The sequence below is a fragment of the Novosphingobium malaysiense genome (assembly GCF_000802225.1).
Taxonomy (GTDB): Bacteria; Pseudomonadota; Alphaproteobacteria; order Sphingomonadales; family Sphingomonadaceae; genus Novosphingobium; species Novosphingobium malaysiense.
On record NZ_JTDI01000003.1, the window covers coordinates 452104 to 508265 of the forward strand.

Consider the following 56162-nt stretch of genomic DNA (forward strand, 5'->3'; position numbering starts at 1 on the left):
GCCGCGACATCAAATGGCGTATCAAGGGAATTCGCAGTGCTCATTGCCCGGCTGATAGCAGAACCGGATCATCTTTCGACCAGACTCGAAGCCGCGAAGGCAGAGATGGAAAAGGCCGGCGTACGCATCGCATCGGCAGCCATGCTCGATTTTTGCGGGCAGACGATGGAAATCGACTCGCCCGATGACAACGCCGAAGCGCTGCGAGCCAGCCTGGATGCGCACTTTTCCCCGAGTGACGGGCTGGTTTGCGCGGAGGAACCGGTGGTGCCGCGCGTGTTCATTTCCGACATGGATTCGACGATGATCGGGCAGGAATGCATCGACGAGCTCGCCGACTTTGCCGGCCTGCGCGACCGCATTGCCGCCATCACGGAGCGGGCCATGCAGGGAGAACTCGATTTCGAGCAGGCACTGCGTGAGCGAGTCGGTCTGCTCGAGGGGCTCTCGATCGACGCCATCGACGAGTGCCTCGCCGGTCGCATCCACCCGATGCCCGGATCTAAGGTGCTTGTGGAAACGCTCAAGAAGCTCGGGTGCCGGACCATACTCGTGACTGGCGGCTTCCATCACTTTGCCGATCCTGTAGCCGAACGGCTGGGTTTCGAGCATGTCGTGGGCAACCGCCTCGAGGTGACGGGCGGCAAGCTGTCCGGCGAACTGGCGGGTCCGGTCGTGGATAGTTCGGTAAAGAAGGCGACGCTGCTGGAAGAAGTCGCTGCGGCGGGCGAGGGCGCGACAAGCCTTGCGACTGGCGACGGCGCCAACGACATCCCCATGCTCCAGGCCGCCACTTACGGCATTGCCTATCGCGCAAAGCCCAAGGCGCGTGCTGCCGCAAACGGCTGGATCGATCGCGGCGACCTGACGAGCGTGCTGAGGTTGCTCGGTATCCCTGAGAAGGACTGGGTGCGTTAACAGAGCCTGCCGAGCGTTAACTTCCCCAATCCTCCCTGTTTTGCGAAGCAAAATGGGGAGGGGGACCGCCCGCCCTTCGGCTGGCTGTTAGGCCGGCCGCTCAGGATGAACTGCCCGAAGGGCAGCGGGTGGTGGAGGGCTTAGGCTTCCATCCAGTCGCGGAAGAAAGCTTCGCTGGCTTCGCGCAGAGCGGACACCTCAACACCGGCGACGGTTGTTCCACCGACCGTACCGATTTTCACCGCGCCGGACAGGTCGCTGCCGGCGGGTGCGGTAACGACATAGCGTCCCTGATCCTCGCCGAAGGCTTTGGCTGTGTCGAGGTCGCTGTCCAACTGGCAGCCCTTGCCACCCGCCAGCGCCATCTCCGCCAGCGCCACGAGCAGGCCGCCGTCGCTGACGTCGTGAACGGCGGAAACCTTGGCCTCGCCGATCCAGCCGCGCACGGCCGCGCCATTGGCGGCCTCGGCCTTGAGATCAACCTTGGGAGCGTCGCCGGCTTCCCGGCCTGCGATTTCGCGTAGCCAGAGCGACTGGCCGAGATGCGTGCCCTCGCCGCCGAGCAGGAAGATCTCGTCGCCGTCGTTCTTGAACGCAATGGTCGTCATCTTGTCGTGATCGGCCAGCAGGCCGACGCCGCCGATGGCGGGCGTCGGCAGGATCGCCGAGCCGCCGCCGGTCGCCTTCGATTCGTTGTAGAGCGAGACGTTGCCGCTCACGATCGGGTAGTCGAGTTCGCGGCAGGCATCACCCATGCCGTGCAGGCAGCCGACGATTTGCGCCATGATCTGCGGGCGCTGCGGGTTGGCGAAGTTGAGGCAGTTGGTGATGGCGAGCGGCAGGCCGCCGACTGCGCTGATGTTGCGATAGGTCTCGGCCACCGCCTGCTTGCCGCCCTCGTAGGGATCGGCATAGCAATAGCGCGGCGTGCAGTCGGTGCTGATCGCCAGCGCCTTCTGCGTGCCGTGGACGCGCACGACGGCTGCATCGCCGCCGGACTTCTGCATGGTGTCCGCGCCGACCTGGCTGTCGTACTGCTCCCAGATCCATTTGCGCGAGGCGAGGTCGGGGCTGCCCATGAGCTTGACGAGGTCCGCGCCGAGATCGGTGCTCTCGGGAACGTCGCCGAGTGCCGGAACAGCGGCCCAGGCCTTGTATTCCTCGGGCGTGACGTAAGGACGCTCGTATTCGGGCGCATCGTCGGCCAGCGGGCCGAGCGGAATGTCGCAGACGACCTCGCCGTCGAATTCGAGCACCATGTGGCCCGTGTCGGTCACTTCACCGATCACCGCGAAGTCCAGTTCCCACTTCTTGAAGATGGCTTCCGCCATGGCTTCCTTGCCGGGCTTGAGCACCATGAGCATGCGCTCCTGGCTCTCGCTCAGCATCATTTCATAGGGAGTCATTGCCTCTTCGCGGCAAGGCACCTTGTTCATGTCGAGTCGGATGCCCGCGCCGCCCTTGCTCGCCATTTCGACCGACGAGGAGGTGAGGCCCGCAGCGCCCATATCCTGAATGGCGACGATAGCGTCGGTCGCCATCAGTTCGAGGCAGGCCTCGATCAGCAGCTTTTCAGTGAAGGGATCGCCCACCTGCACGGTCGGGCGCTTCTCTTCCGATTTCTCGTCGAAGTCGGCACTGGCCATCGTGGCGCCATGGATACCGTCGCGTCCGGTCTTCGAGCCGACATAGACGATCGGGTTCCCGAGGCCAGTGGCGGCGCAATAGAAGATCTTGTCGGTATCGGCCACGCCCACCGTCATTGCGTTGACGAGGATGTTGCCGTCATAGGCCTTGTGGAAGTTGGTCTCGCCGCCGACCGTGGGCACGCCCACGCAGTTGCCGTAGCCGCCGATGCCCGACACGACGCCCTGTACGAGGTGCTTCATCTTGGGGTGATCGGGCCGACCGAAGCGCAGCGCGTTCATGTTCGCGACCGGGCGCGCGCCCATCGTGAAGACGTCTCGCAGGATGCCGCCCACGCCGGTCGCCGCGCCCTGATAGGGTTCGATGTAGCTGGGGTGGTTGTGGCTCTCCATCTTGAAGATGGCGGCCTGGCCATTGCCGATGTCGATGACGCCGGCGTTCTCGCCCGGCCCGCAGATTACCCAGGGCGCTTCGGTGGGAAGCTGCTTGAGATGGAAGCGGCTCGACTTGTACGAGCAATGCTCGGACCACATGACCGAAAAGATGCCGAGTTCGACAAGATTGGGTTCCCGGCCCAGCGCATGCAGCACGCGCTCGTATTCTTCGGGGCTGAGGCCATGCGCCTCGACGACGTCAGGAGTGATTCCGCTCATGCGTCGCGCCTTAGCCATGTCGTCAGGCGTAGGCTAGTCCGTCCCGCCCAGTTGACGCACGGGACGGGGAATTCTCTGGCGCCACCTTGACCATGCCCGGTCAGGCCGTCATTGCATGGCCCATGGCCGGAGAGACCGAAGACATCGAGAACCTGAGCTTCGAGGACGCTTTGCGCGCGCTCGAAACCATCGTGCGGCAGCTCGAAAGCGGCGACGTCCCCCTGGAGGACTCGATTTCGCTCTACGAGAAGGGCGACAAGCTGCGCCAGCATTGCCAGAAGCGGCTCGACGCAGCGCAGGCGCGGATCGAACGCATCGTGACAGGGCCCGATGGTGCGCCTAACGCCACTCAACCTTTCGATGCACCGGAACGCTGAGCCGTGAGCGCCGGCGGCGTGACCGATACGCTTTTGGCCGAAGGGCTGGCTCGCATTGCCGAGGAAATCGACGACACGTTCGATGCGCTGTTGCCGGTGCCGGGCGATGCGCGGGCAAAGCTCGTGGAGGCCATGCGCTATGCCGCGATCGGTGGCGGAAAGCGCCTGCGTCCACTGCTTCTGACGTGCGTCGCAGACATGTACGGCGTGCAGCGGGAAGCGGCGGTGCGCGCGGGAGTCGCGATCGAAGCCATTCATGTCTATTCGCTGATCCACGATGATCTTCCATGCATGGACAACGATGCCATGCGGCACGGCAAGCCCACGCTACATCTCGCGTATGACGAAGCGACCGCCGTTCTTGCCGGCGATTCGCTCCATGCCTTCGCGTTCGAGGTTCTGGGAGATCCGGCGACGAGTGCCGATCCCTTCACCCGCATCGAACTGGTACAGGCGCTGGGACAGGCAAGCGGGGCGCAGGGCATGGCCGGCGGGCAGATGATGGACCTGGTCGCCGAGACCAGCGAGTTCGATCTCCAGACGGTCACCCGGCTGCAACAGCTCAAGACCGGCGCGCTCCTCGGGGCGGCGGTGGAGATGGGGGCAATCCTGGGCCGCGTCGCTCCCGAAGGTCGCACCCATCTGCGCGGCTATGCACGGGACATCGGCCTCGCGTTCCAGATCACGGACGATCTCATCGACCACGAAGGCGATGCCGAAGTCGCCGGCAAGGCCGTCGGCAAGGACGCCAGGGCCGGCAAGCAGACTTTCGTCTCGCTGCTGGGGGCGGAGCGTGCCCGAGAACAGGCGCGCATGTTGGTGGAACAGGCGGTCGAGCATCTCGCGCAGCACGGTCGCGAGGCCGATCTGCTGCGTGCCGTGGCGCGCTACATCGTTGAAAGGGATCATTGATGACAGGCTTGGAGACGGGCGGCGAACGTGTCGGGGTCTATCCCGGCACATTTGATCCGATCACGCTGGGCCATGCCGATATCATTCGCCGTGGCGCGAAGCTGGTGGACAAGCTGATTATCGGGGTAACCACCAATCCTTCGAAGAATCCGCTTTTCACGCCGGATGAGCGCATGGGCATGGTCAAGCGCGAAGTGGCGGCCCTCGGGATCGACAATGTGGAGGTCGTGGGCTTCAACGCGCTGCTCATGAAGTTCGCGCAGAAGCAGGGGGCAACCGTCATCCTTCGCGGCCTGCGCGCCGTTGCCGACTTCGAATACGAATATCAGATGGCCGGCATGAACCAGCAGCTCAACCCGAACATCGAGACCGTTTTCCTGATGGCCGACGTCAGCCTGCAGCCGATCGCGTCGAAGCTGGTCAAGGAAATCGCGACGTTTGGTGGCGATATCGCGAAGTTCGTTAGTCCCGCCGTGCGCGAGGACGTGGTGGCACGCATCGCCGCGAACGGTCTCCAGGGGGACTACTGAGAACGATCCCGTGCAATTCATTCATTGTGCCGACAGCGGCGGCGCTCTATCGCGCCATGCCATGGATCGGACCCAGCTTGTGAGTATTCGATGAAGTTTCGCTTGCCTCTTACCGCCTTGATGCTGGGAGTTGCGCTTGCCGCCACGCCAGTGCTTGCCAAGAAGAAGGAGCCCGTGACGCCCGCTCCGGCCGCGCTTCCAACCTTCGTCGACCCGGACACGACGCACGATCCCGACGATGTCCTCTTTCTCGATCTCTCGGATGGTGGCCGTGTCGCCATTCGCCTGATGCCGCAATGGGCGCCGCACCACGTCGAGCGGATCAAGACGCTCGCCAAGCAGGGCTTTTACGACGGAATCATTTTCCACCGCGTGATCGACGGTTTCATGGCGCAGACGGGCGACCCGACAGGAACCGGCCAGGGTGGTTCGGACCTTCCCGACCTCGAGGCCGAATTCAATTCGATGCCGCATCTGCGCGGCACCGTCTCGATGGCGCGCACCAACGATCCGAACAGTGCAAACAGCCAGTTCTTCATTGTGTTCTATCCGCGCTTCGCGCTCGACCGCAAATATACGGTGTTCGGCCGAGTTATCGGCGGCATGCAGTATGTCGACAAGATTCACCGCGGTGAGCCACCGGAAAATCCGACACGCATCGTGCAAGCCTCGCTCGCTTCGCAGCACAAGGCGCCGCCGGACTTTGCCGCCACGCAGGCGCCCGCTGCCCCGATCACCGCAGACCAGCTCAGCAATTCGGAGTCGAACTGAGATTCCGGTGCCAGTATCGGTCTGAATCACGGCAGGGCCGCGCAGGTCATCCCGTGCTTGCCGATGGACAGACCTTGGTTTAGCGCGCCCCGCCATGCGTGTTGATCTGTTCGATTTCGATCTCCCTCCGGAGCGCATTGCCCTGCGTCCGGCCCGCCCGCGAGATGCTGCTCGCATGCTGGTGGTGGAAGGGGAAGCGCCGTTTACGGACCGCCATGTCTTCGATCTGCCCGGAATTTTGCGGCGTGGCGATGTCTTGGTGTTCAACGATACCCGAGTCATTCCTGCACAACTCGAAGGCCGGCGCGGGGAAGCGCGGATCGGCGCCACGCTGCACAAGCGCGTCGATCTGCGCCGCTGGCAGGCTTTCGTGCGCAATGCCAAGCGCCTGAAATCCGGCGACCGGATCGCGTTTCCCGCCGATGTCCATGCTTTGGCCGAGGAGCGTCACGAGGACGGGAGCTGGACGTTGTTCTTCGAAGGGGATGAACCAGTCGAGGTCCTGCTCGAACGGGCCGGGCGCATGCCCCTGCCGCCGTACATCGCCGGCAAACGCGAAACCGACGAGGCGGACGCCAGCGACTACCAGACGATGTTCGCCCGCGAGAAGGGCGCGGTCGCCGCGCCGACCGCGGCGCTGCACTTCACGCCCGAATTGGTCGAACGGCTAGATGCCGCCGGTATCGCCCGCGAAACGCTCACCCTGCACGTAGGCGCGGGCACGTTCTTGCCGGTGAAAGCCGAGGACACCGCCGACCACCGCATGCACGCCGAATGGGGCCGTATCGACGCGGAAACTGCGGACCGCCTCAACGCCGCGCGGGCGGCGGGCGGCCGGCTGATAGCGGTAGGCACGACGTCTCTGCGCCTGTTGGAAAGTGCGGCCGACGACGACGACATCATCCGGCCTTTCGCCGGCGACACCTCGATCTTCATCACCCCCGGCTATCGCTTCAAGGCCATCGACGGGCTGATGACAAATTTTCACTTGCCCAAGTCGACGCTTTTCATGTTGGTCAGTGCCTTGATGGGGTTGGAAAAGATGCAGGCGGCTTATGCCCACGCCATCGCCGGGCAATACCGCTTTTACTCCTACGGCGATTCCAGCCTTCTACTGCCGGCGTGAACGCTCAATGGCTAGCGCCCGCCAGCCACAGTCACCCCCCGTCACGTTAGAATTTCACCTCGCATCCTTTGCTGGCGGCAATTCGCGGCAGTTGCGAGCCGGATAGTCCTTTCTCCGACATATCCTTGCCAATGTAGTATGCCCTTATGTCTGCGAGTTCGGCGGGCGTGATGAATTTCATGACTGGATGGCTTGCGCAAACTTTATCAAGAAGTTGGGGTGTGATGAATTCGCGCAAAAGACGAATGGGTCGCTCTTCCAAGAACGGATCGTTTATTACCAGATCTTGTGCGAACGGCGCGTCTGCGGCTCCCACGACAACGTAATCTGCAGGCAATCGGCCTATGCGCGCTGATACTTCCGCGTACGGAGCGTAGAACCGATTGGCCATGTAGAGCTGAACGGGAAGTACCATCAAAACTCCGGCTGAAGTGGTTCGAAGAATTAGTGCATTCACTTGAGGAAGGCGTTCCTTGATCGCGTTCCAGCCGAAAACCGCCAACAAAATGAAGTTGCCGATAAGTCCGTGCAGATAGCGATAACCAAAGCCATGTCCTTGATATGGCTGGAAAAACGTCCTTACCAGGAGAGTGAGGAATATGCCTCCGGCAAGGGCTGCGACGATGCGATTGCGCTTGATCAGACTAGTACTGAGCAACGCCAGTGGGATGAGTAAAACATGCTGCCAAGCAACGAATCGTACCAGGTTGGCTATCATCAGGGGGAAATACGTTGAGGAAGTGCTCCTCCAGGAATTCTTGATCTGATCGAAAATCGACACGTGGTCTGCATGGGCATGAGGTCCAATGAGATCCGCTATGTAGCTGGGATACCAGAACCAGAAAAGTCCGATAAAAAGGTACCCAATAAAAAAGTAAACGGATCGATGCCATTCTTTGTTTAGAAGCAAGGTAGCTAAGACTGGAGCGGAAAACAAAGGATGTACTGTGGGTCGATGCAGTCCTACAGCAACAAAAGCCACAAAGATTGCTATTGTGTCCGCCCACCAGCGCTGGCGCATAAAAAGCCAGAGCCAGCACAGGTTGATCGCGAGATGAGCCGGCATTGCGTACGATGTCATTCCGTTCACCAATACTGCAGCTGATCCACTGTAAAGGAGAAGAGCGACGGTTGCGCTTTGATAATCTTCCGGCCAGAGCCTGCGCACGCATCCCCAAAGTGCGATAGCGCCCAAAAGAACCATTGCCGGGCTGACAAGAGGCTTCAAGCCGGCAAGGGCAAATACCGATCTAATCGCTGCATTCGCGGGCAAATACTTGGAGGCCCAGGCACCATCACCCGCAGAGTGATGTGTATACATCGTATTAAGCACTTCAGCATTAGCTCGCCAAAGTTCAGGAAGTTGCGCTACAAATCGTCCGTTCTCAAATATCATTGCGTCGAAGTTTGCTAACTGTTCATCGCGGCTCATGTCATAGGCATCGAGGATGAGGTAATGGCCTGCAAATGCCACGATCATCATTGTAAACCCTAGTGCATAAACTGCAGTTATTTGTGTTTCAGGGAGATAAGTTCGGACTGGTAATTTCCATAGACAGGCAGCGACGATTACGACTTCTATCACAATGAGCCAAACGTCCTGCTTCAACAGGAACGTATACGTTAAGTGCAATTCCCCTGCGCCTTGCGAAATTAACGATGCAGCCAATGATATGGCCATTACCGCAACAACGAGCACAGGAAAAAAGATTACTTCATTTATCTTCTTCATGCGGATCCCACTCGTTGTTCTTCATGCGGGGAGGCAGAAGAAGTCTACATAAAAATCGTTCTTATGCATCAATAAATGCAATGAAAATGTAAATATCAAAATTCTAGAACGAATGTGTTGTATCTTCGTGTAAGGTGATGAACGGACTGGCCCGAAGAATGGCTTCGGTTGGCGCTTTTGGGGAACAAGTTTGGTACCATGCCGGAAGGTGGGACAAGCTGTCATGAGCGCCAGATCACGATGCGCCGGCGTGATCACGCTTTGCGGTCTTTGCGGTTTCCAAAAAACGGCTTGGCACGTGTGCTGCTGATGCACATCTATGGGTCATGCAGCCCATTCTGGAAATAAGCGGCCTGACGAAGACCTACTCAGGCGGCTTCACCGCGCTCAAGAGCGTCGATCTCACCATCAATAAGGGCGAAATCTTTGCTCTCCTCGGCCCCAACGGCGCGGGCAAGACGACGCTGATCGGTGCCGTTTGCGGCCTTGTTCGTCCCAGTTCGGGTGCGATCCACGCTTTTGGCGAGGACATGGCGTCCAACTGGCGCCATCTGCGTGCGCGTATCGGCCTGGTGCCGCAGGAACTGGCAACCGACATGTTCGAACCGGTGCGGCGCGCGGTCGGCGATTCCCGCGGGCTGTTCGGATTGCCGCCCGACGCTGCGAAGATCGAGGAGATTCTGCGCGCCCTCAGTCTGTGGGACAAGCGCGATGCCCAGATCCGGACGCTCTCGGGCGGAATGAAACGCCGCGTGCTGATCGCCAAGGCGCTGGCCCACGAACCTGAATTGCTGTTCCTCGACGAGCCGACCGCCGGCGTCGACGTGGAACTTCGGCGCGACATGTGGCGGCAGATCGCCCTGTTGCGCGAGCGCGGAACCACGGTGATCCTCACCACCCACTACATCGAGGAGGCCGAGGAAATGGCCGACCGCGTGGGGATCATCAACAAGGGCGAGATACTGATGGTCGATGAGAAGGCGGCGATGATGGAGCGCCTCGGCCGTACCGAGGCCCTGATCGCGCTGGCGCAGCCACTGGATGAAATTCCCGAGGTCTTGTCCTCCTTCCCGCTAACGCTGGCCGAGGACGGGCGTGTCCTGTGCTATCGCGGCGATGGCGGGGAAGGGGGCGGTGCCGGCACTACCGAAGTCGCCCAGCTTACCAAGGCCCTGATCGCGGCAGGCATCGACTACACGGCCATAGACATCCACGAATCGAGCCTCGAAGACATCTTCGTCAACCTCTTGGAAGGAGGCGCGGCATGAGCCTGTTCAATGCGCGCAGCGCCTGGACCATCTACAAGCGCGAACTGCTGCGCGCCTTTCGCACCGCGCTCCAGTCCATCCTTGCACCGGTTCTGACGACCACGCTCTACTTCGTGGTCTTCGGCGCCGCTATCGGCGGACAGATGCAGGGTGGCATGGGCGGGGTGAACTATGGCGCCTTCATCGTGCCCGGCCTGCTGTTGCTGACGCTGCTCGGCGAGAGTACGTCGAACGCCAGCTTCGGCATCTACATGCCGCGCTTTACCGGGGCGATCTACGAGTTGCTGTCGGCTCCGGTCGGCGTTGCCGAGACACTGGTGGGTTTCGTGGGGGCGGCGGCCACGAAGTCGCTCATCCTTGCGACCATCATTCTGGTGACCGCCAGTTTCTTCGTGGACTATTCGATCGCACATCCGGTCTACGCTTTCGGCTATATCCTGTTGGTATCGGCGAGTTTTTCCCTGTTCGGTTTCATCCTCGGAATCTGGGCCGACAACTTTGAGAAGCTTTCCATCGTGCCGATGCTGATCCTGATGCCGCTGACGTTTCTGGGTGGTACGTTCTATTCGATTCAGGTCCTGCCCGAACCGTGGCGCTCGGTGGCGATGGCCAACCCGGTCGTCTATCTCGTGAACGGATTGCGCTGGACGTTCTACGGGCGTTCGGACTTCCCGATAGTGCTGTCGCTCGGGCTGACGCTACTTTTCCTTGCAATTTGTGTGGCCTTGATTGCCTGGATCTTCAAGACTGGCTGGCGCTTGCGCACATGACTGGGTAACACGAGAGCATGACGAAGCGCCCCCCCGTCCTCGCCATTCTCATTTTCACCGCTTTTGCCGCTCCCGCTCAGGCACAGGTCATCGATGAACCGGTTGCGCTGGATGATACCGCGCCTGCTGGTCCATTGCGGGTGCAAGCGCCGCCATTCGTCGATCCCGTGCCTTTCATCAATGCCGAACCGCCGCATCTTCCCAAAGCGGTCAAGGCGATGATCGAGGAAGCCATTCGCCGGGACGATTCGGAAGCACTTGCGGCGGTCGTGAAAATGGCGCTTGCGACGCAGCCCTACGACAAGGACGAGATCCGTGCGATGCACCGGGCCTATCTTGATCGCAAGGCGCAGGCTCTGGCGCAGCGCACCCAGGAAGAGACGGAACGCATTCGCAATTCGGGCGTGCTCGAACTCTGGAAGGGGCAACTGGAACTCGGCGCGTTCCGATCGACGGGCAATACCAGCAATTTCGGCTTTACCGGCGCGCTCAAGCTCGATCGGCAGGGAATCGATTGGGAACACACCGTCCTGCTCAATGCCGATTACCAGAAGGATTCCGGCACGATCACGCGCGAGAAGTACGGCGCCAGCTACCAACCGCGGTACACGCTGCGTGACGGGTTCTTCACTTACGGGCGGCTGCAGTATGAAAAGAACCGGATCCAGGGCATTCACAATCGCTATTCATTGTCCGGTGGCCTTGGGTACAGGGTGCTCAAGCGGACGAACATGAATCTTTCGCTTGAAGCGGGCCCGGCCGTTCGGCGTACTGTCTTCGTGGAGGATCCTTCGGAGACGACGTGGTCGGTTCTGACCTCGCTGGACTTCGACTGGAAGGTCAACGGCACGCTCAAGCTGACGCAGACGGCGTCGAGCTATGTCGGATCCGACGACAGTACTTTCACCTCGCTGACCGGGATCGAGGCGGGCGTGGCGAGAGGCCTGAAAGCCAAGATGTCCTATTCCATCGCGCACGAAACCTCGCCCCCGGATGGGGCGCTCAAGACCGATACGATTTCGCGCTTCTCGCTGGTCTACGGCTTCTGATTTCTCTAACGGGCGGTGCATGAACCCCCGTTTCGACTTTCAGATCCACGCCACCGACGGCAAGGCCCGCACCGGCACCATTGGCATGCGGCGCGGAGAGATTCGCACGCCCGCCTTCATGCCGGTGGGGACCGCGGGCACCGTCAAGGCCATGAAGCCGCAGGATGTGAGGGCGACCGGCGCCGACATCATCCTGGGCAATACCTACCATCTAATGCTGCGGCCCGGTGCCGAGCGCGTCGCCCGGCTGGGTGGCTTGCACAAGTTCATGAACTGGAGTCGGCCGATCTTGACGGACAGCGGTGGTTATCAGGTGATGAGCCTGTCGGACCTGCGCAAGATCAGCGAGGAAGGCGTGACGTTCGCCAGCCACATCGACGGCTCGCGCCATCATTTGACGCCGGAACGCTCGATGGAAATCCAGCGCCTGCTCGGCTCCGACATCGTCATGTGCTTCGACGAATGCCCAAAGATCGATCAGCCGCGTGAGGTGATTGCCCGGTCGATGGAAATGTCGATGCGCTGGGCCAAACGCAGCCGCGACGGCTTCGACAGCGGCGGCAAGCATGCGGAGAATTCCGCGCTGTTCGGTATCCAGCAGGGCGCCCTCGACGAAGGCCTTCGCAAGCATTCCGCCGACGCGCTCGTCGATATCGGCTTCGACGGTTACGCCATAGGCGGTCTCGCCGTCGGCGAAGGGCAGGAGGCGATGTTCGCCACGCTCGATTTTGCGCCGAGCCAGCTTCCCGCCGACCATCCGCGCTACCTGATGGGCGTGGGCAAACCCGACGACCTCGTCGGTGCGGTAGAACGCGGTGTCGACATGTTCGATTGCGTGTTGCCCACCCGCTCGGGCCGCAACGGGCAGGCTTTCACCTGGAACGGCCCGCTCAACATGCGCAATGCCCGCCACGCGGAAGACACGGGGCCGATCGACGAACGTTGCTCGTGCACGACCTGCGGGACCTATAGCCGGGCCTATATCCATCACTTGATCCGTTCGGGAGAGATCCTGGGCGCGATGCTGCTGACCGAGCATAACATCTCTTTCTACCAGCAATTGATGCAGGGCATGCGCGATGCCATCGCCGAGGGCCGCTTTGCGACCTTTGCTGCGGATTTCCGCAGGGACTATCTGCGCTAGCGCCGGAACAAGGCAAGAAGGGGCCTGCACTGCAGACCCCTTCGAACTTTCGCTTTTCGAATGCGTCAGGCGGTGGCGGGCTGTCGCTGCATGGCATGGACGTCGGCTGCATGAAGCGTCTGTCCGCCGATGCCCCAGTCGCCTTGCTCGACTTCGACGATACGCACCCAGGTGACGCCGCGCAGGGCCTCGCCTTCGATGGATACCATGGTGTCCGTCACCTTGCTGATGATTTCCTGCTTCTGCTCCGGGGTGAAAACGTCCTTGATTACGTCGATGGTCACGAGCGGCATTGATAGTCTCCTCTGTGTCTTGCAGTGCCGGTGTCCGGCGGTGAGGAGATGTTTGCGCGAAGATCGTCGCCAAGGTTAGTTCATCGTCTGAAGGAGACCGCTACAGAAGTTGTAGTAACGCACTACAAAAAGTGGGATGTTGCCGGCCACAATTCGAAACGGGAAAGCGTGATATGCAGTACGGCCAGTTCTGTCCGATTGCCAAGGCTACGGAAATCCTGGGTGAGAAATGGACATTCCTGATCTTGCGCGAACTTGTCATGGGTGGCCGTCGCTTCAACGAGTTGCAACGCGGCCTTGGGGACATTTCTCCGGCGTTGCTCACCGCCCGCCTGAAATCGTTCGAAGAACAAGGGCTCGTGGTCAAGCGGAAGATCGGCGGACAACGCTCGTTCGAATACTGGCCGACGAAGGCATGCACCGAACTGCTGCCGGTGCTCTCGGCGCTCGGCGAGTGGGGGCTGCTTTATGCCCGGCATAATACCATCGATGCGGACCTCGATGTCGAATTGCTCATGCTCTATCTGGAGCGCAGCATAGATCCCGCAGAGATGATCGGTGATCGGAGCATCATTCAGTTCAAGTTTCGCGATCTCAAACAGCAACAGGACTGGTGGCTGCTCGTCAACGACTGCAACGTCGATCTGTGCATCACGGACCCCGGCAAGGATGTCGACGTCTATTTCACCTGTACGGTACGTACGATGCACGATGTGTGGATGGGGGACCGCTCCTATCGCGAGGCGATCGGATCAGGCGATCTCGTTGTCCAGGGGGAGCCGGGTTTGCTGAAGAACATCAGCAGCTGGCTGAGGCCCAGCGTATTTGCAGAATCTCCACGCGCACCGCTGCCGCAAGGTCTTGGGGCGGTAATCGCCGGGTGATCGCAACGCCGAGCAGCAACGAAAAGCACAGTTCCGGTCGGCAGTAGGAACTGTCTAAAAAAGTGTCGGCGAATATGCTTGGATGATCAGGCGGTCAGTTCGAGTTGGCCACCTGTCTTTTCCGCGTGCGCTTTCTCGCAAGCCTCGAGTTCGGTGTGTACGTAGGCCACGAAGCGCCCCGTGCGCGTGTCGAGATAGCCGGCGCCGATTTCGCACGCGTGCTGCTGCGCGGTTCCGAGATCGGGATACCATTTGCCGATGCGGTGAGGGGTGACGAAACGATAGCTTGTCATAGTGCTTGCCTAATGCCCGTCGATTGCGTCGGTTCCCTGACAAGCATCAAGAATCGTGTAATTTTTTGTGTCGCTTGACGCGAAAAGGGCGGCCCCGAAGGACCGCCCTTTCCTGAATTCCGTAAGGGACCGAAATCAGCGCGAGTAGAACTCGACGACCAGGTTCGGTTCCATCTTCACCGGGTAGGGCACTTCGTCGAGCGTCGGGACGCGAACGAAGGTCACCTTGTCGGTGCTGTCCTGCGAGACGTAGTCGGGGACCTCACGCTCGGGCAGGCTCTGCGCTTCGATGACCAGCGCCATTTCCTTGGCCTTGTCGCCCAGGCTGATGACGTCGCCGATCTTGATGCGGCGCGAGGCGATGTTGCACTTCACGCCGTTCACGCGGATGTGGCCGTGCGAAACGATCTGGCGGGCAGCGAAGATGGTCGGCGCGAACTTGGCGCGGTACACGACCATGTCGAGGCGCTGTTCGAGCAGGCCGATCAGGTTCTGACCGGTGTCGCCCTTCATCTTGGCGGCTTCCTGGTAGGTGCGCTTGAACTGCTTCTCGGTCACGTCGCCGTAGTAGCCCTTGAGCTTCTGCTTGGCGCGCAGCTGGATGCCGTAGTCCGAAAGCTTGCCCTTGCGGCGCTGGCCGTGCTGGCCCGGGCCGTAGCTGCGGCGGTTCACCGAGCTCTTGGGACGGCCCCAGATGTTCTCGCCCATGCGGCGGTCGAGTTTGTACTTGGCGCTCTTGCGCTTCGACATAAGATGTCTTTCCGTTCTGCTTGCCGCGCTACCACCCTGGTGCGCGATCCCTAGTTTCCCGGGGCGCACCATCCGACCGAATTTCGCCGGATGCGGCCGCCGCTTCACCGGGGTGCGGGGCCGAAGGAACGAACCTGTCGGTAAAGGCAGGCGTCCTGTGAAGGGCTGCCCCTTACGGGGCTGCGCCGGAAAGTCAAGCCGAAAGGCTTAATCCCGTGGGCGACGCTCCTTTTCCAGCGTCGAGAGCACGCCGCGCAGGGTGCGGACTTCCAGGTGGTTCCAGCCCGGCTTGGTCAGCACGTTGCGCAAGGTGAGACGGTTGGCCTCGGCGCGGGTTTCCGGCCAGAAGTAGTTCTTCTCTTCCAGCAGCCGCTCGAAATGGCCGATCAGGCCTTCCAGTTCGTCCTGCGGGGCGGGGGGCAGAAGCTCTTCCACAGTGGGCTGTGCCAGATCCGCGCCCTTGCTCCACTCGTAGGCGCAAAGGATGACGGCTTGAGCGAGATTGAGCGACGCAAACTGCGGATTGATCGGAACGGTCAGGATCGCGCGGGCCAGAGCGACGTCCTCGGTTTCCAGGCCCGAGCGTTCTGGCCCGAAGACATAGGCGGAGCGGCCGGTCGCCGCGTGTACCTCGCGGGCGGCTTCCTCCGGCGTGACGACGGGCTTGGTCACGCCGCGCTTGCGCACAGTCGTGGCATAGACGTTCGAGCAATCGGCAACGGCGTCGGCGAGCGTCTCGAAGACCTCTGCCTTCTCAAGCACGACATCCGCGCCCGATGCGGCAGGACCGGCCGAAGGATTGGGCCAGCCGTCGCGCGGGGTGACGAGACGCATCTCGGTGAGCCCGAAGTTGAGCATCGCCCGGGCCGCCTTGCCGATGTTCTCGCCAAGCTGCGGCCGGACGAGAACGATGACGGGGGCCTTGTCAGCCATTGCCACCCTCGCTCGCGGCCACGTCCTGCACGGTCCCGGCGAACTCCTCGAAGTCCCGCGCCTCGTTGAAGGCGCGATAGACGCTGGCAAAGCGGATGTAGGCGACGGAATCGAGCTGGCGAAGTCCGTCCATCACCATTTCGCCTATCGCCAGCGAGGAGACTTCCGGCTCGCCGCTGGTTTCGACCTGGCGCTGCACGCCCGACACGAGTTGGTCGATCTTTTCACGGTCGATCCCGCGCTTGCGGCAGGCGAGCGTGACCGACTGCTCGATCTTCGAACGGTCGAACGGCTCGCGGGCATCGTCGCTCTTCACCACGGTGATCTCGCGCAGCTGCACGCGTTCAAAGGTAGTGAAACGGGCGCCGCAACTGGTGCACTGGCGCCGCCGCCGGATCGCGGTGTTATCCTCGGTCGGTCGGCTATCCTTGACCTGCGTATCGTCGTTGGCGCAGAACGGACACCGCATTCAGGCAATCACTTTCTTGAAAAGGCGCGCGCTCAGTCCGGCCGTACGCGCTTGTAGAACTTGTAGCCCGCCCCGGCGGCAAGGCCGAGGCCGACCGAGACGACCGGCAGCATCGCGCCAGCCACGGCCCCCAGCGCCCCCCATGCCAGAACTGGCTTGGTCGATGGATGGTCGAGACCATCCTGCAGCATTCCGGCGAGTTCCTGGCGGGCATCGTAGATGAAGTCGCCGGTGCCGTTGGGGCGCTTGTCGTTAAGGGGGTCGTGGTCGGTCATAGTATCAGTCCTCGTAGATCGGGAATCGATCACACAAGGCTTCAACTCGCGAACGGACATTCTGCTCCACCTGGGCGTCGCCGGATTCGCCGCACTTGGCGAGTCCATCGAGCACGTCGGCGACCATGTTGCCGATCTCGCGGAATTCCTCGACACCGAAACCGCGCGTGGTGCCGGCCGGCGATCCGACGCGGATGCCGCTGGTCTTCATCGGCGGCAGGGGGTCGAAGGGAATGCCGTTCTTGTTGCAGGTGATGCCGGCGCGTTCCAGCGCTTCGTCGGCATCCTTACCGGTCACGCCGAGCGGCGAGAGATCGATCAGCGCGAGGTGCGTATCGGTACCGCCGGAGACGATCTCGGCGCCGCGGGCCTTGAGCGTGTCGGCCAGGGCCTTGGCGTTCTCGACCACTTTCTTCGAGTACTCTTTGAACTCGGGACGCAGCGCTTCTCCGAAAGCGACCGCCTTGGCCGCGACGACGTGCATCAGCGGGCCACCCTGCAGGCCGGGGAACACCGCCGAATTGATCTTCTTGGCCAGCTTTTCATCGTTGGTCAGGATCATGCCGCCACGCGGGCCGCGCAGGGTCTTGTGTGTGGTGGTGGTGGCGATATGCGCGTGCGGGAAGGGCGAGGGGTGGACGCCCGCAGCCACGAGGCCGGCGAAGTGCGCCATGTCCACCTGGAACAGAGCGCCCACGCTATCGGCGATCTCGCGCATGCGCTTGAAGTCGATGACGCGCGGATAGGCCGAACCGCCGGCGATGATCAGCTTGGGCTGGTGCTCCTTGGCCAGCGCCTCGACCTGGTCGTAGTCGATCAGGTGTGTGTCCCTGGTCACGCCGTACTGCACGGCATTGAACCACTTGCCCGACATCGCGGCGCGCGCGCCATGGGTGAGGTGACCGCCGGCATCGAGGCTCATGCCCATGATGGTGTCGCCCGGCTTGACCGTGGCGAGCAGCACCGCACCGTTGGCCTGGGCGCCCGAGTGGGGCTGGACGTTGGCGAATTCGCAGCCGAACAGCTCCTTGGCGCGCTCGATGGCGAGCGTCTCGACTTCGTCGGACGGTTCGCAGCCCTGGTAGTAGCGCTTGCCGGGATAGCCCTCGGCATACTTGTTGGTGAGCACCGAACCCTGCGCTTCGAGAACGGCCTTGGAGACGATGTTTTCCGATGCGATCAGTTCGATCTGCTTGCGTTCGCGCTTCATCTCGTGACCGATCGCCTTGGCGACGGCGGGGTCGCTCTGGGCGATCGTTTCGGTGAAGAAGCCGGGGGAACGGATGGCGGTTTCGACAGTCATGTTCGGGGACCTCTTCGGATCAGAATGCGGGGTTGGTAAGCTTCTCGACGCGGCCGGTGTGGCGGCCTCCGCCGAACTCGGTGGACAGGAACGCGTCGAGGCAAGCCTTGGCCATGTCCACGCCGGTCAGACGTGCACCCATGGCGATGCAGTTCGCATTGTTGTGCTCGCGGGCGAGCGCGGCCGAAAGCGGCTCGGAGACGAGCGCGCAGCGGCAATCGGGGTTGCGGTTCACGGCCATCGAGATGCCTATCCCGGAGCCGCACAGCGCCACGCCGTACTCGGCGGTGCCGTCGGCGACGACCGAGGCGAGCTTGTAGCCGAAGTCGGGGTAGTCGACCCGGTCGGCGGTCTCGGGGCCGAGGTCGGCGACTTCATGGCCGCTTTCGATAAGGTATTCGCGCAATTCGGCCTTGAGGTCGACGGCGGCGTGATCGGAGGCAATGGCAATACGCATGGGGAAGGGGCCTGTTCCTTATGCGGGAGTCGTTTGCGCTCCCCTTAGTCATGACTTCGCCGCAAAGCGAGTCCCGGCAGGAGCCTATCCAGCGTGTAAGGGAGCAAGAGATCGATTTTTCCGAATGCTCCTCCTGAACAGGCATTGTCCGGCACGTGGATGATGCCTTTGCGTGCTTGCTTGATTGCCCGGTGCGCAGCGGCTGCCACGACACGCGGCCGGGGGACTAATGGCTGTCCGGCGCGAAAAGGAGCCGGATGTGGGAAGCCATGAGCGGCACCTGCTGCGCCGTGATCGCTGGTCGTTCAGCGCCCGCGAGATAACCAGGCCGCCTTCGATGGTCACGCTGATCATGTCGGCGAGCCGGTCGAGATCGACGTTTTCCCTGGGCGGGCAAACGCGGACAATGTCCATGTCGGCAGTGTATCGCGCCGCTTGCACAAGGAATGCATGTCCTGACCCAACCAAAGGCCCCGCCCGGGCGGGGCTTTTCATGTGTTCGCGGCCCATGTGCGTCGGAACTTTTTACAGGCACGAATACCGTTAACCATGGGGCGCAGCGAAAATCCGCAGCTGGCACGCTCCTTGCTCAGTCTCCTGGGTAACCAAATTCATGACTGAGGACAGGGACTGCCATGAATAAGAAGTTCTTGATGGGGCTTGCCGCGCTTTCGTCGATGGCGATTGCGGCGCCGGCAATGGCCGACCAGATCACGTTGGGTTCCGGCGATATCGGCACCGCCTTCACGCTGAACTACGACGGCTATTCGAGCGGAACCAGCGTCGATGGGTTGACCGGTTCGACGACCTTCACGCTCACCGGCGTTTCGGGCAATGACTATTCGTTCGACTACAGCGTGACCAACACGAGCTCCGCGCCGGTAACCGGTTCGCGTATTTCGAGCTTCGCGTTCAACTCCGATCCCACCATCGCCGGCGCGACGAGCACCGGTGCCTTTTCCTATACCACGCTGATGTCGAACTACCCCAACGGCATCGGCACCGTCGACGTGTGCTTCAAGGACGCTTCGACCGGAAGCTGCTCAGGCGGCGGCAGCGGTGGTCTCGACCTCGGCCAGACCGGTACCGGCAGCTTCACGCTTAGCTTCTCGCAGCCGGTCGCGCAGCTTACGCTCAGCGACTTCTTCCTGCGCTACCAGTCGATCGAGGGCGTACCTGGCATCACCTCGGCAAGCGGCTCGGGCACGATGACCAGCACCTCGACGTCGAGCGGCGGTACGCCGGTTCCGGAACCCGGCATGCTGGCTCTGTTCGGGCTCGGCCTGGCCGGTCTTGCGCTGAGCCGGAAGCAGTTTCTGCCTTCCTCGCGGGGGCGCCGCCTCGCCGCCGCGTAAGTCACCGCAGCATCGCGGTATCAGGCAAGGGGCTCCATGCGGAGCCCCTTGTGATTCACGCGCCAGTCGTCGCGGTCTGCAGGTGCTTGCGGATGGTCTGGTTCTGCGGAGCCTTGGCAGCGGCCTTGCGCAGCAGGTTGACGCCACGATCCCTGTCGGATCCCGTTTCGATCAACAGCCAGCCGGCCGTGTCCATGACCGACGCGTTGGCCGGCGCGTACTTCAAGGCCCTCAATGCATATTCGAGCGCATCCGACTTGTTGCCGAGCTGGCTCTCGCAGTAGGCCAGATTGTTGAGCACAAGCGGGTTGGTCCCGTCGGTGGTCGCAAGTATCCGCTTGTAGGCTTCGCTGGCATTGGCCCAGTTCCCGGCCCTGAGCGCGGTGTCGGCATTCGCCAGTTCAGCCGCAAGCGACTGGGGCGTGGGGAACTGCGCCTTGCGGGCAAGGTTGTCGGCGTCGGGAAGCCCGGCCGCCCTGGCGGCGCGCGCGTATAGCCGCGTATCCGTGGTCAGCGAGGTCGGCTTGCCTACCAGCGGCTGGAGCGTGTCGAGAGCGCCTTTTGCATCGTTCTGCTTCAACTGGATCGCGGCCAGCGACCGGCGCGCGACTGCATTGCCGGGACTTCGCGTCAGTACCGGTTGAAGGCGCGCGCGCGCCTGTTCGGTCTGCCCGAGCTTGTCGAGAACCTGGGCGTAGAGGATCGTCGCATCGTCCCGGCCCCGTACGTTCTCCTCGTCTGCCTGCAGGATGTTCCGCGCCGAATCCCAGTCGTTGCGCGCTGCTGCTGCGCGGGCCTGGAGGTAGGTCAGCGTTGCGTCATTGCCGCTGCTTCCGCTCGCGTTGTCCAGCAGCTTCTGCATCTCGTCGATCCGGCCGAGATCGCCCAGCACGGCGGCCTTTCCGGTAATCGCGGCAAGATTGCCGGGATAGCCGGATAGCGCGGCATCGTAGGACTTCAGGGCTCGCGAGAGATTGCCCTGGGCCGTGGCCGTCTGGCCGTCGACCAGCAGCGCATCGAGAGATTTCGGACTGGCTTTCAATGCGGCATCGACAAGCGAGCGGGCCTTCGCGGCATCGCCCTGCAGAAGCGTGAAGCGCGCGTAATCCGCGAGCAGGCGGGGACCCGGTGCCGGGGCGCCCATCCCCTGCTCGAAAGCAGCGGCAGCCTGCGCGTCGTCGTTCTTCGCAAGGTAGGCGAGCGCGCGAATGCGCTCGGCAGCCGGACCCGTGACCTTTTGCACGGCCTCAAGGGCCTCGTCGGGGTGCTTGGTCAGAAGCGCCGCCTCTCCGACGAGCAGGTCGTGGTCTTTCGGGCGGTGTGCCGGATCGATTTTCGACAGTGCGGCCTGTGCGGCGACGCCGTCTCCCATGTCGAGATAAGTGCGGACCAACAATTCGCGCGCCTGCCAGTTGCCGGCGTCCTGTTGCAGCAGGTCGACCAGGTCCACCTTGGCCCGCGTATAGTCGTGCGCGGCAAAGGAGTCCTTCGCACGCTGCAGTTGGGCCTGGGGATCGATGCCGCACCCGGACAGCACCAGGGCCAGGGCGATCGGCAGGGTATATTTCATTCGAGCCTCGAAACTGTGAGGCTCCAGATTGCACAAGGCTTCTAAAGTTTCCGTGAAAACCCGCACTCACGCGTTTGCCGCCGGGTCTCTGTTTCCGGAAAGAAAAAGCCCCGCCTGAGCGGGGCTTCCTTTTACTGGTCCAGGAACGAGCGCATCTTGCGGCTGCGGCTCGGGTGCTTGAGTTTCCTCAGCGCCTTGGCCTCGATCTGGCGGATACGTTCGCGCGTCACCGAGAACTGCTGGCCGACTTCTTCCAGCGTGTGATCGGTGTTCATGCCGATGCCGAAACGCATGCGCAGCACGCGTTCCTCGCGCGGGGTGAGCGAAGCCAGCACGCGGGTGACGGTTTCCTTGAGGTTCGACTGGATCGCCGCGTCCACCGGGATGATCGCGTTCTTGTCCTCGATGAAATCGCCCAGATGGCTGTCTTCCTCGTCGCCGATCGGCGTTTCGAGGGAGATCGGCTCCTTGGCGATCTTCATCACCTTGCGCACCTTCTCGAGCGGCATGGAGAGGCGCTCGGCCATTTCCTCGGGCGTGGGCTCGCGGCCCTGCTCGTGGAGGAACTGGCGGCTGGTGCGAACCAGCTTGTTGATCGTCTCGATCATGTGGACCGGGATGCGGATGGTGCGCGCCTGGTCGGCGATCGAGCGGGTGATCGCCTGACGAATCCACCACGTGGCGTATGTGCTGAACTTGTAGCCGCGGCGGTACTCGAACTTGTCGACCGCCTTCATCAGGCCAATGTTGCCTTCCTGAATGAGGTCGAGGAACTGCAACCCGCGGTTGGTGTACTTCTTGGCGATGGAAATCACGAGGCGCAGGTTCGCCTCGACCATTTCCTTCTTGGCGATGCGCGCCTCGCGCTCTGCCTTCTGCACCATGTTGACGATGCGGCGGAACTCGGGGAGCGCCATGCCGGTGGCGGCGGCGATGTCGGCCACTTCGGCGCGGATGCGCTCGACCGAATCGGCCTCGTTCTCGGCAAAGGCGGCCCACTTCTTGTCCTTCTTCGCCATTTCCGGCAGCCAGGTATCGTCCAGCTCGCGGCCGATATAGGTCTGCAGGAAGTCGACGCGCTTCACCTTGTGGCGCTCGGCGAGACGCAGCATCTGGCCGCCCAGAGCGGTCAGGCGGCGGTTGTAGGCATAGAGGTTGTCGACGAGGTATTCGATCTTGGTCGCGTGGAACTGCACCGACTCCACCTGCGCGGTCAGCTCTTCGCGCAGTTGCTGGTACTTGTCTTCCTTGGCGGCCGGGAAATCGATGCCGAGGCCGAGGGCTTCTAGGCGTTCGTTCTGGAGCTTCTCGAAGGTCTGGAACAGCTCGGTGATGGTCGCGAACTTTTCCAGCGCTTCAGGCTTGAGTGCCGCTTCCATCTGGGCGAGCGAGAGGGTGTTGTCCTCCTCGTCGTCCTCTTCCTTGCGGCGCGAAGAGCCTTCCTCGCCGTCTTCGCCGTCCTCGGAGGATTCCTCCTCGTCGTCGTCGTCATCGTCCTCCTTGTAGGAGGGGCCCGCGGTGGCTTCGCTGATTTCGCCGTCGTCGTCGTCTTCGCCATCGTCCTTGAGGTTTTCCGGCGCCGGTTCCTTGGAGAGCATGGCGTCGAGATCGAGGATCTCGCGCAGCTGCATCTCACCGTTGTTGAGCGCTTCGGACCACTGGATGATGGCGTGGAAGGTCAGCGGGCTTTCGCAAAGGCCCAGGATCATCATGTCCCGGCCGGCCTCGATGCGCTTGGCGATGGCGATTTCGCCCTCGCGGCTGAGCAGTTCGACTGCGCCCATCTCGCGCAGGTACATGCGCACCGGGTCGTCGGTACGCTCGACCGTTTCCTTCTTCTTGGTCTCGACGACCGGCTTGGGCGCGGCGCCCGAATCGTCCGAATCGATTTCCTCGGGGCCGTCGTCGGCATTGTCCTCCTGCGCGTCCTCGTCGTTCTCGACGATGTTGACGCCCATTTCGGAGATCGCGGCCATGATGTCCTCGATCTGCTCGGAAGACATCTGGTCCTGCGGCAGGGCCTCGTTCAACTCGTCATAGGTGATCACGCCGCGCCGCTTGGCGCGGGCGATCAGCTTCTTGATCGAGGCTTCATTGAGATCGATCAGCGGCGCGTCGTTGCCGTCGGTGGTGTCGCCGCTGGTATTGTCGTTTTTGCTCATTCTTCCGCCGTTAACTCGTGCTGCCCCGCGCAGATCGTAAGGCGCGCAGATCGTACAAACCCAATTATACAATTCGCACTAAGGCGCATCTCTGCTCGCCATTTGCCTGAGGCGCTTGTCAAATTCCAGCTTTCTCTTGAGCAGACGTTGCTGCTCGGCAAAAGACTCTTCCGAAAGTTCGCTTTCGAACCGCGCAGTCGCCTTTGCCAGGGCCGCCTCCAATACAGGACGTTCCACCAAGAGATCGATGGCTTGAGAGAGTTCCGCTGCCGCCTGCTCTGCAGTCGCGTCGGGGGCAAGAAAGCCGAAGCGCAGCCCCGAATATTCAGCGGTTCCGGGAACTTCCAGACCATTTGCGCTCAATATGGTGGCGAGCCCTTCGCTTTCAAGCGCCTGCGTTGCGTCGCAGCATTCGATCAGCGCGAAGAAGCGCGGATCGAGACCAGGCGTGCGGGCCAGAGCCTCGGCATGACGGGCGATCTGCGCGGGCCATCGCATGAGCCCTGCCAGCACGGCGGCGGTCAGGGCATCGCGCGATCCGGAGCCGGTATAGCGCGCGGTCAGCCGGCTGATCGATTCGGGTGAGGAGGGCGCCGGGGGAGGGCGTCCGGGCTGCAACCGTCCGCCGCCCTGTCGGGGCTGGAAAGGCTGTCGCTGGCCGCCCTGCCAGCGGCTCTCGCGCTTGGGGAAGGCGAATTCGGAATAGCGGTCCTGCAGTTCGCGGCGATAGAGGCTGGCGATGTCCGGGTGCTGGATCGATTCGACATGCGCCATGAGCCGCGCCTTGAGCCCGGCTTTGTCCTCGGGCGTGTTCAGCGGCTGGGCATCGCGTTCGACTTCCCACAGAACCTCGATCAGGCTTTTCGCCTCGCCGAGGACATTTTCCATGGCCTTGGGCCCCTTGGCCTTGATCAGGTCGTCCGGATCGAGCCCTTCGGGCAGGCGGACGATGCGCAGCGAATGGGCAGGGCGCAGCAGGGGCAGGGCGCGGGTGATCGCCCGCATTGCCGCGCGTTGGCCCGCGGCATCGCCGTCGAAGCACAGGATCGGGCGTTCGACATGGCGCCAGAGCAGCTCGATCTGGTGCTCGGTGAGCGCGGTTCCGAGCGGGGCCACGCATTCGGCGATACCCGCTGCCGCGAGCGCGATCACGTCCATGTAGCCTTCGACCACCACCATCCGGCCCGACTGGCGTGCAGCAGGCGCGGCGCGGTGCAGGTTGTAGAGGGTGCGCCCCTTGTCGAACAGGGGTGTGTCGGGCGAGTTCAGGTATTTCGGTGCATCGGTCTTGTCCTTGGCGAGGATGCGCCCGCCGAACGCGATCACCCGGCCGCGCGTATCCTCGATCGGCAGCATCAGGCGGCCACGGAACCGGTCGTAGGGATCGCGTCCCTCGACCTCGATGCGCAGACCAGCCTCGATCAGCATCGCCTGCGGGAAGCGGGAGAGCGCTTCCTTCATCGCCTGCCGGCCCTCCGGGGCATAGCCGAAGCCGAAGCGCTGCACGGTATGCGCATCGAAGCCGCGTGTCGCCAGATAGGCCCGCGCCGCCTCGCCTTCGGGTGCGGAAAGGTTGTGCACGAACCATTCCTGCGCGGCGGCCATGACGTCGTGCAGTGTATCGCGCTTTTCCGCGACCTTGGCCGCCCGCGGATCGGGAGCCGGCACGTCCATGCCCGCCTCGGCCGCAAGTTCCTTGACCGCGTCCATGAAGGGGAGGCCCTGATGATCGGTCATCCAGCGGATGGCGTCACCATGCGCGCCGCAACCGAAGCAGTGGTAGAACCCCTTTTCGTCGTTGACGGTGAAGCTGGGGCTCTTCTCGTTATGGAACGGGCAGCACGCCTTGTACTCGCGCCCCGCTTTCTGCAGGCGCGTGGAACGGCCGATCAGCGTCGATAGCGTGATACGGGATCGCAGTTGATCGAGCCATTGTGGACTCAACAAGGCGGATTATCCTCTCCGTTCGTGTCGAGCGAAGTCGAGACACGTTCGCGCGGCGGTCGGGCAAAATAGGACAGTTTATCCCAATCGCTAGACGCCAATGCTTCTTTCTTGGCGCGAGACCATTTCTTCACACGAAGCTCAGCACTTAACGCTTCGGGCCGAGTGGGAAACTCTGCACACCAGGCAAGCGTCACTGGTCTTCGTCGCGAGGTAAAATCGCAATACCCACCGTGCTGATGCTCTGCCATTCGGCGTTCCAGGTTATCCGTATGGCCGGTGTAATATTTTCCATCCGCACAGCGCAGGATGTAGGCCCAGAACGCCACGAGGCTAGGTCGCGCTTCGCGTGTCTCGACTTCGCTCGACACAAGCGGGAAGGCAGTCCGTATGAATACCCATCCGTTCGTGTCGAGCGTAGGCCGCAGGCCTTGGTCGAGACACGTAAGCGCGGTGCATCAGGCCAGAGCTGCCTTCACCCACCCGCTCGCCTTGCCCATGTCGAGCTGGGCGCCGTGGCGTTCCTTGAGAAGGCCCATGACCTTGCCCATGTCCTTCATGCCGCTGGCGCCGGTTTCGGCCTTGATCGATTCGATCGCGGCCTTGGTTTCCTCTTCCGACATCTGCGCGGGGAGGAATTCCTCGATCACCACGAGTTCGGCCTTTTCGGCTTCGGCGCGTTCGGGGCGGCCGCCTTCTTCGTAGAGCTTGATCGATTCGCGGCGCTGCTTGACCATCTTCTGAAGCACGTCGGTCACCATGGCATCGTCGTCCGGCTTTTCGGTCGCGGTGCGCAGTTCGATGTCGCGGTCCTTGATCTTTGCGAGGATGAGACGGACGGCCGCAAGGCGCTGCTTGTCGCCCGACTTCATGGCGGAAATCTGCGCGGCCTTGATCGAATCGCGGATCATTGTTTTTCTGTTGTCCTGATGAGTGTGGAATGTGGCTGCGTAAAAGTTAGCAAGCCGCATGGCAAATTGCACCCTCGCGCCTTGACGCGCTGCACAACCGTCTCTAGCGCGTGGGTCTTAGCACTCATCGTCAGAAACGCCGTTAACGGAGCGACCCATCATGGCCGACGCCGCACCTTCGCCTGCGCCCAAACCTGAAGGGGCGACGGGCGTTCTTGTCCTGAGCGACGGACACGTGATCTGGGGGCGCGGTTTCGGCGCCGTCGGGGACGCCGTCGGCGAGGTCTGCTTCAACACCTCGATGACCGGATATCAGGAAGTGATGACCGATCCGTCCTATGCGGGGCAGATCGTCACCTTCACCTTCCCGCATATCGGCAATGTCGGCGTGAACGAGGAAGACCTCGAGTCGAACGTCGACAGCGCCGTGGGCTGCATCGTGCGCGAGGACGTGACGCCCGCTTCGAACTTCCGCGCACGCGGTGAATTCGGCGACTGGCTGGCGGAAAAGGGCAAGGTCGGCCTGGCCGGTGTCGATACCCGGGCGCTGACGCGCCGGATTCGCCTGCTCGGCGCCCCCAATGCCGTGATCGCGCATCATCCCGACGGCAACTTCGATATTCCCGCGCTGGTGAAGAAGGCGCAGGAATGGCCGGGCCTCGAAGGCATGGACCTTGCCAAGATCGTCAGCCGCGAAATTCAGGAGAGCTGGGAAGGTTCGACGTGGACGCTGGGTGACGGGTACGGGCGCTCGCCGCGCGATGCCCGTCCGCACGTGGTTGCCATCGACTACGGCGCGAAGGACAACATCTTCCGCAATCTGGTGAAGGCCGGCGCTCGTGTCACGGTGGTCCCGGCTGAGGTCTCGCTCGAGGAGATCCTCGAACTCAAGCCCGACGGCGTGTTCCTGTCGAACGGCCCGGGCGACCCTGCGGCGACCGGCAAGTATGCGGTTCCGGTGATCCAGGCGCTGCTTGAGAGGGACGTGCCGATCTTCGGGATCTGCCTCGGACACCAGATGCTCGGTCTCGCCGCCGGCGCCAAGACGGCCAAGATGTTCCAGGGGCACCGCGGCGCCAACCATCCGGTCAAGCGCCTCGCGGACGGTGTCGTCGAGATCACATCGATGAACCACGGCTTCGCGGTCGACAACGCGACCTTGCCGGACTCGGTCGAGGAAACGCACGTCTCGCTGTTCGATGGCACCAATTGCGGCATCGCCCTCAAGAACAGGCGGGCCTTCGGCGTGCAGTACCACCCGGAAGCGAGCCCCGGACCGCAGGACAGCTTCTATCTTTTCGAGAAGTTCGTCGGGATGCTGGGGTGAGGAAGGTTGCTGCCTTGCTTCTGGCTTGCTGCGGCCTCGTGGCTGGGTGCGACAGCGCGCCGCCGGCCAAGCCGGCCTTGCTGAGCGGCGAGGAGATCGCGACGGTGGCGGGCCGGTGCGGCGTGCCCGCACGGACGATCACCGTGGAGCAGGACAAGCTTCGCTTCGACCCTCCCAAGGGGATGGCACAATCGAAGCAGGCCTGCGTTCTTGCCGAACTGCGCGCTCGCCTGCCGAACGTCAGCATATCGTATCCGGCGTTGATCCAGGGACAAACGAGGAAGGACGAGACAAAGCCATGAGTGATCTGATCGACCACATGATCGCCTACTATGTTGCTGGGCCCGCCAACGACCTGAACATCGCCGCGCGCTGGTATCCCTATGGCGAGCTGACGCTCATCATCGAGGACAAATTCCAGATCGCCCACCGCAAGTTCGGCATGAAAGTGCGCAGCCAGTCCAAGGCGGCGGCCAAGCAGTTCCTCGATTCGATGATCGCCAAGGGCGCGTGGTCGACCACCGAGAACGAATTCGGCGGCAAGATGCACCAGTTCCAGGCCGACGTCTTCCGCGCCGAGATCAAGGAGCGGCAGGCCACCAACCCGATCATCGCCAAGGCCGAGGCGGAAGGCCCCGAATACTGGGAAAAGGCTTTCGGCGAACTCGTCGCCTGAAGCTCAAGACGCGCGATTACCAACAGACCCTGAATCTAGGATAGCCCTCTACCATGCCCAAGCGCACAGACATCTCCTCGATCCTCGTCATCGGCGCCGGTCCGATCATCATCGGCCAGGCCTGCGAGTTCGACTATTCGGGGACCCAGGCGATCAAGGCGCTCAAGGAAGAGGGCTACCGGGTCATACTGGTCAATTCCAACCCGGCCACGATCATGACCGATCCGGACATGGCCGACGCGACCTATGTCGAGCCGATCACGCCGGAAGTGGTCGAGAAGATCATCATCAAGGAAAAGCCGGATGCGCTGCTGCCGACGATGGGTGGGCAGACCGCGCTCAACTGCGCGCTGGACCTGTTCGAGGCGGGTATCCTCGACAAGCACGGCGTGCAGATGATCGGCGCCAATGCCGATGCCATCGACAAGGCCGAAAACCGCCAGCGCTTCCGCGAGGCGATGGACAAGATCGGCCTCGAAAGCGCGCGCTCGGGCGTCGCCCATTCGATGGATGAAGCCTACGCGGTTCTGGAACGGACGGGCCTTCCGGCAATCATCCGTCCCAGCTTTACCCTGGGCGGCACCGGCGGCGGCGTGGCCTACAACAAGAACGAGTTCGAGCGCATCGTGCGCGACGGTCTCGATGCCAGCCCCAAGAACGAAGTCCTGATCGAGGAATCCCTGCTCGGCTGGAAGGAATACGAGATGGAGGTCGTGCGCGACAGGCACGACAACTGCATCATCATCTGCTCGATCGAGAACGTCGATCCGATGGGCGTGCACACCGGTGATTCGATCACGGTGGCCCCGGCGCTGACGCTGACCGACAAGGAATACCAGATCATGCGCACCGCCTCGATCGAGGTGCTGCGCGAGATCGGAGTCGAGACGGGTGGTTCGAACGTCCAGTTCGCGGTCAACCCGGAAGACGGCCGCCTGATCGTCATCGAGATGAATCCGCGCGTCTCGCGTTCCTCGGCGCTGGCCTCGAAGGCGACCGGTTTCCCGATCGCGCGTGTCGCTGCCAAGCTTGCGGTGGGGTACACGCTCGACGAGATCATGAACGAGATCACCGGCGCGACTCCGGCCGCGTTCGAGCCGACGATCGACTACGTCGTCACCAAGATCCCGCGCTTCGCCTTCGAGAAGTTCAAGGGCTCCAAGGCGGAGCTGAGCACGGCGATGAAGTCTGTCGGCGAAGTCATGGCGATCGGCCGCAACATCAAGGAATCGCTGCAGAAGGCGCTGCGCGGCCTCGAAACCGATCTCGACGGCTTCAACACCGTGCCGTCGCTGGAAGGGGCAGGGCGCGACACGATTACCGCCGCGCTGTCAAAGGCGACTCCGGAGCGTTTGCTCAACGTGGCCCAGGCCATGCGCGAGGGCTTCACGGTGGACGAGATCCACGCGATTACGTTCTACGACAAGTGGTTCCTGCGCCACATCGAGGAGATCATCGCCGAGGAAGCGAAGATCATGCAGGACGGCCTGCCGATCGACGTGCAGGGGCTGCGCCGCGTGAAGGGCATGGGCTTCTCCGACAAGCGCCTCGCCACCCTGGCCGTGCGTTCGGTGCATGTCGCCGGCGGTCTGGCCGAGACGCAGGCGAAGCGTTCGGGACTGCTTCACGATGCCCTGCGCGCCATGGCCGGTGCGACGAGCGAGGACGAAGTGCGCGCGCTGCGCCACAAGCTCGGTGTCTACCCGGTGTTCAAGCGCATCGATTCGTGCGCAGCCGAATTCGAGGCGGTGACGCCTTACATGTATTCGACTTACGAAACGCCGTTCTTTGGCGAGCCCGAGGACGAGGCAATGCCTTCGGACCGGAAGAAAATCGTCATCCTCGGCGGTGGTCCGAACCGCATCGGGCAGGGCATCGAGTTCGACTATTGTTGCGTCCACGCCTGCTTCGCGCTGTCGGAGGCCGGCTACGAGACGATCATGGTCAACTGCAACCCGGAGACCGTATCGACCGACTACGACACCTCCGACCGTCTTTATTTCGAGCCGCTGACGGCCGAGGACGTGCTGGAGATCCTGCGGGTCGAGCAGCAGAAGGGCGAACTGGTCGGCGTGATCGTGCAGTTTGGCGGACAGACGCCGCTCAAGCTGGCCGCGGCGCTCGAGAAGGCCAACATCCCGATTCTCGGCACGTCGCCCGACGCAATCGACCTGGCCGAGGACCGTGAGCGCTTCGCCGCGCTCGTCGACAAGCTGAACCTCAAGCAGCCGGCCAATGGCATGGCGCGCAGCCGCGACGAAGCGATCGCGGTGGCCAATCGCATCGGCTATCCGGTCCTGACGCGTCCAAGCTACGTTCTGGGCGGACGAGCGATGGAAATCGTGGACAGCGAACAGCAGCTCGACAACTACATCGCCACGGCCGTGCAGGTCTCGGGCGACAGCCCGGTCCTTATCGATCAGTACCTGCGCGATGCGATCGAGTGCGACGTCGATGCCCTGTGCGACGGCGAACAGGTCGTCGTGGCCGGTGTCATGCAGCACATCGAGGAAGCCGGCGTCCATTCGGGTGACAGCGCCTGCACCATTCCCGCCTACAGCCTGCCTGCAGAAATCATCGCGGAGATGGAGAAACAGGCCGAAGCGCTGGCCATGGGACTCGGCGTGCGCGGTCTCATGAACGTGCAGTTCGCCGTGAAGGACGGCGAGGTCTACCTGATCGAAGTGAACCCGCGTGCTTCGCGCACCGTGCCTTTCGTCGCCAAGGCCATCGGCCAGCCTGTCGCCAAGATCGCCGCGCGCGTCATGGCGGGCGAGAAGCTGACAGACTTCCCGCCGTTCAAGCGCGACCTCGACTACATGGCGGTCAAGGAAGCGGTATTCCCCTTCGCGCGCTTCCCGGGGGTCGATCCGGTGCTCAGCCCGGAAATGAAGTCCACTGGCGAGGTGATGGGCATCGACAAGGATTACCCGCGCGCCTTTGCCAAGGCCCAGCTTGGCGCGGGCATGCGTCTGCCCACCGAGGGTACGGTCTTTGTCTCGGTAAAGAACAGCGACAAGCCGCTGATCGTGCCGGCCGTGCGCAAGCTCATCGAGAACGGTTTCCGCATCATTGCGACTTCCGGTACCCAGAAATACCTCGCCGATGCGGGGCTTCCCGTGGATGTCGTGAACAAGGTTGCCGAAGGGCGTCCGCACATCGTCGACAAGATAGTCGACGGCGAGATCAAACTGATCTTCAACACTACCGAGGGCTGGCAGAGCCTGCAGGATTCGCAATCGATCCGCGCTTCGGCGATTACTGCGAAGGTTTCGATCTTCACCACCGCTGCCACCAGCGTTGCAGCGAGCGAGGCGATTGCGACAATTCGCGGGAGCCAACTTGAAGTGCGTTCGTTGCAGGATTATTATAGCTGAAATAGATCTTGCCTCCCCACATCGCTGCAGATCGGCCGGTCCCTAAGGGGCGGGATGGTCGACTAGTCGCAGCGGGGGCGGGGCAACAGGAGGAAGACAACAGAAATGGCCAGTATCGAAAAGTTGCCGATGCTCGCGGAAGGCTATGAAAGGCTAACCACCGAGCTGAAGGCGTTACGTGAGGAACGGCCCCGTATCGTCGACGCCATCGAGGAAGCACGGGCTCACGGCGATCTTTCCGAAAACGCGGAATATCACGCCGCCAAGGAACGCCAGGGCCAGGTCGAGGCGACGATCGCCGATCTCGAGGACAAGGTCAGCCGTGCGCAGATCATCGATCCCACGTCGCTTTCCGGCGACAAGGTCATCTTCGGGGCCACTGTGACCCTGCTCGACGACGACGACAAGCCGGTACGCTACCAGATCGTCGGCCCGTACGAAGCGGACGCCAAGGCGGGTCGCATCAGCTACAACTCGCCGCTGGGCAAGGCTCTGATCGGCCGCAAGGTCGACGACGAGATCGAGGTCACCGTCCCTTCGGGCGACAAGTTCTATCTAGTGCAGAAGATCGAATTCATCTGATCGTTCGCGGCCCGTCAGCGGCTCAACATCGACCTTACACAAAAAAGAGGGCCGGAATTCTGGGTTCCGGCCCTCTTTTTTCCAGATCGATCTAGATCTTATTGGTCGGGAAGCTCGGGTTCGAGCAAGCGATGCAGGTGGACGATGACGTACTTCATTTCCGCATCGTCGACAGTGCGTTGGGCCGCAGACTTCCAGGCATCCTGCGCCGAAGAGAAGTCGGGAAAGACTCCGACGAGATCCAGCTGCTTGAGATCGACGAATTCCAGGCTGCGCGGGTCTTTGACCCGGCCGCCCATGACTAAATGAAGCTTTTGCATGGGAGAGAGCCGCTTTCCTGATTGGGAGGAGGAGCGGCCCCTATAATTTTTGCCAGTGGCAAGGGCAAGAGAAGATCGCATTTGCGATGCCTCTTCCTGCAATGTTGCAAATCATTAGCAATAAGGGGCCGAATCCTTTTCCTCAGTGCTTGACGCGGCGCTTCAGATCCTCGGTTGCAGCGGCAATTTCATGCGATTTTTCCGATGCCGCATCGCCGATGCGCGTGGCCTTTTCGGCAGCCGCGTCTCCCAGCTTGCTGGCCCGCTTCGCTGCGGACCGGCCAAGCGCACTGGCCGCTGCCATGGCCGCCAAGCCGTATTTCTCCAGCCGGAGAGCCGTCACATGGCCGGCCTTTTCCGCCTTTTCGCCCAGAACCGCCGCCTGCTTGCGGGCATCTGAGCCGACGGCGTGCGCCTTGTCCTCCGCGCGCCGACCGAACATCATCGTGGCCGCGCTAGCGGCTTCCGCCATTCCGAATGCCTTGTCGACAACCTTGCGGCTCGTCTTGCGCGGCAAAAGCGCGCTGGCGGCAACACCAGCAGCAACAGCGCCGGCCACGGTCAGGACCGGATGACGCTTGACGAAGGAGATGACCTTTTCGGACGGACGCTTTTCCGCGGGCTGCGCCTGTAGCGGAACGACATTGTTCGAATGCTGAGTCGTCGCGGGCTGCTTGGTCGGATCGGTATCAGTCACTACCCAGCTCCTTTACTTTTTCAACGGCCGGCTCGAGCGCTTTCTCGATCCAGGCGATAATTGGGTTTCGCAATATCCAAAGCGCTAGCGCCGCGATAGTTCCCCCGATGACGCCGGGGTTGGATTCGGCCACGGCAACAGCCTCGTCGAACATGTCCTTGGCCTGCTCCTTCATCTCGTCGGCGATGCGGCCGGTAATACCGCGTTCCTCTATGTCGGCCTTGAGTGCGTGATAATGCTCTTCGAACACGGCCCGGGCCGCGTCGCGGGCGGCGCGGTCGGCCATGACCTGGGCGGCCTGACTGTTCATCGGGATCCCTTTCCGTCGGAGACGATGGCCATCATGTGCTTGAAGCGCGATCGCGCGGCGAGGGCACAGACACCTGCGAGCACAAAAAGACTCAGGGTTACGGCCGCCATCGCTCCCCAGAGGCCGAGCACGGGCCCAAGGGCGATCACGGTGCCGGTCACCATTGCCATGACGGCGAAGAAAACCAGTACTGCGGCGACCACCAGAAGCGCGGCGATGGTCTTGGACTGGGATCCCGCGTAGGCAGTGCGCGATTTCTGGAATGCCAGTTCGGCCTGCGCCAGCGTTTTGGCCTCATCGGCAAGCTGGCGCAGATCCTCGGCAATCGTCGGGTCCTCTGACTGTTCGGCCAAGGGTGCAGGCTCGTCGCTGGATAAAGTCATCGTGCTTTTCGGTGAACCGCGAACGATACTACTTGCCCTTGAACATGCGGCCGAACACGAAGCCGGCAGCAACCGCCATGCCTACGGCGAGGCCCGGGCTCTTGCGGACGAATTCACGCGCGTCCTCGCCCAGTTCGTCGAGGGTCTTCTCGTCCAGCTTGGTGGCTGCATCCTGCATCGACTTGGAGGCATTGCGGGCATAGTCGCCGTACTTCGCACCGACCTTCTCGTCGATCAGGCCGACATTTTCGTCGATCGCCTTGGAAAGGCCGACGATGGCCTTGCTTGTGCGGGCCTTGCCCTCGTTGGCATATTCGGTCGCCTTGACTTTGGCGTCGGCTGCGAAGGCATTGGCCTTGCCCTTGGCCTCGTCCGAACGGGTCTTGGCTTCGTCGGACCATTCGCCTGTCGTCTTGTTGAACTTCCCGCGATATTCATCGGCGAGCGCCTGCGCTCCGGCCTTGGCTTCTTCCATTGCCTTGGTGAAGTGGTTCTTCGCGTTTTCAGTGCCGTCAGAAGTGGGAACGGTGGGATCGGCCATTGCGATTTCCTTCCTGTAGTATCCTTGCGGGACGAACTTTCTTATAAATGGTATGCGGACAGAGTAACACAAGTTCCGCGATATTGCTGCAACGCAGCTTGTCAGGCCGGGTTCCCCCGCTTAAGGCGCCGAAAAGTGGCGCATGCCGGCGCCGGCAGGAGGAGACCCGCACAAATGACTGCTATCATCGACATTCACGGCCGCGAAATTCTCGACAGCCGCGGCAACCCCACCGTCGAAGTGGACGTGTTGCTCGAAGATGGCAGCTTCGGTCGCGCTGCGGTTCCCTCCGGCGCTTCGACCGGGGCGCACGAGGCCGTCGAACTGCGCGATGGCGACAAGGGACGCTACATGGGCAAGGGCGTGCTCAAGGCCGTCGAGGCCGTGAACACCGAAATTGCAGAGGCGCTGGTGGGCATGGACGCCGAAGACCAGCGCGATCTCGACCTGTCGATGATCGCCCTCGACGGGACCGAGAACAAGGGGCGTCTCGGCGCCAATGCCATTCTCGGTACCAGCATGGCCGTCGCCAAGGCGGCTGCCAATGCCCGCGGACTGCCGCTCTACAGCTATATCGGTGGGGTTTCCGCCCATGTCCTGCCGGTGCCGATGATGAACATCATCAACGGCGGCGAACACGCCGACAACCCGATCGACTTCCAGGAATTCATGATCATGCCGGTTGGCGCGGACTCGATTGCCGAGGCGGTGCGCTGGGGGTCGGAAGTGTTCCACACGCTCAAGAAGGGTCTCTCCGAGAAGGGCCTTGCCACCGCAGTGGGCGACGAGGGCGGCTTCGCACCGAACCTCGCCAGCACCCGCGATGCGCTCGACTTCATCATGGCCTCGATCGAAAAGGCCGGCTTCAAGGTCGGCAGCGACATCCAGATCGCGCTCGACTGCGCCTCGACCGAGTTCTTCAAGAACGGCAAGTACGAAATCAGCGGTGAGGGCCTCTCGCTCGAACCGACCGCCTTTGCCGACTACCTCGCGGACCTGTGCGATGCCTATCCGATCATTTCGATCGAGGACGGCATGAGCGAGGACGACTTCGAGGGCTGGAAGGCGCTGACCGACAAGATCGGCGACAAGGTTCAGCTGGTGGGCGACGACCTCTTCGTCACCAATCCGCAGCGTCTGACCATGGGCATCGAGCAGGGCCTCGCCAACTCGCTGCTGGTCAAGGTCAACCAGATCGGTTCGCTCACCGAGACGCTCGAAGCGGTCTCGATCGCCAACCGGGCCGGCTACACCGCCGTCATGTCGCACCGTTCGGGCGAGACAGAGGACGCGACCATCGCCGACCTCGCGGTTGCCACAAACTGTGGCCAGATCAAGACCGGGTCGCTTGCGCGATCGGACCGGCTTGCCAAGTATAACCAGCTCATCCGTATCGAGGAAGAACTGGGCAAGGCGGCACATTATGCGGGCCCGGCTGCTTTCGGTCGCCTGAGCGTCTGAGCTCAACCCTTCACCGGAACCCGCTCCCACGATGGAGCGGGTTCTAGTCAACATTGTCGATTAGTCATTTCATGGTTATGCTCCGGTTTCAGCAATCCGGGGCAGGAACATGGAAGCGAAGACGAAACGCCGGGTGAGAGACCCTGCGGCGACGCGCGAGACGATTCTCGAGGCGGCCAGCAATCTGCTGGCGAAGGACGGGGTCGAGGGCGTCAGTCTGTCTGCCGTTGCCCATCTTGCTGCCGTCAATCGCGGCACCGCCTACCAACATTTCGAAACGCGCGAGAAGCTGATCGAAGCCACGATCCATTGGGTTTCGGACAAGCTGTTCCGCGCCGTCTTCGGCGATCCTGCCACGATAGGTGAGCGCCAGGTGGAGCGCGTCGACGTGGCTGCGCTTACCGACCGTCTCTGCGACTTCGCGATGGAGAATCCGGATATTTGCCGGGTTTGGCTGCAGCAGGTGCTGGCCTCGCCCGATCCCAGCCAGGATCCGTTCTGGCGCGAATACTGCGGCTCGCTACGCCGGTTTGCCGGCACCGACCTGGCCGAGCCGGGCATAGATTCCGAAGTGCTGTCGGTGGTCAACCTCGCCGGAGTGTTCTTCTGGCCGATTCTCGCGCGTGCCCATGCCGCCGACGATGCGGAACGCACCGAACTCGCGCGGCGGTTCAGTCATGAGATATTGCGCATTTCGATGTACGGCACGATGCGTGCGGAGGCCTTTCCCGGAGTGGCGGAGCGCCTGCGCAAGGAAGCTGCGGAAGCGGCAGGGCCGCGATAAGGTTTCGTTCGTGTCGAGCGAACGAGGCACGTCGTTCCGGTGCTGTCGTGTCTCGACTGCGCTCGCCACGAACCGCAGGCGGTGTGGTTAGCCGACGTCTCACTTCGCCTCGGCGATGCCCGGTTGCATCGCCATTGACGCGAAGCGACAGTTCCCTTTTCAGCAGGGGGTGAAGTACCAAGGTCGGGCCACTGCAACGGGCGGTCCGTCGCACGCATGATCGAAAGGCGCACGGCGCCGGAAGGAAGGGAGTTTTCCATGTTTTCCGCTATCGTGATCGACAAGACCGACGACGGCCAGACCGTTACCCTGCAACAGCTCGAGGAAAGCGCGCTGCCCGAAGGCGACGTGACGATCGACGTCGCGTTCTCGACGCTCAACTTCAAGGATGGCCTTGCGATCACCGGCAGCTCGCCGGTCGTGCGCAAGTTCCCGATGGTTCCGGGCATCGACCTTGTCGGCACCGTAACCGAGAGCAGCAATACCGAGTGGAAGGTCGGCGACACCGTCGTTCTCAACGGGTGGGGCGTTGGCGAAGTCCACTGGGGCGGTCTGGCGCAGAAGGCCAAGCTCAAGGGCGACTGGCTCGTCCCGCTGCCGAGCGCCTTCACCCCGGCGCAGGCCATGGCCATCGGCACCGCCGGCTACACCGCCGCGCTCTGCGTCGATGCGCTGATCGATGCCGGCGTGACGCCGGATCAGGGGGAAGTTCTCGTCACCGGTGCCACCGGCGGCGTGGGTTCGGTTGCCATTGCGCTGCTCAAGAAACTCGGCTTCTCGGTCGCCGCGCTCACGGGCAAGGCATCGGAAGCCGACTACCTCAAGTCGCTGGGCGCCGAGACCATCATCGATCGTTCCGAAATGTCCGAAAAGGGCAAGCCGCTCCAAAAGGAGCGCTGGGCTGGCGTCGTGGATACGGCCGGCAGCTTCACGCTTGCCAATGCCTGCGCCCAGACCAAGTACGGCGGCGCCGTCGCGGCCTGCGGTCTGGCCCAGGGCATGGACCTGCCCGCCACCGTCATGCCGTTCATTTTGCGCGGCGTCTCGCTGCTCGGCATCGACTCCGTGATGGCTCCGAAGGCCAAGCGCCTGAAGGCGTGGGACCGTCTCGCCAAGGATCTCGACCCGGCAGTGCTCGACACCATCGGCCAGACCATCGGTCTCGGCGACGCCATCGAGGCGGCCAAGAAGTTCATGTCGGGTGAGGTGAAGGGCCGTTACATCGTCGACGTGAACGCCTGATCGGGCAAACCGGCAAGCGCCCGGTGGCCGCTCCGTGCGACGCCGGGCGTTTCCGCTTACGACAAACGGGAACGGGACGGGATTGATGACAGCGAAGGTCGAAGTGGTGGACGGCATGTCGGTGGTCCGCGGTATTCCGCTCAGCGAGGAACCGGACATCGGCGCCCTTACCCTCGCTGGCTTGATCCGCGAGGTTTGCGACGCGCACGGGCCGAAAGAGGCTCTCGTCCTTCATCTCGAGGGCGAAGCGATCCGCTGGACCTATTCCGAGCTCTGGGAAAAGAGCATGGCCGTGGCCCGGGCTCTCGTCGCCTGCGGCATCGGCAAGGGCACGCGTGTAGGCGTGATAGCCACGAACCGGCCGGAATTCCTCTCCAACGTCTTCGGAACCGCGCTGGCAGGCGGGATTCCGACACCCATCAGCACTTTTTTCACCCCGACCGAACTCGACGAGGTCCTGACCGCCTCGGGAGTCTCCGTCGTGCTGGCCGAGCGCAAGGTGCTCAAGAAGGACTTTGGCGAGATCCTTACGGGGCTCGAGCCGCTGCTCGAATCCGGCACGCCGGGAGATTTCCATTCCGCGCGCTATCCGTTCCTGTCCCATGTCGCTTTCATCGACAGCGATGAAGGACTGGGCGCGATCGAAGGCACCGCGGCGTTCCTGGCCCGCGGCCAAGCCGTTGACCCGGCGCTTGTCGATGCCCGCGCCGCGCAAGTCGCTCCGGCCGATCCGGGCATCCTGTTGTTCAGTTCCGGCTCGACCGGCAAGGTGAAGGGCATTCTATCCGCCAATCGCGGCGCCTGTCTTCAGGCGTGGCGCTGGGTGCAATGGTATGATCTGGAAGAAGCCCCGCGCACCTGGTCCGCCAATGGCTTCTTCTGGTCGGGCAACTTCTGTCAGGGCATGGGGGCAACGCTTGCGGCCGGCGGTACGCTCGTCCTGCAGCGCTGGTTCGACGCCGAGGAAGCGCTGACGTTGATGGAGCGCGAGAAGGTGACGATGCCGGTCGCCTGGCCGCACCAGTGGGCCCAGCTCGAGGCCGCGCCCAATTACGAGGACGTTGACCTTTCCAGTCTCAAGTATGTCGACATGCTGACGCCGCTGGCCCGCCACAAGACGGTGAAGTCCAACTGGCGCCAGCCGGAATGGGCCTATGGCAATACCGAGACGTTCACGCTCATCACCGTCTATCCGGCCAACACGCCGGAAGACGAAACGCGCGGCAGTCACGGCCTTCCCACCGCCGGCTCGATCGTCAAGATCGTGGAGCCGCTGACCGGCGCCACCCTGCCGATCGGTGAGCGTGGCGAGATTGCGGTGAAGGGCCCTACGCTGATGCTCGGCTACCTCGGCGTGCCGCTTGCGGAATCGGTGGACGACGAAGGCTTCCTGCGCACCAGCGACGGCGGCTACGTGGATGCCGATGGCCGCCTCTACTGGGAAGGGCGTCTAAACGACATCATCAAGACGGGCGGCGCCAACGTCTCGCCGCTCGAGATCGATGCGGTCATCCGCGAATGCCCCGGCGTGAAGATCTCGCAGACCGTCGGTGTGCCAGACGAACTGCTTGGCGAGATGGTCGTCTCGTGCATCGTGCCGCACGAAGGGGTCAGTCTCGAGGAGGCGGAGATCCGCGCCTACGCCAAGGAGAAGCTGGCCAGCTACAAGCTGCCGCGCCGGGTGCTCTTCGTGGAGGAGAGCGATCTCAAGACCACCGGCAGCGCCAAGATCAAGACGGCGGACTTGCGCAAGCTGGCGGCCAAGCGCCTGGAAGCCGCCGGTTGAACGACCGGACGAGGGGAGAGACGATGACTGCGACACCCGATTTCGCCGACTGGCTGGCGATCTGCAATCTGAAGGCGGCCTATTGCCGGCTGCTCGACACCAAGGACTGGGAAGGCTGGCGCGAGCTCTTCACCGAGGATTGCGTCGTCGATACGCGCCCGAGCGGGGGCACGCTGGAGGAGGGACGCGATCGCTTCGTGGACATGGTTCGCCAGTCGCTTTCCGACGCCAAGACCGCCCATCAGATCCATTCGCCGCAGATTACCGTGGAGGGCGACAGTGCCGAAGTGGTCTGGGCGATGCAGGACCGCGTCGTGAAGGATGAATTCGCGCTGACCGGCTACGGGCACTATCACGAGACCTGCGTGCGAACCGCCGAGGGCTGGAAGATTGCGCGCCAGACTCTCACGCGCCTGATCGTGGAAATGGACGGCAAGCCGGCCTGATTGGCGCCCGCGCAAATTTGGCTGGTCAATACTAAGCAAGCCTACTAATCCTGTCGTGATGGAACGCAGGGTGGGGACTGTTCTGGCTCAGGTCGCTCGTTTGATGCGGCGGGCCTTCGACGAACGCGCACGAGAGATCGGCGTTACCCGGCCGCAATGGCAGGTCCTCAGCGTGCTCCTGCGCCACGAAGGGATCAAGCAGGGCGGGCTTGCCGAGATCCTGGAAGTCGAACCTATCACCGCTGGCCGAATGATCGACCGCATGCAGGATGCCGGCCTTGTCGAGCGCAGGGCCGACCCTGCCGATCGCAGGGCCTGGCGCCTTTTCCTCACTCCGCGTGGGCGAGAGATGATGGAGCGATTGCAGCCGCTGGCGATCGAGACATCCGAGGCGGCCTTGAAAGGCGTCTCCGAAAAGGATCAGGAAGACCTGCTGCGGACCCTCGACACGATGCTGGAAAACCTGACGGGCAGGCCGGCGACAACGGCTTCGTGGAGCGAGTGATCCGCTATCGCTGGAGCGCAACCGGAATGCGGTCTTGCCAACTATCGCGACCGCGATAGGCAGAGCCTTGCCGAGAAGCTATCTAGGCAGGAAATCAATAAGGCGTTTGAGAACGGCGTTTCGCCGTCGCGCTGAACTTCATTGTTTGGGAGGAACTGTGGGCAAGACGATCGTCATTACCGGTGCCGGTGCAGGCCTTGGCAAGGCACTGGCGCGCCGCTTTGCAAGCGAAGGCGAAACCGTGATCCTGCTTGGCCGGACCCTTTCGAAGGTTCAGGCCGTCGTCGAGGAGCTGGGCGATCCGGCCATGGCCGTGCAATGCGACGTCGGCAATGCCGACTCGGTCCGCCAGGCTTTCGCTACGATTGCCGAAACGCACCCCAAGATCGATGTGCTGATCAACAATGCCGCCGTCTACGAACCGTTCACGGTGGCAGAGGCGACGGACAAGCAGATCGACACCATCGTCGCCACCAATCTCAACGGTCCGATCTACTGCTGCCGTGCGGCCATTCCGATGATGGAAGCAGGCGCGCAGATCATCAACGTGGGCAGCGAGTCGATCGATGTGCCCTTCGTGATGCTGTCGCTCTACCAGACCACCAAGGCCGGTCTGGAGATGTTCAGTTCTGCGCTCGAAGCGGAACTGGAGGAATCGGGCATCCGCGTCACCACCGTGCGCGCTGGACCGATGTACGACGAGGAGAAGCAGGCTCCGGGCTGGGATCAGGACGCGGCCATGCGTTTCCACATGGGATGCGCCAAGAACGGCCTCGACTTGCGCACCCGCCCGGTTTCGCACTCGAACTCGGTAACGGGCGTGTTCCGGTCCGTGCTCGATCTTCCCCCCGACGTGAGGCTTTCGCTCGTCACCGTCGGTGCCCGCAAGCCGTCCTGACCGGCGACCCAATTCATTGATCTGATATCGACACTTGCCAAGGACAGACCCATGACCACCCTTCCAGATGCCAAGCTCTTCATCGATGGCAAGCTGTGCGATGCCACCGGCGGCCGCACGTTCGACGTCATCAGCCCCTGGACCGGCAAGCCCGTCGGCAAGGCGGCGGATGCTACTGCAGAGGACGTCGATGCGGCGATCGCTGCGGCCCGCAAGGCCTTCGATACCACCGACTGGTCGACCAACGTCGAAAAGCGCGTGGCGCTGGTGAAGAAGTACCGCGAGCTGTTCGAGAAGAACCGGGCGCGGCTCGGCGAGCTGGCCATGCACGAGGCCGGTGCCGCCCAGGGCGCCGTCAATCGCGCCCATGTCGATATGGCTCTCGACGGTTGGGACGATTACATGGCGGTGTTCGACAAGGTCGAATGGGAAACCGACTATGGCGAAAAGGAAGCCTTCGGTGCGATCCACAAGCGCGTCGGCCTGCGTGAAGCGGTCGGCGTGGTCGGTGCCATTACCCCGTGGAACGTTCCGCTCTACGTCAACATCGGCAAGGTCGTGGCCGCTCTGCTGGCCGGCTGCACGGTGATCCTCAAGCCCGCTCCCGATACCCCGGGCATGGGTGCGATCTTCGGTGAACTGGCCAAGGAAGCCGGTTTCCCCGATGGCGTTATCAACGTGGTGTTCGGATCCGATCCGGCTCTGGCCGGCGAAATGCTGGTGCAGGACCCGCGCGTCGACCTGATCTCGTTCACCGGTTCGACCGGTGTCGGCAAGCGCATCATGGAGCAGGGCGCTCCGACGTTGAAGCGAGTCTTCCTCGAACTTGGCGGCAAGTCGGCCAAGATCGTACTCGACGATGCGCCCAACTTCGCAATGGACGTCGGCATGACCATCCTGGTCTTCCACGCCGGGCAGGGTTGCGCCGTGCAGTCTCGCCTGCTGGTTCCCAAGAGCCGTTACGAGGAAGCCAAGGCGATCCTCAAGGGTGCCTACGGCCAGTTCGGCGACAACTGGGGTGATGTCGACAATCCTGAGCACATCATGGGCCCGGTCGTTTCCAAACGCCAGATGGAGCGCGTGAAGGGCTATATCGATCTCGGCAAGGAAGAAGGCGCGACTTTGCTCGTGGGAGGCAACATCCGTCCCGACAAGGGCGGCGGCTATTTCGTCGAGCCGACCTGCTTCGTCGACGTCACGAACGACATGCGCATTGCCCAGGAAGAGATATTCGGCCCGGTCCTGGTCGTCATCCCCTACGAGGATGATGAAGATGCGATCCGCATTGCCAACGAAAGCTCGTATGGCCTCTCCGGCGGCGTTTCGGGCAGCCACGACCGGGCAATGAACATTGCCCGTCGCGTGCGCACCGGCTCAATGAGCGTCAACAACGGCATGTGCATTGCCGGCGATATTCCCTTTGGCGGTTTCAAGGCCAGCGGTATGGGGCGCGAATGGGGTGTCGAAGGAATCGAGGAATACACCGACGTGAAGATCGTCGCGTGGCCTGTCGGCCAGGCGGAGCCGGCCTGAGCCGGAACGCGGCATGGGGAGAGGAGTGATGGAACAAGACGCGCCCAGTCTGGCCGCGCTCCCCCCCGCGCTTGCGGCCGCAGTCACGGATTCGTGCGCGGCCGTCAGCCACAATCTCAACGGCCAGAAGCTGGGGCGCAAAGGCAGGGTTACGCGCGAGCGGATCCTGGCGGCGGCGATCGAACTGATCGACAGCACCGACGAACCGTTCACGCTCAGTGCGGTGGCGCGGCGGGCATCGCTCGGGATGACGTCTCTCTACAACTATTTCACCGATCTGACCGAACTGCTGCTGGCGGTGCTCGAGCCAGTCATGGCGACGGCCGAGGAAGCTTATCTGTGCAACCTGCGCGAGCGCTGGCCCGACGAGCATCTGTTCGATTGCTGTTATCGCTTCGTGCGCAGCTATCACGCCTTTTGGCTACGTCACGCGCGCCTGTTACACATGCGCAATGCCCTGGCCGACCAGCGCGACGAGCGCATGCTACGCCATCGCATCGACAGCACCCGGCCGGTCATTGCCCTGCTGGTGCAGCAAATGGGGCATGACGAACTTGCTGCGGGACTCGATACCTCCATGGCCACGATGGTGATGATCGGGATCGAGCGCTCCATCACCATTGCCACCGACATAGATCTGCGCCGGCAGGTGAAGATGGGGCCGGAGGTGAGCGAGGATCGTTTCCTGTTGCCCGGCGCACGCCTGATGGAACTGGCGGTCCGCGATGCGCGCAGCGGCGAACACCCGGAGCATTAATTCCGCCCCGGGTGGTCATACACGAGAGCTTTGGCCGACGGCCTACTTCTTCTTGCCGCCCACGCCCTTGAGGTACGCTTCCATACCCTTGATGTAGTCCGGGTTGAGCATGAGCCCCGAGTTGGCCATGCGCTCGACATGACGCGCGGAATCGCGGCCGACTTCGGCGCACAGGTCGATCGCGACCTTGGCTGCGCCCATCTGTTCGCCGTTCTGCTTGGTCAGGTGGCGGCAGAACTCCAGCACGTCCTCGTCGAAGGTCTCGTCCTCGTAGACCTGATGGACGAGGCCCATGGTGAAAGCCATGTCGGCCGGAGCCGGCTTGTTGGCCATGATCAACCAGCGCGCCCAGTGCGGACCGCACAGCCGCGTGAGACGCGAGACACCGCCCGATGCCGGCAGCACGCCGAACAGGCCTTCGGGGAAGGCGTAGCCGGCGCTCTTCGCAGCAAGGCGGAAGTCGCACGAGAGCGACATTTCGAGACCACCGCCCACGCACATGGCCTGATGGGCCGCGACGATGGGCTTTTCCACGTGCTCCATCTCGTCCCACAACTGCTGCATGTTGTTGAGGTTGAGGCGGTGGTTCTCGCGGATCTTGCTGGCCGAGTTGCTGGCGACGTTGACTTCCGAAATGATGTTCCGGTTGCCGCCGCGCAGGTCCGCGCCCGAGCTGAAATAGCGCCCTGTCGAACGGATCAGCATGACCTTGAGCTCGGGCGTGTCGCGCAGGCGCAGCACGGCTTCGGTCAGCAGGTCCATCATCTCGCGGCTGATGGCGTTGAGTTTGTCCGGCCGGTTCAGCGTGCAGATGATGATGCCCGGTTCGGACGTATCGTCGACAAGCAGGTGCGGCGCTTCCTGTTCAGACATTGTTTCCCCCTCCTCAGTTGCGCGAACGCGGCAGGCCCAGGCCCTTTTCGGCGATCATCGAGCGATGCACCTGGCTGGTGCCGCCGTAGATCGTCGTGCCGTGGGCATGGCGATAGGCGAGGTTGATGGCATCGGCCGCGCCCTTGCGCTTCGAGAGCGAATGCGGCGCGGTGAGATCGAGGAGGTCGCGCGAATCGGTGATGAACAGTTCGGACGAGAACATCTTGGCCATCGGACCGTAGGCGCCGTTGCCCTTGCCGTGGACCTGCGTCCAGTTGGCGCGGTAGGCGATCATCTCGGAGGCGAGCACGTTGGCATACGTGCGGGCCAGCCGGGCCTGTGCCTTGGGCGTGTCGATCAGCTTGCCGCCGCCGGTGACCTTGATTTCCCCGCACAGTTCCTCGGCATCTTCGAGCATCGCGCGCTGAACTTTGGCGAAGCCGCCGCCATGCTCGAGCTCGAGGCTTGCGGCCATCGTGCGGCCGCCGCCGTTGATCGGCCCCAGGCGCCAGGTGTCGGGAATGCGCACGTTGTCATAGAAAGTGACGTTGGTGCGCTCGTCCATGAAAGTGTGGACGGCCTGCACGGTCACGCCCTCAGCCTTGAGCGGAACGATGAACATCGTCAGGCCCTTGTGCTTGGGGGCGTCCGGATCGGTGCGGCAGAGCATGAGCACATAGTCGGTCAGGTTGGCGCCGCTGGTCCACATCTTGGTACCGTCGATCAGCCAGGAGCCGTCTTCCTGCTGGGTGGCCTTGCACTTGGCGGCGAAGACGTCCGAGCCACAGCCGGGTTCGGAGTAGCCGAGCGAGCAGATCGCGTCACCCGACATGACCTTCGACAGGACGTCGCGCTTCAGTTCGTCGGTGCCGAAGCGGTACATGATCAGCGCGACCATCTGGGCAACGCCAGCGACCGGGTTGGTCCAGCCTTCTTCCTCGAACGCATCGCGCGCGGCAGTCACCGCATAGGGATCGAGGCCGCGGCCACCGACATCCTTGGGCAGTTGCAGATAGGCCAGGTTTGCCTCGACGAGCTGCTTGTGGATGACCGGGTTATGGCCTTCCCACGAGAAATGGAACTTCTCGCGCTGCTCGTCGGTGACGTTCTTCGCGAAGAACTCGTGGATTTCCTTCTGGATCGCGCGGGCATCTTCGCCGAGATCGAACTCGATGGCCAGTTCCCCCACATCGGGGAGGCTCGTGGTCTCCCCGGCGTAGAGACGGCGGCCGGCTTCCGCGAGCCAGTCTTCCGGATCGCCCGCGATCAGCGGCCAGGCCTTGGCGCGCAGGTTGTAGAGGTGAATGTCGTGCTCGGTGGTGAGGCCGATTCCGCCGAACGTCTGCACGGCGTGGCGCACTGTGCGGCCGGCAGCACCAGCAGCGTACCAGATCGAGAGCGAGATCTGCGCACCGGCTTCGGTCTGTCCGTCGGCGATCGAGCGCATGGCCCGCCAGGCGAGGAACTTGGAGGAATCGATTTCGCAGATCAGGTCCGCCATCGGATGGGACAGCGCCTGGAAGGTGCCGATGAACACGCCGAAGGCCTTGCGCTCGCCGGCATATTCGGCCGCCATCATCAGCGCTGCGCGGCTGAGCCCGGACAGCGCGACCGCCATCAGCAGCTTCCATTCCTCGAGGCCGCTCGCGAAAGCGGCAAGGGCGTCGTCGCCGCTGGCAAGAACGGTCGAGGGCAGGGCGCCCAGATCGAGTTCGGCAATCGGCGTGGTCGCCAGATTGGGTTCGGCGACGCGCGCCTCTTCCGGGACGGAAACGAGTACGATGTCGTTGCCCTTGCGCGCGACAACAGCGTCGGCAACCAGCCCACCGGCAACCCACTGCTTGGGGAACTCGGCGACGTCGTGCATCGCGATGGTCACGACCGATGCACCGGCAATGGCATTCTCAAGCAACTCGTCCTGACCGCCAAGGCGCGCCAGCAGGCTGGTGGCGACCAGTGCTTCGGCGAGGGGGCCCGATACCAGAGTACGGCCCGCTTCTTCCATCAGCACTGCGGCGTCGAGCAGGCCGAGGCCCATACCGCCGGCCTCCTCGGATACGCGCATGGCGAAAGCGCCGAGTTCGGCGAGACCTTCCCACAATTCGGCATCGAAGCCGCCGTTCTCCAGGGCCTTGCGAACCCGGGCAGTGCTTGAGTTGTCGTCAAGGAAGCGCGCAAAGGTGTCGCGCATCATTTCCTGTTCGTCGGTCAGGTCGAAATTCATCGCAGGCTATCCCAAGGATTATTGTTGTCGGTCGGCTTCTCTTGGCGATTAAGGCACGCCTTGTACGGTCAACACCATAGCCATCACGGCCGTTCAATCGCCACCCATACGCAATCGCTCGCGCGATGGCTCACGGGGCATATGGTTTGGCGCGACACTGGGCGTTACCTTCAGGGAACACAGCCACGCTGCTCCCCGTTCAAGACGTGGCGCAACGGGCCCAGGACAACGGGAGAACGCCGTACCCGGATCGCGCGAAAGGGCGCGCCTGTAGACCTTCTTGATGGGGGGTCATGGCGCGACTTGTCGCTCCGGCAGGCAGACGAGATGAACGCGGACGTCGCTGACGACATTGGAACCTTGCCCGGCTACCGGCGCGTACTGCGCGTCGAGCCGGAAGAAGGGGCCGTATTGGCCATGCTCGAGGACGACCTGCATTGCATGGCCGTTCGCATGCGGCACGATGGGCAGCGCGTCACGGCCGTAGAACCGCTGATGGAGCGGGTGCCGTGGACGGTCTGTCCCGGGGCGACAGATGTGCTGGTCGAGACCTTCACCGGGGTTGCGCTGAAAGACGTCGTCGCCCGTCGCGAGAAGCAGGCCAACTGCACGCATCTCCACGATCTTGCCGTGATTGCTGCGGCTCACGCGCTGGAAGAAGCGCCGATCGATTACCATATCTTCGTTAGCGACCCACGCGATGTGGATGGTGAGTCCGAGCGCAGGCTGGAAATCCGGCGAAACGGGCATCTGATGCACGGCTGGGTCGAACGTGACGGGCATTTTGTCGCGCCGTCCGAGCTTGTGGGCCAGACCGCGCTCACCATGCGCGACTGGATCGCATCTCTCGATGGCGAGGCACAGGAAGCCGCGCGGTTATTGCAATGGGCATCGCTCGTTGCCCATGGGCGCACGATGACGGACGAACAGCGCCGCGCATCATTGTCCATGCGGCCAAGCTGTTTCACGATGCAGCCCGAACGCGTGGAGCGTGCACGCATGGCGAACGGAATTCACGATTTCAGTGCAGGCGGGCGTCAGCCGCTCGATGGTCTGCACGACAAGTTCGAGGCCACACATGGTCCTTGATGAACAGCGCCCCCTCACATCATTCCAACTGGGAGAAGCCGAATGGAAATGAATGACATGGTGATCATCAGCGTCGATGATCACATCAGCGAACCGCCCGACATGTTCAAGAATCACTTGTCCGGCAAACTGCTCGAAACGGCGCCCAAGATGGTGAAGGACGACAACGGCAAGGATATCTGGGTCTATCAGGGCCAGAGCTTCGCCTCGGTCGCTCTCAATGCCGTGGTCGGGCGCCCGTTCGAGGAATACGGCATGGAGCCGACCTCGCTCGACCAACTGCGCGACGGCGTCTACATGGTCGACGAGCGCGTTAAGGACATGGATGTCAACGGCATTGCCGCCTCGCTCAACTTCGGCTCGGTGTTCGATTTTGCCGGCGGCCGCCTGCACCGCGTGCCGGACAAGGACCTCGCCGTCCACCACGTCTCTGCCTACAACGACTGGCACATCGATGAATGGTGTGCCGCGCACCCGGGCCGCTTCATTCCCTGCGCGATCCTGCCGACCTGGAACATGGACGCGACCATCGCCGAGCTGAAGCGGGTGTCGGCCAAGGGCTGCCACACGGTCTCGATAAGCGAGAACCCGACCTGCCAGGGTCTACCCTCGATCCACAACGAGTACTGGGATCCCTTCTACAAGGCGATCAACGACCTCGACATGACGATCTGCCTGCACATCGGCGGCGGCAACCCGGCACCGCACGCGTCGATGGAAACGCCGATCGAAGCGTGGATTTCGACGATGCCGATGTCGATCGCCTATGCCGCGTCCGACTGGCTGAACCTCAAGGCGCTGCATGATTATCCCGACATGCGCATCGCGCTTTCGGAAGGCTCGATCGGTTGGGTGCCGTATTTTATGGAGCGTGCTGACTTCTCGAACTCGCGCCACAAGTACTGGACGCACTCGCGTTTCCAGGAAACGAAACCCAGCGACATGTTCAAGAAGCACTTCCTCAACTGCTTCATCGACGATGCCTTCGGTCTGGATAACGTCGAGTACATCGGCGAGGACAACATTGCCTACGAGTGCGACTACCCGCACTCCGACACGCTGTGGCCGGAAGTGCCCGAGCGCCTGTGGCCGACGATCAAGCACCTGACCGATGCCCAGATCGACAAGATCACGCACGGCAATGCCATGCGCTGGTTCCGCTTCGATCCCTTCCAGCACATCAAGAAGGAAGACCTCACCGTGGGCGCGCTCCGCAAGAAGGCGAAGGAAGAGGGCGTCGACACCACGCCGAAATCCTCGCTGGGCGAGCGTCCGCTGGCAGAAGGCGAGGTGCGGCCGGTTACCTCGGGCGACATCATGAAGATGTTCACCCGCCATGAAGATGCCGATCGCCTGAGCCGCATGGCAGAGCAGGATGCCTGATCGGGCCGGGAAGACATAGGCTTCCGAAAATGTCAGAGGCCCCGCGAGTTTCCTCGCGGGGCCTCTTTCGTTGGGAGCTTTGAAAGCAGCGCAAAGGGCGCCGCTGTCCCTCGCGGGTCAGGCCGCGTTGGGGAACGCTTGTACGTTGGTGGACAGTTCGGGATCCGGCAGGCAGTGGCGCATGGCATCGCCCAGGCACTGGAACAGGGCTTCCGGATTGACCTTGTCGTCCTTGCCGTAAACCACGCTGACGACCAGCGGATGACCCTCGGGCTGGCGGGGCAGCAGGCCGCAGAGCGCTTCAGCGCCGGTGCTGAAACCGGTCGGCCCAAACACGTGGCGCGGCTCGCGGCAGGCATCGATGCGGGCCATCATTTCGGTGAAATTGAACTTGGCAGCGTCATCGGCTTCCGCGTTGAGGCGGCGAACCATGCCTTCGCAGCGCTGACGGGCAATGGTCGACAGCATGAGCCAGCCGGCCGCGTTCTGAACCAGCGGTTCCTTGATGCCGCCGGCGAGTTCCCGCGTGGCCGCCATGGCGCGCGGGCCGTGGCGCCAACTGACGATCTGGGCATCGAGGCCGACCATCGAGAGCAGCGCGACCGAAAGGCCGGTTTGCGCGACCAGGCGGTCCATGAGGCGCACAATACGGCCGTCGCGAACCAGCTCAGGCTGGCCGGATGTGCCGAGCAGCGCAGCGCGCGGCGTGAGGCTGTAGGCGCGGGAGTAGGGGTCCTTGTGCAGCAGGCCCAGCTCGACAAGACTGGAAAGCAGTTCAGACGTGCTCGATTGCGGTCGGTTGTACCGGCGCACAATGTCCATGACCGTCGCTTCCTTATGGGTGTCGTCGAAGTACTCGAGCACTTCGATCACCCTGCGCGCGATCTTTGCCTTGTTCGATGATGTCGTCTTGCCAGCCATGAGGTCTCTCCTCCCTCCGATTGGATGTGAAAACTCGCTTCTGCCCCGAGTCGATTCTGCTGTCCTTCTCCGAGTCGACCCCACGAAACTGAGCGCCGCTCGTTTTTTCCTCAGCTGGGTTAGCATCAACAGTCATGTTGATCAAGGTCTCCAAGTGTATACCGAGCACAAAAACTTGCATCTGGAAGCATTATGATGTGAGCGGATCGGAGAACGCTGGTCCCAAGGTAGCGAGTTTCGAGCGCCAACTCGGGGCTGGTCAACTGCGATCCGGCAGTTCATGCCTTACGCGCGACGAATGGCAGGTCTTCGGGAGTCACAAAAAAGACATGGTTTCTGCGGCGCTCACCGTCTCGGCCACAGAATTGGCGAAAGAGGCCGCGCAGTGGCGCGAGCCCGTTGCGTTCGTCGATCTTGCCGGCGAACGGGCAGACGTGCCAGACATGATATTGCCAGCCTGTCCAACGATCGGAATCGGCTCGCGCGACCATCCGCTCGCGGCGCGGTTGGATACGATCATCGAACCGCATTTCGACATCGATGCGATAGAAGAAGCCGTTAAAGCTCAATCGCTTGCAGCTGAGACGGTGACCCAGGTCCTGCGCATGTTGCCGGCATTGCCGAGGGAGCAGGCGCTCACTGTCGAGTCTCTGGCCTATGCCGTATTGCAGGGCAGCGCGGCCCATCGCGAGTGGATAGCAGGGCAGCCCCCGCGCGAGACGATGCGGGAAGGCCAGGTCCTGTTGGAGCGCGAGGGGGACGACCTGCACGCGACGATGGATCGGCCGGCAGCGGGAAATGCAATCGACCGGGCTATGCGCGACGGTTTGCGCGAGGCCTTCGCCTTGGCGAACGCCGATTCTTCGATCGAGCGCATTCTTCTCCGGGCCAACGGCAAGGCCTTCAGCCTCGGTGCCGAACTTGCCGAATTCGGTACGACCACCGATCCGGCGATGGCCCATGCAATTCGCTATCTCACCTTGCCGGCCCGCGAGGCGGTGCTCTGCGCAGACAGGTTCGAGGCCCAGGTCGACGGGGCCTGCGTAGGCGCTGGACTGGAATTGGCAGCCTTCGCGCGGAAAGTGACGGCCACGAGCCGTTCGTGGTTTCAGCTTCCGGAACTGGCCATGGGCATCCTGCCCGGTGCGGGGGGCTGCGTTTCTGTGACGCACCGCATCGGGCGGCAGCGGACGCTGCTGATGATCTTGTCGGGCAAGCGCATCGGAGCGCGGCAGGCGCTAGAATGGGGCCTGGTGGACGAGGTGTCCTGAAATCCATGTCGCGGCGACTTCCTGGCTGGACAGGTGCTCCCGCGCCTGCCTCCAGGGACGCATGAGCAGGCAGAGGTCGGCGTGCTCACCCGTTGCGATCTTGCGCTGGCGGCCGAGATCGCAGGGATCGGCCAGATAGAGCGCCAGCGCCTCTTCGGGCGAAAGCGCTTCGGTCGGACCTATCTCCACTCCGCCAGCCGTACTCCGGTCCCCCGCCGAGGCCACGGCGAGCCAGGGATCGCCATTGCCATAGGGGGCATCGCTACCCCCTGCCATGACTAGGCCTGCATCGCGCAAGCTGCGCAGGCGGTAGAGATCGCCGTGATGGCGGGGCTCGACATCGGCCAGATAGCGATCGCCGCGCTCGCGGATGAAGTGCGGTTGCACGCATGCCTGGAGACCGAGACCGGCCATGCGCGCGACGAGATCGGGCGAGGCGACAGAGACGTGTTCGATCCGGTCGCCAGGCAGGGTGCCGCTCTCCTCGAGCAAGGCCAGCGTGAAGACCAGCTCGACCTCGGTCACGCAGTGGACAGCCAGGGGACGGCGTTGCGCATGGCCCGCCTTCACGAAAGTCACGGCCTCGTCGAAGTCGGGGAGGGCAGCCTCATGCAGATGCAGCTTGAGCGGGCCCAGACGCCAGCCGGTCGGCTCCGCCTCGGCAAGCGCCAGCGATCCGGCGAGCACCAGCGATTGCGCCAATGTGCCGCTCTGGCGTTGCTGCGCGAAATGAGCGGCCATCACCGGATCGTTGCGCGGCGACATGTCGGTCGCGCCGGTCACGCCGAAGGCTGCCAGTTCGCGGCTGACATCGCCAAGGTCGGGCGGTGTGCTGCCCAGCGCCTGATGCAGCCAGGCATCCTCGTCGAACAGGCGTCCGGTAAATCGACCGCCACGGCGTTCGAGACCGGGGGGCGCATCGGCGCGCTCGAGCAGTTCATCGAGCGCCAGCGAATTGAGCAGCCACATGCGCCCGGTGCGATGCTGCAGGCGCAGGGGGCGGTGGGCGATCAGCGCATCGAGAGCAGCTGCATCGGGCAGGGCGTGTTCCGTAACGCTTTCGTGGAAGCCGATACCTCTGATCCACCCCGATCCGGGGCGGGTGAGCGCGCGGCGCAGGCCTTCGCTGTCGGTGACCTCGGGCGGGCCGCAGTCAACCGATGCCTTGCGCGCGGCGAGACCTGCGAGGTGGATGTGGTGGTCGTGCAAGCCCGGCAGCAACGCACCGCCGCGAGCGTCGATTACCTGCTCGTCCGGGCGCGGTTCCAGATTGCCGAGCGCGGCGATGGTGGAACCGGCGATGCGCACGTCGCACCGGCCTGCCTTCCAGACTTCGGCGTTGCGGATCAGCACTGGGTCAGTTCCGGGAGATAGCGCGCCGTGTCTGCACCGATCTCGCGCACTTCTGCTTGGAGCGGGCGTCGCGGGACTGTCGGGAAGGGGGCGCCGACCGATGTGCCCCACGCCCGAAGTTCGGCATCGATGGCCGCGCGGTCGTGTTCGCGTTCCTCGGTCAGAGCCATGGCGGATATGGCGCTCATCGACAGGCCGATGCGCTGGGCGATGCCGCTGCGCAAGGCTGCAAGTCCGTCGCGGGCGGCGGTGATGCCGGTGAGCGGATCGGCAATGGCATCGCCGACATAGCCCATCTCGCCGGTCAGCTCCGCCATCGCGCGCGACAGGCCGCCGGCCACACCGCAGTCGTTGCCGATGCCGACCCAGTTCGCCGCTTCTCCGGTGGCGCCATGACCAGTGACCGAGAGCCACACCAGACCGGGGATCTCCTGCATCAGAGCATAGGCATCCACGCCGAGATGGCGCAGCGCGCGCGGACGGGAGGATTCGATCACCACGTCCGCGCGGCGGATCAGGGCAATCAGCGCTGCCCTTTCGGTCGCGTCGGTCAGATCGACGAGGACATTGGCCTTGCCCTGGTTGATGAGGTCGAAGGTCGTCGGGTCGTCGCGCCGGATAAGGTCGGGGCGCCAGGGGCTTTCGACTTTCACTACGTCCATGCCCGCCTGCCAGAACAAGTGCCCGGCGAGCGGTCCGGCCCAGATGGCGGACAGGTCCACCACGAGTGGTCGGTAGCCTGCGGGGCGTTCCTTACGCGGGCCGCGTGCCATGACTTCGATTGGCGGTGCTGCGGGTATCTCGTCCGCCGAGGCAACCGGCAGGCCGAGCGCGCGTCCGGTTTCGACCAGCGCTGCGCAATCATGCTGCGCCACGACGGCAGCAATGGCATCGGCGTTGCGGATATCCAGATCGGGGGTGCCGAAGAGCGCCGGGAGCAGTTCGCGGTCGACGTCGCGGATCAGGGTGAGAGCGAACCAGCCTCCGTCGCGGGTCGGCATCAGGCGGCTGCCACCGAGCCCCGCCGAGACCGGACCGCTGATCCGGTAACCGCCGTTAGAGCCGCGCTCGCCCATCAGCGTGGCGCCATCAAGTGCGCAAAGGGCAGGGACCTGATGATCCCTGCCCATGGCTTTCAATTGCCTGTCGGCCCAGCGCGCCAGAGGGATTGCCGGGCCGGAGCGTGTCTCAGGTGTTGCAGGATGTGTGCGAATTTGATCCATGGTGGAGCGAGAATGGCAGCTTTCGAGAACCGGCGCGCAGCGTACTTAAAGTACGTGAGCACCGGAAGCGCAGAAAGCTGGCGTTCGCAGCCCGCCGTGGAGCAAAGGCGCGTGCATCCTAGTCGGCAAGGACTTCCTTGACCTTCCGCCGCAGCAGCTTGCCCATCTCGTTGTAGGGCAGCTCTTCCACGAAGGCGATTTTCTCGGGCACGCGCGAGGAGCGCAAGCGCGATCGGATCATCGCCTTGATTTCGTCTTCGCTCGGCGTTTCGTGGCCTTCGCGGGTGACGATCGCGACGCCCACGGCCTCGCCCCATTCCACCGACGGAACCGCGCAGGCGCAAGCATCGGCGATGGCCGGATGCGTGAGGAGAACGTCCTCGATCTCACCGGGCGACATGTTCTCGCCGCCGCGCACGATCACGTCGTCGGCACGACCGGAGAGGAAGAGGTAGCCGTGTTCGTCCATGTAGCCCGCGTCGCGGGTGGGGAACCAGCCCTCGGCATCGAGCGCGCTCTTTTCCTTGTACTCGCCCGAGACCTGTTCGCCGCGCACGTAGATCTCGCCGGGCTCGTTGGGGCCGAGCACTTCGCCGTTCTCGCCACGGATCTGCATTTCCACGGTCGGGATCGGCTGACCGAGCGAGGTCAGGCGCGCACGCACCTTCGGATCGTCGGAGGCGAGCGCCTCGCGGTGATCGTCGGGGCCGAGCAGGGCGACGGTAGAGCTGGTTTCGGTCAGGCCATAGGCATTGGTGAAACCGGCAGACGGGAAGCGTTCGAGTGCCTTGTGGATCACTTCCAGTGGCATCTTGCCGCCGCCATAGGCGATGGCGCGCAGGCTATCGACATTGGCGCTCACGCCCTTTTCCATGGCATCGACGATACGCGCCAGCATGGTCGGGACGACGAAGGCGTTGGTGACCGTCTCGGTCTCGACCAGGCCGAGCCAGCCTTCGGGCGTGAAGTTCGGCAGCATCACGATCTTGCGCAGCGAGTAGATCGAGCTGAGCAGCGCCGAGATGCCTGCGATGTGATAGGGCGGCACGACGACCAGCGCGGCATCGGCCTCGTCGGCGGAAGCGAATTCCACCGTGCCGAGGATGTAGCCGAGCAGGTTGGAGTGGCGCAGGATGGCAGCTTTCGGCGCGGCAGTGGTGCCGCTGGTGAAGAGCTGGATCGCAATGCCTTCGCCCGGATCGTACTCGCGCGATTCGGGCTCGGGCACGGTTTCCTGCGCCTTGAGCGTGAATTCCTCGCGCGAGAAAATCGTGTGGCCCTGTTCGCCCGCGACGCGCATGATGCGTTCTTCATCGCCTACCACCAGTGCCGGCGATACGCGGTCGAGCAGCGCGGCCAGATCGGCATCGGGCAGACGGTAGTTGAGTGGGCAATAGGGCACGCCGGCCAGGGCCGCACCGAACACCGCGATCACCGCCGCTTCGCTGCTCTCGTCGAGCAGGGCGACGTATTCCGCCTCGCTTTCCTGGATCAGTTCGAAAGCACCGCGTGCGGCGTCGAGCAGGTCTCCATAAGTCCAGCGCTTGCCGTCGCAGACGAGACCGACGCGGTCGGGTGCGGCTTCCGCCGCCATTTCGAGAAGAAGGGCGATGTTCATCGGTTAATGCGGCCTTGGCTCGGGAATTTTGGGGCTCGGGAAGTTCAGGGCTGGGCTCAGTCGGAAGCGGGAAGCGGCTTGGCGTC

Annotated in this window: 57 protein-coding genes (2 of these 57 only partly in view); 29 read left to right on the forward strand and 28 right to left on the reverse strand. The window is 62.9% G+C overall.

The window, feature by feature from the left end; translation table 11 throughout:
• Positions 1–44, reverse strand: the beginning of a protein-coding gene (miaA, locus tag LK12_RS10110; RefSeq protein ID WP_039285101.1) for a tRNA (adenosine(37)-N6)-dimethylallyltransferase MiaA. It extends 943 nt beyond the left edge of the window; only the first 44 of its 987 coding nucleotides appear in the window; it begins with the start codon at positions 42–44; the stop codon falls past the left edge of the window.
• Here miaA and serB point away from each other — a divergent pair.
• A complete protein-coding gene (gene serB, locus LK12_RS10115) occupies positions 37–918 on the forward strand; it encodes a phosphoserine phosphatase SerB (RefSeq protein WP_039283025.1) in 882 nt (293 codons plus the stop codon). The two genes, miaA and serB, sit on opposite strands and share 8 nt — an antisense overlap.
• Positions 919–1058: 140 nt before the next feature.
• Here serB and purL read toward each other — a convergent pair whose 3' ends face one another.
• Positions 1059–3218 carry a phosphoribosylformylglycinamidine synthase subunit PurL gene (purL, locus tag LK12_RS10120; protein ID WP_039283028.1) on the reverse strand — a complete coding sequence of 720 codons (2160 nt, stop codon included), beginning with the start codon at positions 3216–3218 and terminating at the stop codon, positions 1059–1061.
• A gap of 122 nt (positions 3219–3340) precedes the next feature.
• Between purL and LK12_RS10125 the strand changes: the two genes are divergently transcribed.
• The 5 genes from LK12_RS10125 (at position 3341) to queA (ending at position 6934) form a co-directional block, all read left to right on the forward strand.
• Positions 3341–3595, forward strand: a complete 255-nt coding sequence (locus LK12_RS10125) for an exodeoxyribonuclease VII small subunit (protein WP_039285102.1) — start codon at positions 3341–3343, stop codon at positions 3593–3595.
• A gap of 3 nt (positions 3596–3598) precedes the next feature.
• On the forward strand, positions 3599–4507 hold the full coding sequence (locus LK12_RS10130; RefSeq protein ID WP_039283031.1) for a polyprenyl synthetase family protein: 909 nt from the start codon (positions 3599–3601) through the stop codon (positions 4505–4507).
• On the forward strand, positions 4507–5037 hold the full coding sequence (gene coaD, locus LK12_RS10135) for a pantetheine-phosphate adenylyltransferase (protein WP_039283034.1): 531 nt from the start codon (positions 4507–4509) through the stop codon (positions 5035–5037). The genes LK12_RS10130 and coaD overlap by 1 nt, the downstream gene beginning before the upstream one ends.
• Before the next feature lie 90 nt (positions 5038–5127).
• On the forward strand, positions 5128–5808 hold the full coding sequence (locus LK12_RS10140; RefSeq protein ID WP_039283037.1) for a peptidylprolyl isomerase: 681 nt from the start codon (positions 5128–5130) through the stop codon (positions 5806–5808).
• A 94-nt stretch (positions 5809–5902) separates the two neighbouring features.
• On the forward strand, positions 5903–6934 hold the full coding sequence (gene queA, locus LK12_RS10145; RefSeq protein ID WP_039283041.1) for a tRNA preQ1(34) S-adenosylmethionine ribosyltransferase-isomerase QueA: 1032 nt from the start codon (positions 5903–5905) through the stop codon (positions 6932–6934).
• A gap of 46 nt (positions 6935–6980) precedes the next feature.
• Here queA and LK12_RS10150 read toward each other — a convergent pair whose 3' ends face one another.
• A complete protein-coding gene (locus LK12_RS10150) occupies positions 6981–8666 on the reverse strand; it encodes a hypothetical protein (protein ID WP_039283044.1) in 1686 nt (561 codons plus the stop codon).
• A 326-nt stretch (positions 8667–8992) separates the two neighbouring features.
• On the opposite strand from LK12_RS10150, the gene LK12_RS10155 reads away from it, so the two are divergent.
• From LK12_RS10155 to tgt, 4 genes are read left to right on the forward strand one after another with little or no spacing between them, the layout of a single operon-like run.
• On the forward strand, positions 8993–9934 hold the full coding sequence (locus tag LK12_RS10155) for an ABC transporter ATP-binding protein (RefSeq protein ID WP_039283047.1): 942 nt from the start codon (positions 8993–8995) through the stop codon (positions 9932–9934).
• Entirely contained in the window at positions 9931–10704 is a 774-nt protein-coding gene (locus LK12_RS10160) for an ABC transporter permease (protein WP_039283050.1), read from the forward strand. The genes LK12_RS10155 and LK12_RS10160 overlap by 4 nt, the downstream gene beginning before the upstream one ends.
• A gap of 17 nt (positions 10705–10721) precedes the next feature.
• Entirely contained in the window at positions 10722–11753 is a 1032-nt protein-coding gene (locus LK12_RS10165) for a DUF481 domain-containing protein (protein ID WP_052223310.1), read from the forward strand.
• 19 nt (positions 11754–11772) lie between these two features.
• Positions 11773–12897: a tRNA guanosine(34) transglycosylase Tgt gene (gene tgt / locus LK12_RS10170; protein WP_039283053.1), complete on the forward strand. Its 1125-nt coding sequence runs from the start codon at positions 11773–11775 to the stop codon at positions 12895–12897.
• A gap of 65 nt (positions 12898–12962) precedes the next feature.
• Here tgt and LK12_RS10175 read toward each other — a convergent pair whose 3' ends face one another.
• Entirely contained in the window at positions 12963–13190 is a 228-nt protein-coding gene (locus LK12_RS10175; RefSeq protein ID WP_039283056.1) for a tautomerase family protein, read from the reverse strand.
• 173 nt (positions 13191–13363) lie between these two features.
• Here LK12_RS10175 and LK12_RS10180 point away from each other — a divergent pair, with 173 nt between their 5' ends.
• Positions 13364–14074: a winged helix-turn-helix transcriptional regulator gene (locus LK12_RS10180; protein WP_039283059.1), complete on the forward strand. Its 711-nt coding sequence runs from the start codon at positions 13364–13366 to the stop codon at positions 14072–14074.
• 86 nt (positions 14075–14160) lie between these two features.
• Here the strand turns inward: LK12_RS10180 and LK12_RS10185 are convergent, their stop codons facing one another.
• From LK12_RS10185 to rpiB, 7 genes are all read right to left on the reverse strand, one after another.
• Entirely contained in the window at positions 14161–14367 is a 207-nt protein-coding gene (locus LK12_RS10185; protein WP_039283063.1) for a hypothetical protein, read from the reverse strand.
• A gap of 135 nt (positions 14368–14502) precedes the next feature.
• Positions 14503–15117, reverse strand: coding sequence for a 30S ribosomal protein S4 (rpsD, locus tag LK12_RS10190; RefSeq protein ID WP_039283066.1), 615 nt, complete (start codon positions 15115–15117; stop codon positions 14503–14505).
• A 207-nt stretch (positions 15118–15324) separates the two neighbouring features.
• A complete protein-coding gene (locus LK12_RS10195) occupies positions 15325–16050 on the reverse strand; it encodes an RNA methyltransferase (RefSeq protein ID WP_039283068.1) in 726 nt (241 codons plus the stop codon).
• Positions 16043–16519, reverse strand: a complete 477-nt coding sequence (gene nrdR, locus LK12_RS10200) for a transcriptional regulator NrdR (protein WP_039283072.1) — start codon at positions 16517–16519, stop codon at positions 16043–16045. Before nrdR ends, LK12_RS10195 begins: the two co-directional genes overlap by 8 nt.
• 32 nt (positions 16520–16551) lie before the next feature.
• A complete protein-coding gene (locus LK12_RS10205; RefSeq protein ID WP_039283075.1) occupies positions 16552–16794 on the reverse strand; it encodes a hypothetical protein in 243 nt (80 codons plus the stop codon).
• Positions 16795–16798: 4 nt separating this feature from the next.
• A complete protein-coding gene (glyA, locus tag LK12_RS10210; protein WP_039283077.1) occupies positions 16799–18097 on the reverse strand; it encodes a serine hydroxymethyltransferase in 1299 nt (432 codons plus the stop codon).
• Positions 18098–18116: 19 nt separating this feature from the next.
• Positions 18117–18554, reverse strand: a complete 438-nt coding sequence (rpiB, locus tag LK12_RS10215; RefSeq protein ID WP_039283081.1) for a ribose 5-phosphate isomerase B — start codon at positions 18552–18554, stop codon at positions 18117–18119.
• Between the two features lie 635 nt (positions 18555–19189).
• On the opposite strand from rpiB, the gene LK12_RS10220 reads away from it, so the two are divergent.
• Entirely contained in the window at positions 19190–19909 is a 720-nt protein-coding gene (locus LK12_RS10220) for a cistern family PEP-CTERM protein (RefSeq protein ID WP_052223311.1), read from the forward strand.
• Positions 19910–19964: 55 nt separating this feature from the next.
• On the opposite strand, the gene LK12_RS10225 is transcribed toward LK12_RS10220, so the two are convergent.
• The 5 genes from LK12_RS10225 to LK12_RS10240 form a co-directional block, all read right to left on the reverse strand.
• A complete protein-coding gene (locus tag LK12_RS10225) occupies positions 19965–21479 on the reverse strand; it encodes a tetratricopeptide repeat protein (protein WP_039283084.1) in 1515 nt (504 codons plus the stop codon).
• Between the two features lie 131 nt (positions 21480–21610).
• Entirely contained in the window at positions 21611–23641 is a 2031-nt protein-coding gene (gene rpoD / locus LK12_RS10230; protein WP_039283088.1) for an RNA polymerase sigma factor RpoD, read from the reverse strand.
• Between the two features lie 78 nt (positions 23642–23719).
• Positions 23720–25588, reverse strand: coding sequence for a DNA primase (gene dnaG / locus LK12_RS10235; RefSeq protein WP_039283091.1), 1869 nt, complete (start codon positions 25586–25588; stop codon positions 23720–23722).
• Positions 25582–25956: a GIY-YIG nuclease family protein gene (locus LK12_RS24195; protein ID WP_331454135.1), complete on the reverse strand. Its 375-nt coding sequence runs from the start codon at positions 25954–25956 to the stop codon at positions 25582–25584. Before LK12_RS24195 ends, dnaG begins: the two co-directional genes overlap by 7 nt.
• Positions 25957–26043: 87 nt before the next feature.
• Positions 26044–26496, reverse strand: a complete 453-nt coding sequence (locus LK12_RS10240; protein WP_039283095.1) for a GatB/YqeY domain-containing protein — start codon at positions 26494–26496, stop codon at positions 26044–26046.
• Positions 26497–26656: 160 nt separating this feature from the next.
• Here LK12_RS10240 and carA point away from each other — a divergent pair, with 160 nt between their 5' ends.
• The 5 genes from carA (at position 26657) to greA (ending at position 32458) form a co-directional block, all read left to right on the forward strand.
• Positions 26657–27823: a glutamine-hydrolyzing carbamoyl-phosphate synthase small subunit gene (gene carA, locus LK12_RS10245; RefSeq protein ID WP_039283098.1), complete on the forward strand. Its 1167-nt coding sequence runs from the start codon at positions 26657–26659 to the stop codon at positions 27821–27823.
• Positions 27820–28125 carry a hypothetical protein gene (locus LK12_RS10250; protein WP_052223312.1) on the forward strand — a complete coding sequence of 102 codons (306 nt, stop codon included), beginning with the start codon at positions 27820–27822 and terminating at the stop codon, positions 28123–28125. Before carA ends, LK12_RS10250 begins: the two co-directional genes overlap by 4 nt.
• A complete protein-coding gene (locus LK12_RS10255; protein ID WP_039283102.1) occupies positions 28122–28499 on the forward strand; it encodes a hypothetical protein in 378 nt (125 codons plus the stop codon). The genes LK12_RS10250 and LK12_RS10255 overlap by 4 nt, the downstream gene beginning before the upstream one ends.
• A gap of 53 nt (positions 28500–28552) precedes the next feature.
• Positions 28553–31876 carry a carbamoyl-phosphate synthase large subunit gene (carB, locus tag LK12_RS10260; protein ID WP_039283105.1) on the forward strand — a complete coding sequence of 1108 codons (3324 nt, stop codon included), beginning with the start codon at positions 28553–28555 and terminating at the stop codon, positions 31874–31876.
• A gap of 105 nt (positions 31877–31981) precedes the next feature.
• The gene (greA, locus tag LK12_RS10265) at positions 31982–32458 is read left to right on the forward strand and encodes a transcription elongation factor GreA (RefSeq protein ID WP_039283107.1); all 477 of its coding nucleotides are present in this window, start codon (positions 31982–31984) and stop codon (positions 32456–32458) included.
• A gap of 98 nt (positions 32459–32556) precedes the next feature.
• Here the strand turns inward: greA and LK12_RS10270 are convergent, their stop codons facing one another.
• The 5 genes from LK12_RS10270 to LK12_RS10290 all read right to left on the reverse strand — a co-directional run bounded on the left by LK12_RS10270 (position 32557) and on the right by LK12_RS10290 (position 34709).
• Positions 32557–32778 carry a DUF4170 domain-containing protein gene (locus tag LK12_RS10270; protein ID WP_082010453.1) on the reverse strand — a complete coding sequence of 74 codons (222 nt, stop codon included), beginning with the start codon at positions 32776–32778 and terminating at the stop codon, positions 32557–32559.
• Between the two features lie 142 nt (positions 32779–32920).
• Positions 32921–33475, reverse strand: coding sequence for a hypothetical protein (locus tag LK12_RS10275; RefSeq protein ID WP_039283111.1), 555 nt, complete (start codon positions 33473–33475; stop codon positions 32921–32923).
• The gene (locus LK12_RS10280; protein ID WP_039283113.1) at positions 33468–33785 is read right to left on the reverse strand and encodes a hypothetical protein; all 318 of its coding nucleotides are present in this window, start codon (positions 33783–33785) and stop codon (positions 33468–33470) included. The genes LK12_RS10275 and LK12_RS10280 overlap by 8 nt, the downstream gene beginning before the upstream one ends.
• Positions 33782–34168 (reverse strand): phage holin family protein, encoded by a 387-nt coding sequence (locus LK12_RS10285; protein ID WP_039283116.1) that lies wholly within the window; start codon positions 34166–34168, stop codon positions 33782–33784. Before LK12_RS10285 ends, LK12_RS10280 begins: the two co-directional genes overlap by 4 nt.
• A 28-nt stretch (positions 34169–34196) precedes the next feature.
• The gene (locus LK12_RS10290; protein ID WP_039283119.1) at positions 34197–34709 is read right to left on the reverse strand and encodes a hypothetical protein; all 513 of its coding nucleotides are present in this window, start codon (positions 34707–34709) and stop codon (positions 34197–34199) included.
• Positions 34710–34883: 174 nt separating this feature from the next.
• On the opposite strand from LK12_RS10290, the gene eno reads away from it, so the two are divergent.
• The 9 genes from eno (at position 34884) to LK12_RS10335 (ending at position 44121) form a co-directional block, all read left to right on the forward strand.
• Positions 34884–36170, forward strand: coding sequence for a phosphopyruvate hydratase (eno, locus tag LK12_RS10295; RefSeq protein ID WP_039283121.1), 1287 nt, complete (start codon positions 34884–34886; stop codon positions 36168–36170).
• Between the two features lie 109 nt (positions 36171–36279).
• The gene (locus tag LK12_RS10300) at positions 36280–36954 is read left to right on the forward strand and encodes a TetR/AcrR family transcriptional regulator (RefSeq protein WP_039283124.1); all 675 of its coding nucleotides are present in this window, start codon (positions 36280–36282) and stop codon (positions 36952–36954) included.
• A 258-nt stretch (positions 36955–37212) separates the two neighbouring features.
• Complete coding sequence (gene acuI / locus LK12_RS10305; RefSeq protein ID WP_039285110.1) at positions 37213–38196, forward strand: acrylyl-CoA reductase (NADPH); 984 nt, start codon at positions 37213–37215, stop codon at positions 38194–38196.
• An 85-nt stretch (positions 38197–38281) separates the two neighbouring features.
• A complete protein-coding gene (locus LK12_RS10310; RefSeq protein ID WP_052223313.1) occupies positions 38282–39982 on the forward strand; it encodes a class I adenylate-forming enzyme family protein in 1701 nt (566 codons plus the stop codon).
• Positions 39983–40005: 23 nt separating this feature from the next.
• Positions 40006–40428, forward strand: a complete 423-nt coding sequence (locus tag LK12_RS10315) for a nuclear transport factor 2 family protein (protein ID WP_052223314.1) — start codon at positions 40006–40008, stop codon at positions 40426–40428.
• A 58-nt stretch (positions 40429–40486) separates the two neighbouring features.
• The gene (locus LK12_RS10320; RefSeq protein ID WP_039283128.1) at positions 40487–40933 is read left to right on the forward strand and encodes a MarR family winged helix-turn-helix transcriptional regulator; all 447 of its coding nucleotides are present in this window, start codon (positions 40487–40489) and stop codon (positions 40931–40933) included.
• 157 nt (positions 40934–41090) lie between these two features.
• Positions 41091–41831 (forward strand): SDR family oxidoreductase, encoded by a 741-nt coding sequence (locus tag LK12_RS10325; protein WP_039283131.1) that lies wholly within the window; start codon positions 41091–41093, stop codon positions 41829–41831.
• Positions 41832–41882: 51 nt separating this feature from the next.
• Positions 41883–43364 carry an aldehyde dehydrogenase family protein gene (locus LK12_RS10330; RefSeq protein ID WP_039283134.1) on the forward strand — a complete coding sequence of 494 codons (1482 nt, stop codon included), beginning with the start codon at positions 41883–41885 and terminating at the stop codon, positions 43362–43364.
• A 28-nt stretch (positions 43365–43392) separates the two neighbouring features.
• Entirely contained in the window at positions 43393–44121 is a 729-nt protein-coding gene (locus LK12_RS10335; protein WP_039283138.1) for a TetR/AcrR family transcriptional regulator, read from the forward strand.
• Between the two features lie 42 nt (positions 44122–44163).
• On the opposite strand, the gene LK12_RS10340 is transcribed toward LK12_RS10335, so the two are convergent.
• Both LK12_RS10340 and LK12_RS10345 read right to left on the reverse strand, forming a co-directional pair.
• Positions 44164–44994 (reverse strand): enoyl-CoA hydratase/isomerase family protein, encoded by an 831-nt coding sequence (locus LK12_RS10340; RefSeq protein ID WP_039283141.1) that lies wholly within the window; start codon positions 44992–44994, stop codon positions 44164–44166.
• 13 nt (positions 44995–45007) lie between these two features.
• Positions 45008–47218: an acyl-CoA dehydrogenase gene (locus LK12_RS10345; protein ID WP_039283144.1), complete on the reverse strand. Its 2211-nt coding sequence runs from the start codon at positions 47216–47218 to the stop codon at positions 45008–45010.
• Between the two features lie 327 nt (positions 47219–47545).
• On the opposite strand from LK12_RS10345, the gene LK12_RS10350 reads away from it, so the two are divergent.
• Together LK12_RS10350 and LK12_RS10355 are read left to right on the forward strand one after the other, a co-directional pair.
• On the forward strand, positions 47546–48307 hold the full coding sequence (locus LK12_RS10350; RefSeq protein WP_052223315.1) for a DUF2889 domain-containing protein: 762 nt from the start codon (positions 47546–47548) through the stop codon (positions 48305–48307).
• Positions 48308–48349: 42 nt separating this feature from the next.
• A complete protein-coding gene (locus LK12_RS10355; RefSeq protein ID WP_039283147.1) occupies positions 48350–49690 on the forward strand; it encodes an amidohydrolase family protein in 1341 nt (446 codons plus the stop codon).
• A gap of 117 nt (positions 49691–49807) precedes the next feature.
• Here the strand turns inward: LK12_RS10355 and LK12_RS10360 are convergent, their stop codons facing one another.
• Positions 49808–50611 (reverse strand): helix-turn-helix domain-containing protein, encoded by an 804-nt coding sequence (locus LK12_RS10360; RefSeq protein WP_039283150.1) that lies wholly within the window; start codon positions 50609–50611, stop codon positions 49808–49810.
• Between the two features lie 329 nt (positions 50612–50940).
• Between LK12_RS10360 and LK12_RS10365 the strand changes: the two genes are divergently transcribed.
• Positions 50941–51882, forward strand: a complete 942-nt coding sequence (locus LK12_RS10365; RefSeq protein WP_039283152.1) for an enoyl-CoA hydratase/isomerase family protein — start codon at positions 50941–50943, stop codon at positions 51880–51882.
• Here LK12_RS10365 and LK12_RS10370 read toward each other — a convergent pair.
• The 4 genes from LK12_RS10370 to LK12_RS10385 all read right to left on the reverse strand — a co-directional run.
• Positions 51850–53235 carry an amidohydrolase family protein gene (locus tag LK12_RS10370; RefSeq protein ID WP_039283155.1) on the reverse strand — a complete coding sequence of 462 codons (1386 nt, stop codon included), beginning with the start codon at positions 53233–53235 and terminating at the stop codon, positions 51850–51852. The two genes, LK12_RS10365 and LK12_RS10370, sit on opposite strands and share 33 nt — an antisense overlap.
• Complete coding sequence (locus LK12_RS10375; RefSeq protein ID WP_197063510.1) at positions 53229–54365, reverse strand: CoA transferase; 1137 nt, start codon at positions 54363–54365, stop codon at positions 53229–53231. The genes LK12_RS10370 and LK12_RS10375 overlap by 7 nt, the downstream gene beginning before the upstream one ends.
• A 211-nt stretch (positions 54366–54576) precedes the next feature.
• A complete protein-coding gene (locus tag LK12_RS10380; protein WP_039283158.1) occupies positions 54577–56076 on the reverse strand; it encodes a class I adenylate-forming enzyme family protein in 1500 nt (499 codons plus the stop codon).
• A gap of 56 nt (positions 56077–56132) precedes the next feature.
• Positions 56133–56162: the 3' end of a hypothetical protein gene (locus LK12_RS10385; RefSeq protein WP_039283160.1), read on the reverse strand. Its footprint extends 261 nt past the window's final position; the window shows 30 of its 291 coding nt (coding positions 262–291); its start codon lies off the right edge, out of view — the gene reads right to left on this strand; it ends in the stop codon at positions 56133–56135.

Coding starts and splice junctions, on each gene's coding strand:
- carB (WP_039283105.1), top strand. CDS start 28,553: ATGCCCAAGCGCACAGACATCTCCTCGATCCTCGTCATCGGCGCCGGT.
- LK12_RS10315 (WP_052223314.1), top strand. CDS start 40,006: ATGACTGCGACACCCGATTTCGCCGACTGGCTGGCGATCTGCAATCTG.
- LK12_RS10340 (WP_039283141.1), bottom strand. CDS start 44,994: ATGTCTGAACAGGAAGCGCCGCACCTGCTTGTCGACGATACGTCCGAA.
- LK12_RS10220 (WP_052223311.1), top strand. CDS start 19,190: ATGAATAAGAAGTTCTTGATGGGGCTTGCCGCGCTTTCGTCGATGGCG.
- LK12_RS10140 (WP_039283037.1), top strand. CDS start 5,128: ATGAAGTTTCGCTTGCCTCTTACCGCCTTGATGCTGGGAGTTGCGCTT.
- eno (WP_039283121.1), top strand. CDS start 34,884: ATGACTGCTATCATCGACATTCACGGCCGCGAAATTCTCGACAGCCGC.
- coaD (WP_039283034.1), top strand. CDS start 4,507: ATGACAGGCTTGGAGACGGGCGGCGAACGTGTCGGGGTCTATCCCGGC.
- LK12_RS10150 (WP_039283044.1), bottom strand. CDS start 8,666: ATGAAGAAGATAAATGAAGTAATCTTTTTTCCTGTGCTCGTTGTTGCG.
- LK12_RS10380 (WP_039283158.1), bottom strand. CDS start 56,076: ATGAACATCGCCCTTCTTCTCGAAATGGCGGCGGAAGCCGCACCCGAC.
- acuI (WP_039285110.1), top strand. CDS start 37,213: ATGTTTTCCGCTATCGTGATCGACAAGACCGACGACGGCCAGACCGTT.
- tgt (WP_039283053.1), top strand. CDS start 11,773: ATGAACCCCCGTTTCGACTTTCAGATCCACGCCACCGACGGCAAGGCC.
- LK12_RS10125 (WP_039285102.1), top strand. CDS start 3,341: ATGGCCGGAGAGACCGAAGACATCGAGAACCTGAGCTTCGAGGACGCT.
- rpoD (WP_039283088.1), bottom strand. CDS start 23,641: ATGAGCAAAAACGACAATACCAGCGGCGACACCACCGACGGCAACGAC.
- LK12_RS10345 (WP_039283144.1), bottom strand. CDS start 47,218: ATGAATTTCGACCTGACCGACGAACAGGAAATGATGCGCGACACCTTT.
- LK12_RS10255 (WP_039283102.1), top strand. CDS start 28,122: ATGAGTGATCTGATCGACCACATGATCGCCTACTATGTTGCTGGGCCC.
- LK12_RS10375 (WP_197063510.1), bottom strand. CDS start 54,365: ATGGGCAGGGATCATCAGGTCCCTGCCCTTTGCGCACTTGATGGCGCC.
- LK12_RS10360 (WP_039283150.1), bottom strand. CDS start 50,611: ATGGCTGGCAAGACGACATCATCGAACAAGGCAAAGATCGCGCGCAGG.
- rpiB (WP_039283081.1), bottom strand. CDS start 18,554: ATGCGTATTGCCATTGCCTCCGATCACGCCGCCGTCGACCTCAAGGCC.
- LK12_RS10160 (WP_039283050.1), top strand. CDS start 9,931: ATGAGCCTGTTCAATGCGCGCAGCGCCTGGACCATCTACAAGCGCGAA.
- glyA (WP_039283077.1), bottom strand. CDS start 18,097: ATGACTGTCGAAACCGCCATCCGTTCCCCCGGCTTCTTCACCGAAACG.
- LK12_RS10280 (WP_039283113.1), bottom strand. CDS start 33,785: ATGAACAGTCAGGCCGCCCAGGTCATGGCCGACCGCGCCGCCCGCGAC.
- LK12_RS10335 (WP_039283138.1), top strand. CDS start 43,393: ATGGAACAAGACGCGCCCAGTCTGGCCGCGCTCCCCCCCGCGCTTGCG.
- LK12_RS10195 (WP_039283068.1), bottom strand. CDS start 16,050: ATGGCTGACAAGGCCCCCGTCATCGTTCTCGTCCGGCCGCAGCTTGGC.
- LK12_RS10225 (WP_039283084.1), bottom strand. CDS start 21,479: ATGAAATATACCCTGCCGATCGCCCTGGCCCTGGTGCTGTCCGGGTGC.
- LK12_RS10320 (WP_039283128.1), top strand. CDS start 40,487: ATGGAACGCAGGGTGGGGACTGTTCTGGCTCAGGTCGCTCGTTTGATG.
- LK12_RS10240 (WP_039283095.1), bottom strand. CDS start 26,496: ATGATCCGCGATTCGATCAAGGCCGCGCAGATTTCCGCCATGAAGTCG.
- carA (WP_039283098.1), top strand. CDS start 26,657: ATGGCCGACGCCGCACCTTCGCCTGCGCCCAAACCTGAAGGGGCGACG.
- nrdR (WP_039283072.1), bottom strand. CDS start 16,519: ATGCGGTGTCCGTTCTGCGCCAACGACGATACGCAGGTCAAGGATAGC.
- LK12_RS10180 (WP_039283059.1), top strand. CDS start 13,364: ATGCAGTACGGCCAGTTCTGTCCGATTGCCAAGGCTACGGAAATCCTG.
- LK12_RS10300 (WP_039283124.1), top strand. CDS start 36,280: ATGGAAGCGAAGACGAAACGCCGGGTGAGAGACCCTGCGGCGACGCGC.
- LK12_RS10350 (WP_052223315.1), top strand. CDS start 47,546: ATGAACGCGGACGTCGCTGACGACATTGGAACCTTGCCCGGCTACCGG.
- LK12_RS10290 (WP_039283119.1), bottom strand. CDS start 34,709: ATGGCCGATCCCACCGTTCCCACTTCTGACGGCACTGAAAACGCGAAG.
- LK12_RS10205 (WP_039283075.1), bottom strand. CDS start 16,794: ATGACCGACCACGACCCCCTTAACGACAAGCGCCCCAACGGCACCGGC.
- LK12_RS10165 (WP_052223310.1), top strand. CDS start 10,722: ATGACGAAGCGCCCCCCCGTCCTCGCCATTCTCATTTTCACCGCTTTT.
- LK12_RS10365 (WP_039283152.1), top strand. CDS start 50,941: ATGGTTTCTGCGGCGCTCACCGTCTCGGCCACAGAATTGGCGAAAGAG.
- LK12_RS10175 (WP_039283056.1), bottom strand. CDS start 13,190: ATGCCGCTCGTGACCATCGACGTAATCAAGGACGTTTTCACCCCGGAG.
- LK12_RS10330 (WP_039283134.1), top strand. CDS start 41,883: ATGACCACCCTTCCAGATGCCAAGCTCTTCATCGATGGCAAGCTGTGC.
- LK12_RS10310 (WP_052223313.1), top strand. CDS start 38,282: ATGACAGCGAAGGTCGAAGTGGTGGACGGCATGTCGGTGGTCCGCGGT.
- greA (WP_039283107.1), top strand. CDS start 31,982: ATGGCCAGTATCGAAAAGTTGCCGATGCTCGCGGAAGGCTATGAAAGG.
- LK12_RS10285 (WP_039283116.1), bottom strand. CDS start 34,168: ATGACTTTATCCAGCGACGAGCCTGCACCCTTGGCCGAACAGTCAGAG.
- LK12_RS10355 (WP_039283147.1), top strand. CDS start 48,350: ATGGAAATGAATGACATGGTGATCATCAGCGTCGATGATCACATCAGC.
- purL (WP_039283028.1), bottom strand. CDS start 3,218: ATGAGCGGAATCACTCCTGACGTCGTCGAGGCGCATGGCCTCAGCCCC.
- queA (WP_039283041.1), top strand. CDS start 5,903: ATGCGTGTTGATCTGTTCGATTTCGATCTCCCTCCGGAGCGCATTGCC.
- LK12_RS10155 (WP_039283047.1), top strand. CDS start 8,993: ATGCAGCCCATTCTGGAAATAAGCGGCCTGACGAAGACCTACTCAGGC.
- LK12_RS10270 (WP_082010453.1), bottom strand. CDS start 32,778: ATGCAAAAGCTTCATTTAGTCATGGGCGGCCGGGTCAAAGACCCGCGC.
- rpsD (WP_039283066.1), bottom strand. CDS start 15,117: ATGTCGAAGCGCAAGAGCGCCAAGTACAAACTCGACCGCCGCATGGGC.
- LK12_RS10185 (WP_039283063.1), bottom strand. CDS start 14,367: ATGACAAGCTATCGTTTCGTCACCCCTCACCGCATCGGCAAATGGTAT.